This window comes from Leisingera sp. S232 (genome assembly GCF_049800895.1).
Lineage (GTDB): Bacteria > Pseudomonadota > Alphaproteobacteria > Rhodobacterales > Rhodobacteraceae > Leisingera.
The window spans coordinates 1-54,355 of sequence record NZ_JBNAFX010000030.1 but is presented as its reverse complement, the minus strand read 5'-3'; the positions used below and the strand labels follow the sequence as shown (position 1 = coordinate 54,355).

The window sequence follows — 54,355 nt, the reverse complement described above, 5'->3', positions numbered from 1 at the left end:
CCATGTGAACACATTGCCCCGACGTTTTTGTTTGGGGAGATTTGGAGTGATCGACATGGGATTTTTGAGTGTCATCAGACGCTGGGCATTGCGTGATAAAATGCCGATACGCGAGATTGCCCGACGGACGGGTTTGTCTCGGAACACCATAAAGAAGTACCTGCGCGAAGGCGCGGTTGAGCCGCGTTTCAAGACGCCAAAACGCCCAAGCAAACTGGATCCCTATGCGGATCGGTTATCCGCGTGGCTATTGGCTCAGACGCGGAAGTCTCGCAAAGAGCGGCGCACGGTCAAGCAAATGCATGTTGATTTGGTGAAGCTGGGATATGACGGGTCATACGAACGTGTGGCCGCTTTTGCTCGGGCATGGCGTGATGACCGACATCGCGCTGAGCAGACGACCGGGCGCGGAACTTTTGTGCCGTTGGTCTTCCAGCCTGGGGAAGCGTTCCAATTCGATTGGAGCGAGGATTGGGCCAATATTGGAGGTGAACGCGTCAAGCTTCAGGTGGCCCATATCAAGCTATCGCACAGCCGAGCGTTTCTGGTTCGGGCTTACCCGCTGCAAACGCACGAGATGTTATTCGATGCCCATTGGCATGCATTCCGCGTGTTCGGCGGCGTCCCCGGGCGCAGGATCTACGATAATATGAAGACAGCTGTGGACCGCGTTGGCAAAGGCAAGCAGCGAGATATCAACGCACGCTTCAAGGCGATGGCCAGCCACTATGTCTTCGAGCCTGAGTTTTGCAATCCAGCTGCAGGCTGGGAGAAGGGTCAGGTTGAGAAGAACGTACAGGACGCGCGCAACCGCATGTGGCAGGTCATGCCGATCTTTGCCGATCTGGAAGAACTGAACAACTGGTTGGAAGATCGTTGCATAGCGCTGTGGGCGGAGACAGCGCACAAGGCATTGCCGGGATCTATTGCTGACGTGTGGGAAGCCGAGAAGCCCATGCTGATGGCGCTGCCGCCCGCCTTTGATGGCTTCATTGAACATAGCAAACGCGTATCACCAACCTGCCTGATCACTTTTGAACGCAATCGCTACAGCGTGCCCGCCAGTTTTGCCAACTGCCGGATCAGCCTGCATGTTTATCCCAAGAAGCTGGTCATCGTGGCTGAAGGGCACACGGTCTGCGAACATGCGCGGATCATTGACCGCTCTCACCGCAAACCCGGCAAGGTCATTTATGACTGGCGGCACTATCTGGCTGTTATCCAACGCAAACCAGGCGCCCTTCGCAATGGCGCACCATTTACAGAAATGCCGGATGCCTTCCGCCGCCTGCAAGATCATATGCTGCGGAAGGACGGTGGCGACAGGGAAATGGTCGACATCCTGTCATTGGTTCTTCAGCACAACGAGGCAGACGTCCTGTGCGCGGTAGAACTGGCTTTGGAAGCGGGCGTGCCCACCAAAACGCATATCCTGAACCTGCTGCATCGATTGATTGATCGCAAACCAACCGACCATCCCGAGGTCGACCCTCCGGACGCACTGGCACTGCAAACGACGCCAGAGGCCAATGTGGATCGCTATGATGGGTTGAGACAAGCTGGGGAGAAGCGCCATGCGTCATGATCCAGCAGGAGCCTCCGTCGTCATAATGCTGCGCAGTCTCAAGCTCTATGGCATGGCAAACGCGGTCGAAGACCTGGTTGCCCAAGGGGCGCCAGCATTCGAGGCGGCTACACCAATGCTGTCGCAGCTGCTCAAGGCCGAGATCGCGGAACGGGAGGTGCGGTCCATTGCCTACCACACAAAGGTCGCCCGCTTCCCAGCATACAAGGATCTGACCGGCTTCGACTTTGCATCGAGTGAGATCAACGAAGCGACAGTGCGGCAGTTGCACCGCTGCGAGTTTATCGAAGCGGCTGAGAATGTCGTGCTGATCGGCGGCCCCGGAACGGGCAAGAGCCACACAGCCACAGCAATCGGCGTCCAAGCCATCGAACATCACCGGCGTAAGGTGCGCTTCTTCTCCACCGTGGAATTGGTCAACGCGTTGGAGCAGGAGAAGGCGCTTGGCAAGGCTGGGAAACTGGCTGAGATGCTGACGAAAGTCGACTTGGTCATCCTGGACGAACTCGGCTACCTGCCGTTCAGTTCATCTGGCGGAGCATTGCTCTTCCACCTGCTCAGCAAGCTCTACGAGCGCACCAGCGTCATCATCACCACTAACCTCAGCTTCTCAGAATGGGCGCAGGTCTTCGGCGACGCAAAGATGACCACTGCACTCCTCGATCGGCTCACGCACCGTTGCCACATCCTCGAAACAGGAAACGACAGCTACCGCTACAAGGCCAGCGCCGAGGCTGCAAAGAAAACAGGGAAGGAGACCAAAACATTGACCGCGTCATAGACCACGGCGCAAACTGAGGGTGGGTCAAATCTCGGTGAAAATACCGGGTCAGTTCTCAGTGACAATCAACAGGTCAGCATATTGGGAAACAGCTTTATCAGTAGGTTCTTGGCCTTCCAAAACTGAAAGAGACTTCCTGCGATCAAGCAATTCATTTGACTTGGCATGAACACTAGCTGGGAGCTCAATGTCCTCAAGCAATGCGCGCATTGCTGTTTCAGACTTTCCAGCATATGCAATGACTGCAATTTTCAAACAGTCGAGTGTTGTTCTCTGCAGGTGACGACAGGCAGACCCAATCTCTTTGAGAGCTTCTTCTTCTTTTGCTCCCGCACTCTTTCGGAGAACCTCTGCTCGAGAAAGGTGTGTTAGAGCATTCCGAATTTCGTTCAGAACTTTCTGCGGAAATTTTCCATCAACAGCGACGGCAATAGCCAGCGCAGGTACCAAATGGTCATTGTGATACTGCAAGGCATCAGCAATGCCAGTCGATATATTGCAATTCATGTATTAACGCCGTCAAGAAACGTTAAAGGAGAGACAGAGCCTCTTCTTTAGCTTTGTAATATTCTGGGGTACCAATGTTTCCAGCAGCCAAAACGACGCTACCGGTTGTTTGAAGATCAACGGAGTCGTGCTCTGCAATTTCAGTATCCGCTTCGCGCTCTTCGAGATACTCAGCGGGATCGGAGATACCGTTGATCTCCAGAACGTGAGCAAGGAAGTCGGTCATGGCGAGTAGCTTTCAAAATACACGTAAGATCAGCCGATGCGGCTATATATCGGGATTTGCACTTCTTTCAAGTGATTCGTCTTCGATAAGAAGGTTGCAACACTCAGGATTGCGCTTCAACCTCAAACTTAAGATATTGTTTTTCAACATATTTTTTCAACATACACTTCACTTTCTATCAAATTCAAGCTTCAGTTTGGAGAGAGCCTCACAAAAGAACGTAGCAAACAATAGCAAAACTACAGTTATCAGACGGACGCAAGTCTAACCTAGCGCAACAACACTAAGTCACATCACCCCTCATCAACCTATTCCGTCCTCCAAAGTGCTGCAAGGCGTTCCATTAGCAACTTAACTGCTTCGGCGCCCACACATGAAGCAGCGGGCGATTTGCTCAGGGGAAGCCTGAGCCTTTGTCTGCCCCATGCGTAACACCTCATCGGTGATGTATCGGTCTTGGCTCGGCATGTGCAGCTCCTTTTCTGAAGGGTGAGAGGATGGAGAAACTGCGCGCTCAATGACGGATCCCAGCCGCCTCCATCACTTCACCTCTGGTCAGCATCCGGATAACATGCCGAAGGTTCAGCTCCGCACCGCGTCCGGCAATCTCCAACGCTTCGGCCACGGCCTCGACAGACACTTGCGTCAATCCGCGTCGGTAACCCTCACGGCGGGCAAATTCGGCCAGCTCGGATACTGAAACCGGCGGGAGGCGGATGACCTCCAGGCGGCTCAGCAGAGGGGCTGGAAGAGTGACCAAGGTGTTGGAGGTCAGCACCCAGCTGATCCAGGACATGTCGAAACCCACCTGGTAAAAGGGGCACTGCCACAAAGTTGCAGAAGATGGCTCCAGGAGGGACAGCAGCCCCTCGGTCAGGCCGAAGCTGTTTCCTTTGGTGGAAGTTGCAACCCCGGCCTTTTCCACTTCATCCACAACGACAACCGGGTTCGCTATCAGGTGCTTCAGGATCGTCATCAAAGGACGCCCCGGCTGCGCGTTGGACCAGCCGCGTTGAGAGCCCACGATACCAAACGACGCCTGCTCCGCGGTCGCCTCCACACCACAGCGGGGCACGCCAAGTGCGGTGCTCAGCTGACGGGCCCACATGCTCTTTCCAATCCCCGGCGGTCCGTCGAGTAGAACCGGAGGCAGACGGAAGCCCGCATCACCTTTGCGGACCGAGCGCCGCATCGATTTCCAAAGGAAGTCAGTTGCGGGCGCCATCCAAGGCATGTCGGCATGAATCCCGGCGGCGATTTCATCCGCCTGGTGCTCTGTCCGGATCCGGATCAGCTCCACACCGTTGCGCAGAACCTCCAAGGCTCTCCGGTCATCTAGCTTGAGGTGGGAGAGACCTGCGGCCGCTGCCCGCCGCTCCGCCAGCCTGCTTACCCGGCGGTCCACGCGGTCCTGACCTTCGCGCCCCAGACCAACCTGCATCAGTTCGTTTTCCCACCGAAGACAGTCATCACGATCCTCCAGGTCCGGAGGCGCGATACCGCGTTCGAGCGCGCGACGCACTTTCAGGAACCGTTCCAAGCGCTGCCGTATAACCCGCCGGTCTTTATCGGCATTGTGGAACTCTGCTTCGATGAACTTGATCTTGGACATAGCTGGCCCTTTCCCGGCGCGCCGCGCCGTCTGGCTCCCGATGGCACAAAGTGCATTCGGGAAAATGAAGGAAAGAACCTGGCCAGGTTTGAGCTTTAGTCCTGCTCAATACGGCCATTTCAGTCAACAGGTGGCGCTGATCTTCAGAGGGAAAACGCACCCCTTTAGCATGCAGAAGGCAGGGATCCCATAAGTCATTGTTTTAAAACAAAACCATCGGCCGAATTTCGGCCGATGGCAATTAACCTCGTGTCGGAATGGCAGAAAACCCCCATCAATGGCAGTTAATTCATGGGTCCGACACAAGTGCTCTACGCGAAACCTATCCACACTTTGAATGACCACAGCTGCGGCAGGTCATGCAGCCTTCGACCATCTGCATGTCGAACTGCCCGCAGCTCGGGCAGGCCTTGCCGCGCGGGGCATTCAGGTTCACCACCTGCGCCTGCGGGTCCGACTTCAGCCCCATGCCTTCGCCTTCCAGAAAACCCGTCCTGACCATATGGGTCTCGATTACGCCGCCGATTGCCGCCAGGATTGAGGGGATGTATTTGCCCTGCACCCAGGCGCCGCCGCGCGGGTCGAACACCGCTTTCAGCTCTTCCACCACAAAGGACACGTCGCCGCCGCGGCGGAACACCGCCGAGATCATCCGCGTCAGCGCCAGTGTCCAGGCATAATGCTCCATGTTCTTGGAGTTGATGAAGACTTCGAACGGGCGGCGGTGGCCGTTGATGATTATGTCATTGATGGTGAGATAGATCGCATGCTCGCTGTCCGGCCATTTCAGCTTGTAGGTGTGGCCCTCCAGGCTCTGCGGGCGGTCCAGCGGCTCGGACATGTAGACAACCTCTGCCCCGTCTTCACCGATACCGCTTTCATGTGGCGCCTGGGCGGTCTCGCCCGGCGCGGTGTCGGCGCTCTCGCTCACCGACAGGACCGAACCGGTCACATCGTTCGGTCGGTAGGTGGTGCACCCCTTACAGCCCTGGTCCCAGGCCTGCATGTAGACGTCCTTGAAGTCGTCAAAGGAGATGTCTTCCGGGCAGTTGATAGTCTTGGAGATCGACGAGTCGATCCATTTCTGCGCAGCAGCCTGCATTTTGACGTGGGCCGCAGGCGACAGGGTCTGGGCGTTGACAAAGTAGCTGGGCAGCTTGGCATCGGCGCCGAATTTCTCGCGGTACATTTGCACCGCGTAGTCGATCACTTCCTCTTCAGTGCGCGAGCCGTCCTTTTGCAGCACCTTGCGGGTGTAGGCATAGGCGAACACCGGCTCGATCCCCGAGGAGACGTTGCCCGCATACAAAGAAATGGTGCCCGTTGGGGCAATGGAGGTCAGCAGCGCATTGCGGATGCCGTGTTCGCGGATCGCGTCGCGCACGTCGTCATCCATGTTCAGCATATTGCCGGAATTGAGGTACGCCTCGGCATCAAACAGCGGGAAGGCGCCTTTCTCCTTGGCAAGTTCCACCGACGCCAGATAGGCGGCGCGGGCGATCGCGTGCAGCCATTCATCGGTCTGACGCGCCGCCTCGTCGGAGCCATACTCCAGTCCCAGCATCAAGAGCGCATCCGCCAGACCGGTGACGCCCAGGCCGATCCGACGTTTATTCTTGGCTTCCTGTGCCTGTGCCTCCAACGGGAACTTGGACACATCCACCACATTGTCCATCATCCGGACTGCAGTGGCGACCAGATCCTGCATGGCCTTCTGATCCAGATGCGCGCCCTTCTCGAACGGATCCGCCACCAGCCGCGCCATATTGACCGAGCCCAAGAGGCAAGCCCCATAGGGCGGCAGCGGCTGCTCGCCGCAGGGGTTGGTGGCGCAGATGTTCTCGACGTAGCTCAGGTTGTTGGCCTTGTTGATGCGGTCGATAAAGATCACGCCCGGTTCGGCATAATCATAGGTCGCCTGCATGATCTTGTTCCACAGATCGCGGGCCTCGACCGTGTGATAAACCTTGCCGTCGAATTGCAGCTCCCAGCTGCCGTCCGCCTTTACCGCGTCCATGAAATCATCGGTGACCAGTACCGACATGTTGAACATGCGCAGGCGGGCAGAATCGGACTTGGCAGTGATAAAATGCTCGATATCCGGGTGGTCGCAACGCATGGTGGCCATCATCGCACCGCGGCGCGAGCCGGCCGACATGATGGTACGGCACATCGCATCCCAGACGTCCATGAACGACAGAGGGCCAGAGGCATCCGCCGCCACACCTTTCACATCAGCCCCGCGCGGGCGAATGGTGGAAAAGTCATAGCCGATGCCGCCGCCCTGCTGCATGGTCAGCGCCGCCTCTTTCAGCATATCGAAAATGCCCGACATGCTGTCCGGCACCGTGCCCATCACAAAGCAGTTGAACAGGGTTACCTGCCGTGCAGTGCCTGCGCCTGCGGTGATCCGGCCTGCAGGCAGGTATTTGAAATCTTCCAGCGCGCCATAGAATTTCTCTTCCCAGGCTTCCGGCGTCTTCTCCGCCCGTGCCAGATCCCGCGCGATTCGCCGCCAGCTGTCTTCAACAGTCACATCAATCGGAGTGCCGTCCGCCTGTTTAAAGCGGTATTTCATATCCCAGATCTGCTCGGCGATGGGGGCAGCAAAGCGGCTCATATAGATGTTCCTTCGAGTCGGGTGGCAGCGTGTATGCGGTATTGGTGGCGGCTTCGATACTACATGCACCGTCGAACTCTCAACGCTGAAATCGCAGTTCGTTGAGAAATTATTACCGAGTGTACCACAATACCTTGCTAGCGCCAAACTCCGAACTACTATATAAAGGTGTGTCTCTGGACGACTCTGTGGGGAACCTGTGGATAAACGCGTGAATCTCGTAAAGCTCTCGGTGGGGACCGAAAGCGTCGAAAGCTTGATGGCCTGGCAGGAAATGCGCAGCCGGGACTTGCCGGAAGGCCTGCCCCGCCATGTGACCCGGATGTGGCCCAAACGCGAAGCAGAAATCCTGAACGGCGGTTCGATCTTTTGGGTGATCAAAGGGCTGATCCAATGCCGCCAGCGCGTGTTGCGAATGGATGAAGTGACCGGTGAAGACGGTATCCGCCGCTGTGCCATCATCCTCGACCCGCAACTGCACCGCACACACACGGCGCCCAAACGCCCGTTCCAGGGCTGGCGCTACCTGAAATCCGAAGATTCACCCGCCGACTTGCCTGCAGGCAAAAGCCAGGAAGAGCCGCTGCCGCTGGAACTGTCTCAGGCGCTGGCGGAAATCGGGGTCGTCTGAGGCGGTCCGCTCCCCCCGCGGCAGCCTCGCCAGCGCCGGGCATCAGCCCGGCGCACGGCCCAACTGGTGCGGAAGTATCTTCAGATGCTTCCAGCAACAGGCGGGAGCACCCCGGCAGGCGGCATGCATCCAGAACCACAAAGCAGCCCTCCCGCCCCCTTTGCAGGCATCAATAGATGCCTTGAAGGCGTTGGGCCCGGCCCGCGCTGCGCGCGGGCGGATGCGCTTACTTGCGGTGCTCCAGCAGGTCCAGCAGCGTGTTCAGCGCCGCTTTTTCATCGCCATCATATTTCGCCACCCGGCTGCGCCATAGGGTTGCTTGCGATTTCAGCACCAGCCCGTCGCTCAGAAGCTTCAGATGGTTGGCGCGCAGGGTCTCGCCGGTGGAGGTGATGTCCGCCACCATTTCGGCGGTTTCATTCTTTACCGTGCCTTCGGTTGCGCCCTGACTGTCAACCAGCTGGTAATCCGCCACCCCGGCATCGGTCAGGAATTCCCGCACCAGCCGGTGGTATTTGGTGGCAATCCGCAGCCGGTGGCCGTGTTCTGCGCGAAAGGCCGAAGCCGCCGCGTCCAGGTCATCCAGCGTGTCCACGTCGATCCAGAATTGCGGCACCGCCAGGATCAGGTCAGCATGGCCGAACCCCATCTCTGCCAGGCCTTCCACCTGCTGTTCAAACCGTGGCAGCTTCTCCTGAACCAGATCGGTGCCGGTGACACCCAGATGAATCCGCCCCGCAGCCAGCTCGCGCGGGATCTCGCCTGCGGACAGCAGCACCAGTTCCATGTTCGACACGCCTTCGACGGCGCCCGCATACTCGCGGTCAGAGCCGGTCCGTGTCAGCGTTACGTTGCGCTTAGCAAACCAGTCAAAGGTCTTTTCCATCAACCGCCCCTTGGACGGCACCCCCAGCTTCAGGGTCATTTGCCTGTCTCCTCAAGCAGCAGCATCAGATCAGGACGCAAGACGCCACCCACGGCCGGGATCTCTTCGCCGTCTCCCAACTGCCGGGTCAGCGCGTCATAGCGCCCGCCGCTGGCCACCGGCGGCAGATCGGGCCGCGCTTCGGCATAAAAACCAAAAACAAAGCCGTCGTAATACTCCATCGAGGTCCGCCCGTAAGAGGCCTCGAAGTCGAGGTTCTCCACATCCACGCCGCGCGCCTTCATCGCCGCAGTGCGCGCGTCCAGCCGGTCCAGTGCCGGGTTGATCTGTGGCAGGTCCACCGCAATGTCGCGCATCTGCTCGGTGGCAAAAGGCACGGTTTCCCGCACCGCCATCAGCGCCTCCAGCGCCAAAAGCTCATTCTCGGCAATCGGCGGCGCCTTGGCGTCTTCGCGCAGCGCCTCAACCCGAGCCTGCACTTCAGCAGCCCGGCGCTTGCCCAGTTCCACGGCTGATCCGGTCAGATCCCCTTCGGTTTCCAGCAGCTTTTTGCGGCTCTCCGGCACTGGCACCCGGCCAGAAAACCGGTCCAGCAAAGCGCGGAACCGCCGCGGACGCCAGATGTGGCGCATCAGCGCGGCCTTGCGCTTGTCCGTGGTGTTCAGCCCCTGCACCGCCGCCATCAGGATGCCCATGTCGCCAATTGCGGCCCGCAGGGGCAGCCCGCGCACCTGAAGGGCAAACAGCGAAAACACTTCTGCATCAGACGCAGCCGCATCGTCGCGCTCAAACACTTCGTAGCCGACCTGCAGATATTCGTTGGGCCGGTCCGGGTCCTGTTCCTGGCGCCGGAACACCTCGCCCGAGTAGGTATAGCGCGCAGGCTCCGCGCCATGGCGCATATGCGCCTCTACCACCGGCACGGTGAAGTCCGGCCGCAGCATCTGTTCGCCGCGCAAAGCATCAGTGGTCACATAGGCGCGAGCTCGGATGTCCTCGCCGTAAAGATCCAGCAGGGTGCCAGCCGGCTGCAGCAGCGGCGTGTCCACCACCTGCGCGCCAGCAGCCTCAAAGCGGACCCGCAGCTGGGCGGCGCGGGCCTGAATATCAGAACGCAGCGTCATGATCAGCTCTGCCCGTCCAGGATTTCACGCACCTTGGCGACCAGTTCTGTGCGCGGCACCTCAAACTGGCTGGGACGTTCCTTCCATTCTTCCAGCGTCGCGCTTTCAGCGATCTTGGCGCCCAGGATCAGATCCTTGATCTGCACCACGCCACCGGCCTTCTCGTCGCCGCCTTCGATCACGGCCACCGGCGAATTCCGCTTATCCGCATATTTCAACTGGTTGCCAAAGTTCTTGGGGTTGCCCAGATAGACCTCGGCCCGGATGCCCGCATTGCGCAGCTCCGCAACCATGGCCTGATAGTCTGCCATCCGGTCGCGGTCCATCACGGTGACCACGACGGGGCCGGTTGCCGCCGCCGACAGCCGACCCTTGGCATGCAGCGCCGCCAGCAGCCGGTCAACACCGACCGAGACCCCCACCGCAGGGACTTCCTGCCCGGTAAAGCGCTTGACCAGCCCGTCATAACGGCCGCCGCCCGACACCGATCCGAACTGCCGTTTGCGGCCTTTCTCGTCGAGGATTTCAAAGGTCAGCTCCGCCTCGAACACCGGCCCGGTATAATATCCCAGACCGCGCACAACAGAGGGGTCGATCTCGATCCGGTCCTTGCCGTATCCGCCCGCAGCCAGCAGCTCGCCGATCTGTTCCAGTTCGGCAATGCCGTCCTGGCCCACCTTGCTGTCGCCGACAGCCGCGCGCAGGTTGGCAATGGTACCCGCCGCATCTGCCGCCTTGGACGTCAGGAACGCCAGCACCGGCGCGGCCTGATCGTCCGACAGGCCAACCCCGTCGATAAAGGCACCAGATGCATCCAACCGTCCCTTGGTCAGCAGCTCGCGCACGCCGGCCTCGCCCACCTTGTCGAACTTGTCGATGGTGCGCAGCACGTCATCACGCTTGGCGTCGCCGTCCCCCAGGCCCATGGCCTCCAGGACACCATTCAGAACCTTGCGGTTGTTCACCCGCACCAGATAGTCACCGCGCGGAATGCCGACGGTTTCCAGCGTGTCGGACAGCATCGCGCAGATCTCTGCATCCGCCGCCATCGAAGCGGTGCCGACAGTATCCGCATCACACTGGTAGAATTGGCGGAAGCGGCCCGGCCCCGGCTTCTCGTTGCGCCAGACCGGCCCCATCGCATAGCGGCGGTAGGGCGTCGGCAGATCATTGCGGTGCTGTGCGTAAACCCGCGCCAAAGGCGCCGTCAGGTCATAGCGCAGCGCCATCCAGTCGCCCCCGGACCCTGAACTGCCGTCGTCCTCGGTCTCCTGCCAGGCAAACACACCCTCGTTCGGGCGGTCCACATCGGGCAGAAACTTGCCCAGCGCCTCGACGGTTTCCACCGCCGAACTTTCCAGCGCTTCGAACCCGTAATGATGATACACACCCGCGATGGCCCGCAGCATCTCGCTGCGCTGGGTCACCTCCGCACCGAAATAGTCACGGAACCCCTTTGGCGTCTGCGCCTTGGGGCGGGGCTGTTTCTTCACTTTGGCCATGTTTGGCCTCCTCACGGGTAGCGGTTTCACTTGCTCGGCGGTCTAGCGGAAGCAGGCCGCAACAGCAAGACAGAGCCGCGAGAGGCAATGCCGCAGGACACAAATGCCGAAGTTTCACCCGGCCGAAAAGCCGGGCCACGCCTGCCTGCCCCCGGCAGGCGCATGCGCACCAGCCCAGGCAGTCCCAGCCCTCATTTCCAAGCGAAACCCATGGACCTCGACCGCCAACACGCCTATCTAAGCGCATCCGCAAACAAAGGCCTGACCCATGCAGCATCTGGAAGAGCAAATCGCCCATCTGACCCGCAGCGTGGAGGAAATGAGCGACGTGATCGCCCGCCAGCAGCAGGAGATCGACGTGCTGACCCGCCGCGTCGCCATGCTGATGCAGCGCGAAGCCACCCGCGAGCAGGAAGGCACCGGCGGCGTGGTTTTTGCCGACGAACGGCCACCGCACTACTGACCTCTGCCTCGCAAACCACGGTTTTCCTTGATCCATGCGCCCGCGCCGCGCAGGCTGTCACATAGGTATTTTGTGACACGTGATAAGGGGGGCAGCGCCATGGCACCATCCAACGACCCGGTGGAGTTTGTCGAAAGAGGTATCGAAAAACTGCACACCCGGATGATCTTCTACCTCAAGAAAGTCTGGAAGCGCGTCCGCTCGCTGCTGATGCCGCTGCGCAAATTCATGAAGAAAATGCTCTCGGCGGCCAAGTCCATCGCCAAAACCGTGGGCAAGAAAGCCGTCGCACAAGTCACCTCTGCCGGGCAGACGGTGCTCAGCCTGCTGGACCGGGTGGAGCAGATGCTGAAGGCCATGATCAAACTGGGCCAGCGCATCCTTGATACCATCCGCAAGACCACCGACCGCGCCCGGCTGGTCAAAGTGCTGAAAACCGTGGTCCGCAAATACGTCGAGATGTTCCGCCAGATCTGGGGCTGGGTGCAGGAGATCTGGGAGCAGATCGGCGTGCTCGACACCGCGCTTATGATCCTGAACCGCTTTGCCTCGGTGCTGCAAATCGTCTTTGGCTGGATCAAGGAACTGACCACGATCCTGGGCGGCGTGAAGAAGGTGAAGGGGATGCTGAAAAAGGTGGTCAAAACCCTGCGGCTGGAAATGAAAGAGGCGATCCGCCTGCTGAAAGACGTCGCCAAACTGCCGGTTCCGAAGGAGGCCTAAGCCCGCTCCCGCCTCGAACGGGTTTGCGGCAGCCCATGAGATGGCGCCTCAACGGGTTTTCTGGGCAATTTATCCCGGCCAAGTCCGTAGAACTTCTCCGGTGGAGTGCTTTGCCTCACCACTGCGCCAGCCCGCCCGAACTGAGGCCCGTCTCGGAAGTGATCCGAGGGATCATTTCAGGGGCGAACAGGCGGAGCCCTGAACGGCCGCAGGCCCAGGGCGCGTCGCGACGCTATTCCGGGCTAGCAGTGCGACGCGCCTAGGTCATGCTGACAAATGGCGCACCCGGAACCGGATGGATGTTATGTCGATGAACCCGAGGTAGCTTTCTGCGGTTTTGTCGTATCGAGTAGCAACGCGGCGGGCGTTCTTGAGCTTATTAAAACACCGTTCTACCAAGTTTCTCAATCGATACAGCCCGTGATCCACACCGGCGCGCATCTTGCGGGTCTTTCGCATCGGAATTTGGGTCAGGATATCACGTTCATTCATGGTTTTCCGAATTCGATCAGCATCATAGCCTCGATCTGCCAGCAGCACGCAAGGCTCGGGCAGATTGTCATCCATCACCAAGTCAAACCCTAGGTAGTCCGAAATTTGCCCTGGCGTGATATCTGTTCTCATGGGGAGACCATGCGCGTTGACGCGGAGGTGGATCTTGGTCGTGAAGTCGGAGATGGTCCAGAAAACAGTCCAGTGGACTGTTTTCCCATCGGACGCTCTTGAATGGCCAAAACCCTGTCTCGGAGTCCCCCTTTTGCGCCCGCTTCGTGATGATGCGCGCGAATGACAGTGCTGTCGATCATTTGGAGAGCGTCTGGAACGGTCCCGCTTTGATTCAAGGCTTCGAGTAAAGAACCCTTTGGACCCTTTGGACCCAAAAGTGGCCGAAATGGAGAAAATTCCCACCTTAAGATGCCTGGCTCGTCTTTAGCGCAGGATTCCAGTGGGCATATTGCGGCGAAGATCGCATCCGCGATGCTCCGGGCCAGATCCAAGACCAGGTTGGAGAGCCGACAGAGGGCCCCAAGAAGAAGTTCGGAGACCTCTATGACCGGTTGGCATTCGATTTGCGTTCTGAAGAGTATTCACAATTCAGAGCTATTCTGCGTGACCACATTGCGACAACCTGGCCGTTGGGGCCTGTAGACGATCTCATGGGCGAACCTGTATTGGAGCGCCGCGTCCACTCGGTTATCACGGCTTCGCGGGAGGTGGGAAGGCAATGTGCCGCGGCGGATACATCTGCCGGACCAATTACGCGGATCCATTATGAAACTATGGCCGCGAAACAGCGGCGCTACCCGTGGAAATGTCCAATCATGAAATGGGTGCTTTTTATCGGGGTATGGCTGCGCAATAACTGTGAAAATGACAAATGAGCATATTACAAACACCGGTGTCATGATCTGCGGCGGCCTAGGGTCGGGTAGGGGATACCTATGTCGGGGGATGACTGTATGAAAATCGCGGTTGCAGGATTGGGTTATGTCGGGATGTCGAACGCGGTGCTTCTGGCACAGAAGCATTCGGTTGTGGCCATCGACATATCTGAAACGCGGGTGCAGATGGTGAACAGCCGTCAGTCCCCGGTTGCCGATGCTGACCTAGAGGATTTCCTGGCCAACCGCGTGCTGGACTTGCAGGCCACAACGGATCCAGCCGCGGCTTATGGGGATGCGGAATATGTGATTGTGGCCACCCCGACCAATTATGATCCCAGGCACAACAATTTTGACACCTCCAGCGTCGAGGCGGTGATCCGGCAGGTCATTGATATGAACCCGCAGGCCACCATCGTTATCAAATCGACGATCCCCGTTGGCTTTGTCAGGGAGATCCGCCGCGACCTGGGAACCGATCAGGTGATTTTCTCTCCTGAATTCCTGCGCGAAGGCCAGGCGCTGTATGATAATCTGCATCCCAGCCGAATCATCGTCGGTGAACGTTCGGAGCGTGCGCGGGTTTTTGCGGAATTGTTGCTGGAGGGCGCGGCGGACCAGGACGTCGAGGTTCTTTTCACTGATCCAGATGAGGCAGAGGCCGTAAAACTGTTTGCCAATACATATCTTGCCATGCGGGTGGCGTTCTTCAATGAGTTGGACAGCTATGCGATGGCCGGCGGCATGGATACGCGCCAGATCATCGAAGGCATCAGCCTGGATCCGCGCATCGGCAGCCATTACAATAATCCGTCCTTCGGTTATGGCGGCTATTGCCTGCCCAAGGACACCAAGCAGCTCCTGGCCAACTATAACCATGTGCCGCAGAATCTGATCGGCGCCATTGTCGATGCCAACCGTACCCGCAAGGATTTCCTGTCCGATCAGATCCTGATGACCGGCGCCCGGGTCGTCGGCATCTTCCGGCTGGTGATGAAGGCGGGCAGCGACAATTTCCGCCAGTCGTCCATTCAGGGCATCATGAAACGGCTGAAGGCCAAAGGGGTTGAAGTCATCGTCTATGAACCGGTGCTGGATCAAGAGGACTTCTTCCGCTCCCGTGTGGTGCGGGACCTGCAGTATTTTAAGGATAACTGCGATCTGATCGTGGCCAACCGCCTGACCGACGAGATCCGGGACGTCGAAGACAAGGTCTTCACCCGCGATCTCTTTGGCGGTAATTGAAACCGGTCGAACCAGCCCGGGCTTAAGGATAGGGAAAACCAACGTGCAAACCGTTCTGATCACCGGCTCGGCTGGCTTTATAGGGTATCATCTCAGCAAATTGCTGCTGGCGCATGGATACCGCGTCGTGGGGCTGGATGCCCTGACGGATTATTACGACGTCTCCTTGAAAGACGCCCGCCACGCCATGTTGGCAGCGGCGCCTGGTGGGGAGAATTTCACCCCTGTCACCGGCAAGGTCGAAGAACCCGGCCTTGTCATGGAGCTCTTTAAGGCACATCGTTTCGACTATGTGGTTCACCTGGCGGCTCAGGCCGGGGTGCGCTACTCGATCGAAAACCCGCGGTCCTATCTTGAAAGCAATCTGGTTGGGTCTTTTGAGGTTCTGGAAGCGGCTCGGGCGTATCCGCCCAAACACATGCTGCTGGCGTCGACGTCCTCGGCCTATGGTGCCAACACCCGGATGCCGTACCGGGAGGACCAGCGGGCTGACCACCAGATGTCCTTTTATGCGGCGACCAAGAAGGCCACTGAAAACATGGCGCATTCCTACGCGCATCTGTTTGATCTGCCGGTCACGATGTTCCGCTTCTTCACCGTCTATGGACCTTGGGGCCGGCCGGACATGGCGCTGTTCAAATTCACTAAGGCGATCCTCGAAGGCAAGCCGATCGACGTCTACAATCACGGCGACATGAAACGCGACTTTACCTATGTCGCCGATCTGGTCGAGGCGATCCGCCTTCTGCTGGATGCGGTGCCGGAGCGGCCGGCCGATGGCCAGGTGCCCGAAGGGGACAGCCTGTCACCGGTGGCGCCGCACCGGGTGGTCAATATCGGCAATTCGGATTCTGTTCAGCTTACGGACTTCATTGCCGCCATCGAGAAAGCCACCGGTCTTCCGGCGGTGCGTAACATGATGCCGATGCAGGCAGGGGATGTGCCTGCCACATGGGCGGATGCCAGCCTGCTGAAATCCCTTACTGGCTATGCTCCGAAGACGGATGTGGAAACCGGGGTTGCCGCCTTTGTAGACTGGTACCGCGACTACTACCGCCCGAACGAGGCGGCCCAGGGGGCGAACTGACGGCAGGCCACCGGCGCGGCGCGCGGGAGGCTCTGCGGCTGCACTGTTCACAGGTTCCGGGCTTGGCTGTGCTTACGCAGGCAGATGCCCGCAGGAGCCGGGGGAAGGTCTGGCGGAACCAGCCGCAAAGGGGCTGAACTCAGTCATTGCCACCTTCCGGCGACTCTGCTAAACGCCATCCATCCTGAAGACCCCGGATTCGTTTCCGGGGTTGTTACGTTTGTCAGGATACACGAACTCGGGGACCTTCGGGGCCCTACAACACGGCCACCTTAGTAGGGCGTTTCCTATGGAAACAAACGGGCAGGGGGCTTTTAACATAGCTGGGCCAAAGACAAGAACCTAAGGCCTGGCACGCTAAACGGAAGACAGAAAGCATGGCACTTAAGTCGTATAAGCCGACGACGCCGGGCCAGCGTGGGCTGGTTCTGATCGACCGTTCGGAGCTTTGGAAAGGGCGTCCGGTCAAGTCTCTCACTGAGGGTCTGACCAAATCGGGCGGCCGGAACAACACCGGACGGATTACTTCCCGCCGCCGCGGCGGCGGCGCAAAGCGTCTCTACCGGATTGTTGACTTCAAACGGAATAAATTTGATGTCGCCGCAACCGTCGAGCGCATTGAATATGACCCCAACCGTACTGCCTTCATCGCTCTGGTGAAGTATGACGACGGCGAGCAGGCCTATATCCTGGCTCCGCAGCGTCTGGCAGTCGGCGATCAGGTCATCGCCTCCGCAAAGGCAGACATCAAGCCGGGCAACGCAATGCCGTTCTCGGGCATGCCGATCGGTACCATCGTTCACAACATCGAAATGAAGCCCGGCAAAGGCGGCCAGATCGCCCGTGCAGCCGGTACTTACGCTCAATTCGTTGGCCGTGACGGCGGTTACGCTCAGATCCGCCTGTCCTCGGGTGAACTGCGCCTGGTGCGTCAGGAATGCATGGCCACCGTTGGTGCCGTGTCGAACCCCGACAACTCGAATCAGAACTTTGGTAAAGCCGGCCGTATGCGCCACAAGGGCAAGCGTCCTTCTGTGCGTGGTGTCGTCATGAACCCGATCGACCACCCGCACGGTGGTGGTGAAGGCCGGACCTCCGGTGGCCGCCATCCGGTTACCCCCTGGGGCAAACCGACCAAAGGCAAACGGACCCGCAACAAGAACAAGGCGTCGCAGAAGCTTATCGTCCGCTCGCGTCACGCCAAGAAGAAAGGCCGCTAATCCATGGCACGTTCCGTATGGAAAGGCCCCTTCGTTGATGCTTATGTCCTGAAAAAGGCCGAAGCAGCGCGTGAATCGGGCCGCAATGAAGTGATCAAGATCTGGTCGCGCCGTTCCACCATCCTGCCGCAGTTTGTCGGTCTGACCTTTGGTGTCTACAACGGCAAAAAGCACATCCCAGTCAACGTCTCGGAAGACATGATCGGTCAGAAGTTCGGTGAATACTCGCCGACCCGCACCTATTATGGCCACGCCGCAGACAAAAAAGCGAAGCGGAAGTAAGTCATGGGTAAGGAAAAGAATCCCCGCCGCGTGGCAGACAACGAAGCAATGGCAAAACTGCGCATGCTCCGTACCTCCCCGCAGAAACTGAACCTGGTGGCTCAGATGATCCGTGGCAAGAAAGTTGAGAAGGCTTTGACCGACCTGACTTTCTCCAACAAGCGGATCGCGCAGGACGTGAAGAAATGCCTTCAGTCCGCCATCGCGAATGCTGAGAACAACCACAACCTGGACGTCGATGAACTGATCGTCGCCGAGGCATGGGTTGGCAAGAACCTGACCATGAAACGCGGCCGTCCGCGTGCCCGTGGCCGGTTCGGCAAAATCCTGAAGCCGTTCGCGGAGATCACCATCAAGGTGCGTCAAGTTGAGGAGCAAGCCTAATGGGTAACAAAGTTAATCCGATCGGCATGCGCCTGCAGGTGAACCGCACCTGGGACAGCCGTTGGTACGCCGACACCAAGGATTTCGGTGATCTTCTGCTGGAAGACATCAAGATCCGTGATTTCATCAAGGATGAGTGCAAGCAGGCTGGTATCGCCCGTGTGATCATCGAGCGCCCTCACAAGAAGTGCCGTGTGACCATTCACACTGCGCGTCCGGGCGTGATCATCGGCAAGAAAGGCGCAGACATCGAAACCCTGCGCAAGAAGCTGGCGAACATCACCGACAGCGAACTGCACCTGAACATCGTTGAAGTCCGCAAGCCGGAACTCGACGCTGCTCTGGTCGGCGAGTCCATCGCACAGCAGCTGGAGCGCCGCGTCTCCTTCCGCCGTGCCATGAAGCGCGCCGTGCAGAACGCCATGCGCATGGGTGCCCTGGGTATCCGCGTGAACGTTGCGGGCCGTCTCGGCGGTGCGGAAATCGCACGTACCGAATGGTACCGTGAGGGCCGCGTGCCGCTGCACACCCTGCGTGCCGACATCGATTACGCACACGTCGAAGCCAAGACTGCCTATGGCATCATCGGGATCAAAACCTGGATCTTCAAAGGCGAGATCATGGAACACGATCCTGCGGCGCGTGACCGTAAAGCACAGGAAATCCAGGACGGCCCTGCACCTCGTGGTGCTGGTGGCGGTCGTCGCTAAGGAGGATTTGAGATGCTTCAGCCAAAGCGCACTAAATTCCGCAAAATGCACAAGGGCCGGATTCACGGCCTGGCAAAAGGCGGCTCGGACCTGAACTTCGGCACCTATGGCCTGAAGGCAACCACCCCTGAGCGTGTGACTGCACGCCAGATCGAGGCTGCCCGTCGTGCCATGACCCGCCACATGAAGCGTCAGGGTCGTGTCTGGATCCGCATCTTCCCGGATACCCCTGTTACCTCCAAGCCCGTCGAAGTTCGTATGGGTAAAGGTAAGGGTTCCGTGGATTACTGGGCCTGCAAAGTGAAGCCCGGCCGCGTGATGTTCGAGATCGATGGCGTCAGCGATGAAATCGCCCGCGAGGCTCTGCGCCTTGCTGCGATGAAGCTGCCGGTCAAGACCCGCGTCGTGGTCCGCGAAGACTGGTAAGCGGCGGCTTTGCCGCCGTGTGCAGGCCAGCTGCAGTTGCTTTTGCAAATGCGGCAGGGGCGCATCCGGTCCTGAAAATCAAACCCCTCGCTGAGCAATCAGCGGGGGGTTTTTGTTGCAGGAAGCCCGGGGGCTCTGCCCCCGCCGCCGCTGGCGGCTCCCCCGGGGGATTTGCAACCAGAAAGAAGCAGGGTCTGCCGGGAGGAACTGTCTCGCCAAGGCGGGGCAGCTGGAGTATCAGGGCCGCATGGCCCAGATTGACTCGCTCTTCGTGACCCGCCTCTACCGCGCGCAACTGTCCGAACACGGACCTTCTGTTGACGCGCAGGAACTGGAAAACTCCTGCCTTGTGATCGCCGGTGACGACGACGCGGGCCAGGACTGGTGCGAGGAGAACGGCTATCCTGGCTATACCTCCTATGCGTCGCTGACGGATCTGCCCTGGCGGTTCCCCATCTTTGCGGATCTGGTGAAATCGCTGGATCTGCATGTGGCAGGCTTTGCCCGGGATCTGGAGCTGGATCTGGATGGCCGCAAGCTGGTGCTGGAGGATCTGTGGATCAATATCCTGCCCGAGGGCGGCACCCACGCCAGCCACATCCACCCGCATTCGGTGATCTCTGGCACAACCTATGTGTCGATGCCCGAGGGGGCCTCGGCGTTGAAACTGGAAGACCCGCGCCATGCGATGATGATGGCGCACCCGCCACGGGTGAAGGACTGTCGGCAGGAGCTGAAGACCTTTGTCTATCAGTCGCCTGCTGTGGGCGATGTGCTGCTGTGGGAAAGCTTCATCCGCCACGAGGTGCCGCTGAACATGGCAGAGGAAGAGCGGATTTCGGTGAGCTTCAATTACCGGTGGGAGTGAGGCCCGGTCCGCAAAGCGGCAATCGCTCCGGGGGAGCGATTGAGGGCCGAACGGGCGGAGCCCTGAAAGCCTGGTCTCCCCTTACCACGTCCCCTGTATGATGCAGTCCAGCCCGTCGGTTGCCAGATGCCACAGGGCACCCAGCGCCAACGCGCGGATTTTCCAGTTCGGTACCAGCAGCGCTGCAGTGTAGGCAGCAGCAGCCAGCCCTGAGTGCAACGGGTGAAAGCCGAGGCTGCAGCGGTTCGGGTCGAAGACCGGCGTCGCCAGCAGGTGGTCGGCGTCAATCGCATTCGCCAGGATCATCAGCCCGGCGGCCATCAGCCAGCGCTTGCGTCCAAAGAAAAGGCGCGCCAGGGCGAAAGGGGCGAGGAAATGAAAACCGTAGTGGATCAAGGTGGGAAGCAGGGTGAACAGGGCAGGCACCATGGCTAAGGCGGCAGATCCCGTTGCAGAGCCGGATCTGCCGCGCGGGGTCAGTTCATTATCAGTTGGATCGTCAAAGGTGCGCCGCCGTCGATAATGCCCAGCAGCAGGTCGATGTTTGGATGTGCGCCAGGGCGGTTTCTGGCGTCTTCTGTGTGTTCCGCAAAAACGGCGATGCCGTGGGAAGCGGCCTCTGCAGTCAGCGCATCAAAGGTCTGTGCCAGATACTGATACACCGCCAGCGACCCCTGTTTGCCGGGAATGTTGTCGATATGGGCCACAACAGTCTGGGAGCCATCCAGAAGTTCAATGCCGGCCAGCCCCTCGATCGGTGGCAGAAGCTGCAGGTTGTCTTTGAAAAATGCGGTCGGCTGGATCATTGCCTTGTTCCTTGTGGTGCGGTGAATTGCGGGCTGGCTAGCACCATTTGCCCGCCATCGCCATGGGGGCAAACGCGCAGTCCTCGCCCTGCAACCTTACCCTTGCCCCTGTGTCCCATCTCCTCTATAGGGACCCATCGCTTGTCCCTAATCCGCCTCGGATCAGGGTCGGGTGATTCTTTTTTGCCGTGCCGCTGGGTGCGGTTTGACATAACCCACCAGGTAACAAGGTGACCCTCGGGGCCTTCTGGTGCTTTGGACAAGGAACAAAGGCGATGAACGCCAATGATCTGCGCGAGAAAACCGTGGATGAACTCCGCGACGCCCTCGCATCCCTGAAAAAAGAGAGCTTCAACCTGCGTTTTCAGCAGGCAACCGGTCAGCTGGAATCGACCGCAGGCATCAAGGCGGCCCGCCGCAATGCTGCACGCGTCAAGACCATCCTGAACGAAAAAGCTGCAGCTGCAGCTGAATAAGGAGCTACTCGAATGCCCAAACGTATCCTGTCTGGCGTCGTGACCTCCGACGCAAACGCACAGACCGTCACCGTTTCCGTTGAGCGCCGCTTTACGCATCCGGTTCTGAAGAAAACCATCCGTAAGTCCAAGAAATACCGGGCTCACGATGAAAAGAACGCTTTCAAGATCGGCGACTCTGTACGCATCATCGAATGCGCGCCGAAATCGAAAACGAAACGCTGGGAAGTTCTGGAAGCCTAAGAGTCTCATTCGAGACTCCTGGCGACTGGGCTGAAAAGCAAAGTCGAAACCCTGGGGGATCACGCCACGCATCGGCGCCCCATAGGTCGGGAGAAACCACATGATCCAGATGCAAACAAATCTGGATGTTGCTGACAACTCCGGCGCTCGCCGAGTTCAGTGCATCAAGGTTCTGGGTGGCTCCAAGCGTAAATACGCATCCGTAGGCGACATCATCGTCGTCTCGGTCAAGGAAGCCATCCCGCGCGGCCGCGTGAAAAAAGGCGACGTCCGCAAGGCCGTTGTCGTACGCACCGCCAAAGAAGTCCGCCGCGAAGACGGCACTGCAATCCGTTTTGACCGGAACGCAGCCGTTATCCTGAACAACAACAACGAGCCGGTTGGTACCCGTATCTTTGGCCCGGTTGTTCGTGAACTGCGCGCGAAAAACTTCATGAAGATCATCTCGCTTGCTCCGGAGGTGCTGTAACAATGGCTGCTAAACTCCGCAAAGGCGATAAGGTCATCGTGCTGTCAGGCCGTGACAAGGGCAAAGAAGGCACCATCGCCTCTGTTGACCCGAAAGCCGGCAAGGCCATCGTCGACGGCGTGAACATGGCGATCCGCCACACCCGCCAGTCGCAAAACGAACAGGGCGGCCGTCTGCCCAAAGCGCTGCCGATCGACATGTCGAACCTGGCACTGCTGGACTCCAACGGCAAAGCAACCCGCGTCGGCTTCCGCGAGGAAGACGGCAAGAAGGTCCGCTTTGCGAAAACCACCGGGGAGACTGTCTGATGGCTGACGCAGCAACCTACACCCCGCGCCTGAAGACCCTCTACAAAGAGACCATCCGTGGCGCTCTGAAAGAGGAATTCGGCTATAAGAACGACATGATGCTCCCCAAGCTGGAGAAAATCGTTCTGAACATCGGCTGTGGCCGCGCTGCTGTCAAAGACAGCAAGAAAGCCAAATCCGCACAGGCTGACCTGACCGCAATCGCGGGCCAGAAGGCTCTGACCACCGTGGCCAAGAACTCCATCGCCGGCTTCCGCGTTCGCGAAGGCATGCCGATGGGCGCCAAGGTGACCCTGCGCGGCGACCGGATGTACGAATTCCTGGATCGTCTGACCACCATTGCGATGCCCCGTATCCGCGACTTCCGCGGCGTTTCGGGCACCTCTTTCGACGGCCGCGGCAACTATGCCATGGGTCTGAAAGAGCACATCGTGTTCCCGGAAATCGATTTTGATAAAATCGACGAAGCCTGGGGCATGGACATCGTGATCGCCACCACCGCGAAAACCGACGCGGAAGCAAAGGCGCTGTTGAAAGCTTTCAACATGCCCTTCAACAGCTGAGCGCGGGAAGGATAGAGACATGGCTAAGAAAAGCATGATCGAACGCGAGAAGAAGCGCGAACGCCTGGTGGCAAAATACGCCGCAAAGCGTGCCGAGCTGAAAGAAATCGCGAAAGACGAAAGCCGCCCGATGGAAGAGCGCTTCAAGGCGCGCCTGAAACTGGCGAAACTGCCGCGCAACTCGTCGGCAACCCGTCTTCACAACCGCTGCCAGCTCACCGGCCGTCCCCACGCTTACTACCGTAAGCTGAAGGTCAGCCGTATTGCGCTGCGCGAGCTGGGGTCTGCTGGTCAGATCCCCGGCCTGGTGAAATCGAGCTGGTAAGGGAGAGACAGATATGAACGATCCTATCGGCGATATGCTCACCCGTATCCGTAACTCTCAGATGCGCGGCAAATCCACCGTCATGACCCCGGCTTCCAAGCTGCGGGCATGGGTGCTGGACGTGCTGGCAGACGAGGGCTACATCCGCGGTTATGAGAAGATGACTGGTGAAAATGGTCACCCGGCCATCGAAATCAGCCTGAAATACTTCGACGGCGAACCTGTTATTCGCGAGCTCAAGCGGGTTTCCAAGCCCGGCCGCCGCGTTTACATGGGCGTCAATGACATCCCGTCGGTCCGTCAGGGCCTGGGCGTGTCGATTGTCTCCACCCCCAAGGGTGTGATGTCGGACGCAAGCGCACGCGCAGCCAACGTTGGCGGCGAAGTGCTCTGCACCGTCTTCTAAGGAGGCCTCGCAGATGTCCCGTATTGGTAAAAAACCGGTCGAACTGCCCAGCGGCGTGTCCGCTGCCGTGTCCGGCCAGACCATCGAAGTGAAAGGCCCGAAAGGCGCCCGCACCTTCACCGCAACCGACGACGTCACTCTGACCGTGAACGACAACGTTGTCACCATCGAGCCGCGCGGCAAGTCCAAGCGTGCCCGTCAGCAGTGGGGCATGTCCCGCACTCAGGTGGCAAACCTCGTGACCGGCGTGACCCAGGGCTTCAAGAAAGAGCTTGAAATCCAGGGTGTGGGTTACCGGGCTCAGATGCAGGGCAACACCCTGAAGCTGAACCTGGGTTACAGCCACGACGTTGATTTCATCGCTCCGGAAGGTGTCACCATCACCGCGCCGAAGCAGACCGAAATCGTTGTGGAAGGTATCGACCAGCAGCAGGTGGGCGAAGTGGCGGCGAAAATCCGCGACTGGCGCCGTCCCGAGCCCTACAAAGGCAAAGGCATCCGCTACAAGGGCGAGTTTATCTTCCGCAAGGAAGGCAAGAAGAAGTAAGGACCAGCAAAATGGCAAACAGCAAACGTACCCTGTTTCTGAAGCGCCGGCTGCGCGTCCGGAACAAGCTTCGCAAAGTGAACGCAGGCCGTCCGCGTCTGTCCGTGCACCGTTCGAACAAGAACATCTCTGTTCAACTGATCGACGATCTGCGCGGCGTGACTCTGGCAGCGGCGTCGACCCTGGAAAAAGATCTCGGTGTTGTCGGCAAGAACAACATCGAAGCGGCAACCAAAGTGGGTGCAGTGATCGCCGAGCGCGCAAAAGCGGCTGGCGTGAGCGAAGCCTACTTCGACCGCGGCGGCTTCCTGTTCCACGGCAAGGTGAAGGCTCTGGCCGACGCTGCGCGTGAAGGCGGCCTGAAGATCTAAATCCCATGCGGGCAGCCTTTTGGGGCTGCCCCGATGATCCGGGAGACCGGCCTTCGGGCCGGTTCTCACCAAGGATTGACAGAACAGGCGCCCCCGTCTTACCGGACTGCGCCCTATGAAAGGAATGCCTGATGGCAGAACGTGAAAACCGCCGCGGCCCGCGCCGCGACCGTGAAGAGACACCGGAATTCGCAGATCGCTTGGTCGCGATCAACCGCGTGTCCAAAACCGTAAAAGGCGGCAAGCGCTTTGGCTTTGCAGCTCTGGTTGTCGTTGGCGACCAGAAAGGCCGCGTCGGCTTTGGCAAGGGCAAGGCGAAAGAAGTGCCCGAGGCGATCCGCAAGGCGACCGAGCAGGCCAAGCGCCAGATGATCCGCGTGCCGCTGAAAGAAGGCCGCACCCTGCACCACGACATGTCCGGCCGCCACGGCGCCGGCAAGGTGGTGATGCGGACCGCGCCTGAAGGTACCGGTATCATCGCAGGTGGTCCGATGCGTGCTGTCTTCGAAATGCTCGGCGTCAAAGATGTTGTTTCGAAGTCGATCGGTTCGCAGAACCCCTACAACATGATCCGCGCCACCATCAACGGCCTGTCCAAAGAGCAGAGCCCGCGGTCTGTGGCTCAGCGTCGCGGCAAAAAGGTTGCTGACATCCTGCCCAAGCGGGACGAAGCACCGGCAGCTGCCGAAGCTGAAGCGTAAGGAGTAGAGACACATGGCAAAAACTATTGTCGTCAAGCAGATCGGTTCTCCGATCCGCCGCCCCGCCAAACAGCGCGCGACCCTGGTCGGCCTGGGCCTGAACAAGATGCACAAGACCCGTGAGCTGGAGGATACTCCTTCGGTCCGCGGCATGGTCAACTCGATCCCGCATATGGTTCAGATCATCGAAGAGCGCGACTAAGCCTCTTTTGATGCAGACTTTGGAAAGCGCCTCCGGGAAACCGGGGGCGTTTTTCGTTTTGACAATCCTGCCGGAACAAGGGGCGGGTTCTGCGGCAGGGCGGTTAACCTTCTGGCAAGGCCCCTTGCATGGCTTGCATAGCGGGCAGTCCGAACCGTCAGTTGTACGACTCAGGCGCCGAGCCTATTTCGATGCCACAACAACAGACCAAACACGGACAGCCGGGAATAGGCCCGGCCCGCCAGTACAAGGATCTTAATGATGGCACATGTTATTTCCGCTCCGGCCGGCGTTTCCCTGACCGCCCGCATCCACGCAGCCTTTGCCGGTGTTGTCGTCTCCTGGATGAAGGCCCGCGACTTCCAGCAGACGTTCAAAGAACTGGACGCGCTGACCGATCACGAGCTGTATGACATCGGCGTCCGCCGCTGCGACATTGGTGACATCGCGCGCCGGCACGTCTACGGCTAAGAATTCCTTTTCTCCCGGGCGCTCCTCTCCTCCTCCTCTTGTTGCCCGGGCCAAAGCGCCTCTGCCCCTGCCGGGCAGGGGCGTTTTCTCTTGGCGCAGGGCAGGATCTCTCACGCAGTTGTGTTATGCGCCCGCTGCATAGCCGCCAGACCGTAGCATCCGTTGTACAGCTGCGCCGCCATCCTTATCTCCGGTTCACTTCAGACGAACACATCAAGCGGCGCGCCAGAGGCACAGTCTGGCAGCGCAGCGAAGGAACAAGAACAATGGCATATTCAACTCTTTCCACACCAGCATCGGCTGGTCTCGTCACCCGTTTCCTGAGCATGGCCTCCGGCCTCTACCGGAACTGGCAGCTGCGGCGCGAATACAGGGCAACCGTATACGCCCTGCGCGCGCTCTCGGCCCGCGATCTGGCCGACATCGGGCTCAGCCGCTGCGCCATCCCCGGCGTCGCCCGCGAGCACGTCTACGGCAAGTAATTTCTCCGGCCGGCTGACGGATCCTCCTCCCTCTTCGAAAGCCCGGCCCGAAAGCGCCCCTGCCATCCGGCGGGGGCGCTTTTTGTTTCCTGAGCAAGAAAACACCGCCCGGCTGACAGGCTGTGCACTGCCCTACTTGATCTTCAAAACCGGGGTCGTCAGACCGTTGCGCCTCCACCGTACGCACCGCCTACGGCGCCTTAACCCACCTCTGGCAATATCATCCCCGGTCATGATCACCCGCCGGGCCTGACACCCCCGGCACCTGGAACAGGGCTCCGGTCTGGCACCCGGAGCGCGCGATACGCGTATTCGCATGGGGTCACCCCCATCCCATCTCCACCCCGGCGGCGCCGCCACCCTTTAACGGACGGCCAGCAGCGGAACGGACACAGAGTAACAGGCGGCAAGATGTGCAACCGGCAGGGCAGGGGCCTTGGCGGGGCAGGAAGGTTCAATGGTTAAGCCCACTGGAGTTTTCTGCCACAAAAATGCATAGTTCTTTTGATAGAAAGATCTCAACTTTGGTATTCATATGGACGTTCTTTCCGCCCTGCTGACAGCCCTCGGACTAGGTGCCAGGCGATCAGAGAAGGTTAGTGACCGCCGTTCCGAAGCATTCCGGCTGAACGCTGAAGTCGAGGCAAAACTTCTTCGATTGGACAGCTTTCAAAAGTTAGAGCGTGTTAAACTTACCAAAACTCTTATGGTACATATGCCGAATGATGTGGAAGCTTTGCACAGTTGTGAGAGGTATTTCGACAAACTTGATCAAGACATTGCCGTTGTTAAGCAAACAGTAGTTGACTGCAATGCGAGCATTTCTGCCAGTTCTTCCTTTGCGGCCCTTAACAAATGGGATGAGGTGATTGCACTGCTCCATAGGCAAAACTTGACTGTAGGCGAACAACTGGTCGCCACTACGTCTATTGTGGAACACTTTCACGCTTTGTTGGATCAAGCGATTGAAGAACTTCGGGCTGAAGGCAAGGAAATCAATAACGAGTAATGCGTCCTGAGTTCTTTGTGCTAAGAGCATCAGTGAAAGCCTAGCCTTGATCCTATTCCTCAACCCGTCTATACGCCCCCCGGTGGCGTTCTGCGCCATGGAATCACCAATCAAGAAAAGCCGCGGTTGGCCCGTCTCGCTTCGGGGGCCACATCCGGCAAGGAGAAGCGACATGAAACTTCACGAACTCAGCGACAATCCTGGCGCCGCCAAGAAACGTACCCGTGTGGCCCGTGGCCCCGGTTCCGGCAAAGGCAAAATGGGTGGCCGTGGTATCAAAGGTCAGAAATCCCGCTCGGGTGTTTCGATCAATGGCTACGAAGGCGGTCAGATGCCTTTGTACCAACGTCTGCCCAAGCGCGGCTTCAACAAGCCGAACCGCAAGGCATACGCCGTTGTGAACCTGGGCCTGATCCAGAAATTCATCGACGCAGGCAAACTGGACGCAGGCAGCATCACCGAAGATTCGCTGATTGCATCCGGCCTGGTACGTCGCAAGCTGGACGGCATCCGCGTCCTGGCCAAAGGCGAAATCACTGCCAAGGCAACCATCGCGGTCACCGGCGCCTCCAAGGCCGCTGTTGAGGCCGTAGCCAAGGCTGGCGGCTCTCTGACCGCGGCAAACGCAGCCGCCGCAGAGTAAGCGCTTGTGAGCGGCGCCAATGCCGCTTACATAAGCTCTCGAGTTTTCCCATGACGCCGCCCGAGCCGGAAAACGGTTCCGGGCGGCGTTTCCGCTAAAGAAGAGACCTTTTCATGGTATCAGCAGCAGAACAAATGGCGGCGAACACCAGCTGGGCGGCCCTTGGCAAAGCCACGGATCTGCGCAACCGCATCCTGTTCACTATCGGCCTATTGATCGTCTACCGCCTGGGCACCTTCATTCCGGTTCCCGGCATTGACGCAGACGCCCTGCGCCAGTTCATGGAACAGGCAGGTCAGGGCATCGGCGGCATGGTGTCGATGTTCACCGGCGGCGCGCTTGGCCGCATGGGGATCTTTGCCCTTGGCATCATGCCCTATATCTCCGCCTCCATTATCGTTCAGCTTCTGACCTCGATGGTGCCTTCGCTTGAGCAAATCAAGAAAGAGGGCGAGCAGGGCCGTAAGAAGATCAACCAGTACACCCGCTACGGCACCGTGGCGCTGGCGACTGCGCAGGCCTATGGGCTGGCGGTGTCGCTGGAGCAGGGCGATCTGGCCACTGATCCGGGCATGTATTTCCGCATGGCCTGCATGATCACCCTAGTGGGGGGCACCATGTTCCTGATGTGGCTGGGCGAGCAGATCACCCAGCGTGGCATCGGCAACGGCATCTCGCTGATCATCTTTGTCGGCATCATTGCCGAGGTCCCGGCCTCGATTGCGCAGTTCTTTGCCTCTGGCCGGTCCGGCGCCATCAGCCCTGCCGTGATCATCGGGGTGATCCTGATGGTGATTGCAGTGATCATGTTTGTGGTGTTCATGGAACGCGCGCTGCGCAAGATCCACATCCAGTACCCGCGTCGCCAGGTCGGCATGAAGGTCTATGACGGCGGCTCCTCGCATCTGCCGGTCAAGGTGAACCCGGCGGGCGTGATCCCGGCGATCTTTGCCTCCTCGCTGTTGCTGCTGCCGACCACCATCTCTGCGTTCTCCTCCGGTGCTGCGACCGGTCCGGTGATGTCCTGGCTGCTGGCCAACTTCGGCCCCGGCCAGCCGCTGTATCTGTTGTTCTTCGTCGCGATGATCGTGTTCTTTGCCTATTTCTACACGTTCAACGTTTCCTTCAAACCGGATGACGTGGCGAATAACCTCAAGAACCAGAACGGCTTTGTTCCTGGTATCCGTCCCGGCAAAAAGACTGCGGAATACATCGAATATGTTGTGAACCGCATCCTGGTCCTGGGCTCCGGTTACCTGGCGCTGGTCTGCCTCCTGCCAGAGGTGCTCCGCGGCCAATTCGCCATCCCGGTATATTTTGGCGGCACGTCCGTTCTGATTGTGGTATCCGTCACTATGGACACAATCCAGCAGGTGCAAAGCCACCTCCTTGCGCATCAGTATGAGGGCCTTATCGAGAAGAGCCAGCTGCGCGGGCGCAACAAGAAACGGACAAAACGGGGACCCTCTCGCCGATGACCAACATTATCCTCCTTGGCCCGCCTGGCGCGGGCAAAGGTACGCAAGCGCGCTACCTGGTTGAATCTCGCGGCATGGTGCAGCTCAGCACCGGTGACATGCTGCGGGATGCCCAGACTTCCGGCACCGAAATGGGCAAGAAAGTTGCCGCCATCATGGCCGAAGGCAAGCTGGTCACCGACCAGATCGTCATCGGCCTGATCCGCGAGAAACTGCGGGAAGGTGCCGAGGGCGGTTTCATCTTTGACGGTTTCCCGCGCACTCTGGCCCAGGCCGACGCGCTGGCCAAGCTGCTGGATGAGATGGGCTACAAGCTCGACGCGGTGATCGAGATGCAGGTCGATGACGAGGCACTGGTTGCCCGCGTCACTGGCCGCTCCACTTGCGGCGGCTGCGGCGAGGTGTATCACGACCAGACCAAACCCTGGCCTGCGGATGGCAATTGCACCAACTGCGGCAGCACCGACGTAAAGCGCCGGGCGGACGACAATGAGGACAGCCTCAAGACCCGCCTGATGGAATACTACAAAAAGACCTCGCCGCTGATCGGCTACTACTACGCCAAGGGCAGCCTGCAGCGCCTGGACGGTCTGGCTTCGATCGAGACCGTCCGCAAGGACATGGCCTGGATCATGGGCGAATAAGCCGCTGTGCAACCTTGCGAACTTCGGGGAGGCGGCTTTACAGTCGCCTTTCTTGTTCTAGAGCTGTGCGTTTCAGCTCGATCAAGGTCGTCTGTTTGATGTCATCACTGCTGTCGCAAGTCAGGTCCGGTAGCGTTTTCGTCAGCCAGCTCTTACCGCCGGAAAGATCCAGGTAGCCCATCGACCAATCGACGAAACTGCGTTCTGTTGTTTCGTCCTGCAGTATCTCATGAAATCCAAAATGTCGCTTATCTTCCCGGATTCTGGCAGCAAGGGATCGGATGTGTGGCTCAGGCCCTTCCAAAATCTGCAGGTAATCCCAGCCGCTGCGCACCAAAAAACCAGAGATGCTGTTTTCGCTGTTTTGGGGCGCGGCTTGCCGTAGGATGTCGACATCTACAACTGAATAGGGCGGAAATGCCGCTTTGGATTTGTAAAGAAGCCTTGTAACCATCAATCACCTTCTCCTACTGTTTTAGTCAGCTTAGCCAAAGCCTTTGACGTTGGCTACATTCTGATGCGCAGGAGGTTTGCTGTCTTGGCGGCAATGTGCGCCATGCCTGTTGACGCGACAATCAATTCCCCCTAGGTACCCCCATCCCTTCTGGGAATGATTCCCGGCGGATGGATTCGTCTGTCTGCCTCACCGCCTCGAGATGCTGGACCCTCTGGCCACACTGCCACGGTCAAGTGTTGTGAAAAAAGGTTCCGGAGCTACGGAACCGCAACGAAAAGGAAAGTGACACGTGGCACGTATTGCCGGCGTTAACATCCCGACTGCAAAGCGGGTTCCCATCGCCCTCACCTACATCACCGGTATCGGCAACACTTCGGCGAAAGCCATCTGCGAAGCTGTTGGCATCGACGCAACCCGTCGTGTGAACGAACTGTCCGACGCTGAAGTTCTGGCCGTGCGCGAGCACATCGACGCCAACTACACCGTCGAAGGCGACCTGCGCCGTGAAGTGACCATGAACATCAAACGCCTGATGGATCTGGGCTGCTACCGTGGCCTGCGCCACCGCCGCAATCTGCCGGTCCGCGGTCAGCGTACCCACACCAACGCTCGCACTCGCAAAGGCCCCGCAAAGGCCATCGCTGGTAAGAAGAAGTAAGGGAGGGTTTGATCAATGGCACGTGATAAAACGCGCGTTAAGAAAAAAGAGCGTAAGAACATCGCAACCGGTGTTGCGCATGTGAACTCGTCGTTCAACAACACCAAAATCCTGATCTCTGACGTGCAGGGCAATGCGATCGCTTGGTCGTCTGCTGGCACCATGGGTTTCAAGGGTTCGCGGAAATCCACCCCCTATGCCGCTCAGATGGCTGCAGAAGATGCAGGCAAGAAGGCACAGGATCACGGTGTGAAGACGCTGGAAGTCGAAGTTCAGGGCCCCGGCTCTGGCCGTGAATCGGCTCTGCGCGCACTGGCTGCGGTTGGCTTCAACATCACCTCGATCCGTGATGTGACCCCGATCGCGCACAACGGCTGCCGCCCGCCGAAGCGCCGTCGCGTCTAATTCGATTTTTTGCTGGGGCCCCGCTTGATTCGCAGGGCCTCAGTGCGTCATTTAAACCTCGGGCGTCCTTGGCCTTCTGGACATGGGGCAAGGACAGGAATGGAGGGAACGCATGATCCATAAGAACTGGGCAGAGCTGATCAAGCCGGCACAGCTGGAAGTGAAGCCGGGCAATGATCCTGCACGTCAGGCAACTGTCGTTGCAGAGCCGCTGGAACGCGGTTTCGGCCTGACCCTGGGCAACGCGCTGCGTCGCGTGCTGATGAGCTCGCTGCAAGGCGCCGCCATCACCAGCGTGCAGATCGACAACGTCCTGCATGAATTCTCGTCTGTTGCGGGTGTCCGCGAAGACGTGACCGACATCATCCTGAACCTCAAGGGCGTGTCCCTGCGCATGGAAGTCGAAGGCCCCAAGCGCCTGTCGATCAATGCCAAGGGTCCGGCAGTTGTCACCGCTGGCGACATTGCCGAAACCGCCGGCATCGAGGTTCTGAACCGCGATCACGTTGTCTGCCACCTGGACGACGGCGCCGACCTGTTCATGGAACTGACCGTGAACACTGGCAAAGGCTATGTCTCGGCAGAGAAGAACAAGCCGGAAGACGCACCGATCGGCCTGATTCCGATCGACGCGATCTATTCGCCGGTCAAGAAGGTCTCCTATGACGTTCAGCCGACCCGCGAAGGTCAGGTTCTGGACTATGACAAGCTGACCATGAAGGTGGAGACCGATGGTTCCATCACGCCTGACGATGCTGTGGCCTATGCCGCCCGCATCCTGCAGGATCAGCTGGGCATCTTCGTCAACTTCGACGAGCCGGAATCGGCTGGCCGTCAGGACGAGGACGACGGTCTGGAGTTCAACCCGCTTCTGCTGAAGAAAGTGGACGAGCTGGAACTGTCGGTGCGTTCGGCAAACTGCCTGAAGAACGACAACATCGTCTACATCGGCGACCTGATCCAGAAGACCGAAGCAGAGATGCTGCGCACGCCGAACTTCGGCCGCAAGTCGCTGAACGAGATCAAGGAAGTGCTGTCGGGCATGGGCCTGCACCTTGGCATGGATGTCGAGGACTGGCCGCCGGACAACATCGAAGATCTGGCCAAGAAGTTCGAAGACAGCTTCTAAAAGTTTTGAGGAGGGCCTTGGCCCTCCTCTTCAATGCCCGGGCCTGCCGGGGACGACATGGGCATCTGCCCCAAGGTGAGCAGCTGACACGCATCCGCTGCCTGACAAAGCAAAAACGCAGATCAAAAGGACTATCAAAATGCGTCACGCACGTGGTTACCGCCGCCTGAACCGTACTCATGAGCACCGTAAAGCCCTGTTTTCGAACATGTGCGGCTCGCTGATCGAGCACGAGCAGATCAAAACAACCCTGCCCAAAGCTAAAGAATTGCGCCCGATCATCGAAAAGATGATCACCCTGGCGAAACGCGGCGACCTGCACGCCCGCCGTCAGGCCGCTTCCAAGCTGAAAGAGGACAAGGACGTTGCGAAACTGTTCGAGGTTCTGGGCCCGCGCTACAAGGACCGTCAGGGCGGCTATGTCCGTATCCTGAAGGCCGGCTTCCGTTACGGCGACATGGCTCCGATGGCCATCATCGAGTTCGTCGACCGCGACACCTCTGCCAAAGGCGCAGCCGACAAGGCCCGCCTGGCCGCAGAAGAAGCTGCTGTTGAAGCAGAAGAATAAGACGCGCTGAACCTTTAGGTTCATCTGTCTGCCCCCGCTCCTCCCGGAGCGGGGGTTTTTCTTTGCGCTACGGAACGTTGCTTTGCTGCAAGTTCATCTTCAAAGCGAAAGGGATTCGTAATTCTCTTCTGTCTTAACTCATCCATCCGAAAAATCCGGGACAGAAGTGATGGCAAAGAAGAAAACATCCGCAGCCAGGCGGTTCTCAGTAGCAAATCTCAGTACCAAGGTGAAAATCGTTTCCGTTGCGGTTCTGCCGCTGTTTCTGGTGCTGGGGGTCGGGGTGCTGACCGTCTTCAATCTGGGGCGGATGGTCCAGTCCGCCAAGGCGGTGGATCACACACAGGAAATCCTGACCGAATCGCAAACCCTGGCAGAGGCCGCCTCGCAGATGGAGGCCGGGCTTCGCGGCTATCTTCTGGCCGGACGGGAGGAATATCTGGTGCCTTTTGAGGCGGGCAAAGGCCAGGTTGCTGAAACCCTTGCCAATTTGCGCAGCCTGGCAGCGGGTGATGCCGAAATGCTCTCCACTCTGGACGAGGCGGAACAGACCCTGACCGGCTGGCAGGAAAATGTGGCAGCCGGCGCCATCGCACTGCGCCAGGAAATCGGCGACGCCATGACCATGAACGACATGGCGTCGGAGGTGAAGAAGTCCAAGGGTCGGGTCTATTTCGAAAAGTTCCGTACAGAGATCAGCAGACTCATTGAGGAAGAAGAGGTTGAGCTGAACAACCGCCGCAATACATTTCTGTCACTGGTCAATGCGGGGATTGCCGACCCCAACTATCTAAACACATCGCTGCAGGCGGTGGAGCAGACCCATAAGGTGATCAGCCGGGCAAAGGACTTGCTGGCCTCCGCTGTCGACATGGAGACCGGAATGCGCGGGTTCCTGCTGGCCGGCGACCGGGAGTTTCTTGCGCCCTACATGGAAGGCAACAGCCGCTTCAACAAGATCATGGCCGACCTCCGGCTGGCGCTCACAGAAAACTTTATGCAGACCAACCGCCTGAACAAAGTGGCAGAGATCATAGAGGAATGGCGCAATGACGTGGTGGTGCCGATGCTTCAGCTGCGGCGGGAGATTGGCAGCGCAGCCACCATGGACGACATGGCCGATCTGGTCGCTGAGGGCCGCGGCAAGGAGTATTTTGACAGTTTCCGGGCCACTATGGTGACCCTGCAGGCCGCCGGTGCCGCCAATATGGCTGAACGCCGTGCCGCAGGCGAGGAACTGGGCGCGCAGACCCGCACAATGATCCTCGCAGCCATCGGTGGCGCGATCCTGATCGGCGGGGCTTTGGCATTTGTCATCGCCACCGGCATTGCCTCTGGTATCCGCCGCATCGTTGTGTCCATGCGTGGCCTGGCAGAAGGCAATAACGCGGTTGAAATCCAAGGCCAGACCCGCAGCGATGAGGTCGGCGACATGGCCCGTGCGCTGGAGAAATTCCGTGATGAGCTGGTCCGAATGCAGGAGGCGGAGGCTCAGAAAGCCGAGAGTAAGGACGCCGAACTGGCGGGTGTTGTGCGCCAGCTCAGCGACCGTCTGTCGCGCCTGTCCCACGGTGATCTGACCATCCGCATCGCTGAACAGTTCCCCGAGGAATACGAGCAACTGCGCGCCGATTTTAACGGCTCGGTCGATAATCTGAATGCCACAGTGCAGAAGGTGATCGAAGCCTCTTCGAGCATCCGCAGCGGCGCTGCCGAGATCAGCCAGGCCTCTGACGACCTGTCGCATCGCACCGAAAGCCAGGCGGCAACGCTGGAGCAGACGGCCGCCGCCATCGACGAGCTGACCGCCAGCGTGAAATCCGCAGCCGAGAGCGCCCGCAACGTGGAGAGCACCGTGCGCGAGGCCCGTCAGGAAGCCGAGTCCAGCGGCGAAGTGGTGCAGGAGGCGGTCACCGCCATGGGCGGGATCGAGGACAGCTCAAAGAAAATCAGTCAGATCATCGGCGTGATCGACGATATTTCCTTCCAGACCAACCTTCTGGCCCTGAATGCAGGCGTCGAGGCCGCCCGCGCAGGCGAGGCAGGCCGCGGCTTTGCAGTGGTGGCCTCCGAGGTGCGGGCGCTGGCGCAGCGGTCGTCAGATGCGGCGATGGAAATCAAGACGCTGATTTCCGACAGCTCTAGACAGGTGGATCAGGGGGTCGATCTGGTCGGCCGGGCCGGCGAGGCGCTGCACTCCATCGTCGGCCGCGTCAGCCATATCTCGCAGCTGGTCTCGGACATCGCCGAAGGAGCAGAGGAGCAGTCCACTGGCCTGCATGAAATCAACACCGGCGTCACCCAGCTGGATCAGGTGACCCAGCAGAATGCCGCCATGGTCGAGGAAGCCACCGCAGCGGGCCACTTGCTGAACAGCGATGCGATGAAGCTCACCGATCTGGTGACGCATTTCCAGGTGGACGGCAGTGTCGCTGCAGTGCCGACACCGGCGGCCGCCAAGGCAAAGCCTTCTGCCCACGGAGACAGCGATGGCGGCGGCGATTGGGGCGCTGATGACTGGGAGGCTGAGGCCGCTCCGGCATCGTCCGCGCCGCCAGCAAATGAAGGCAACGCGGCCCGCGATCTGTGGCAGGATTTCTGAGGTCCGCCGTCAGGCACAGTCAAAGGCCCTCTCGCGCTGAGGGCCTTTGCAGTTCGGGCAGGGGAATTCAGGGGTGACAGCCTCCCGAATCTCCGCTAGCGTCCGCGTATGACCCGTAGCTATGCCGCATTCTGGTATTTCTTTTATCCGCGCCACATGGCGGACGGAGGGGTCAGCGCATTCTGAGCTAAGATATCGGAACGCATCAGGATACCACCAACCGCCCGCAGCCCGCAGGCGGTTTTTTTGTATCCGTCGCAGCGCCAGGGGCCTCCCGCCAAGGAAACAGACAGATGACACCGCAGACCGAAAACCTTCGCATTACCGCCATGCAGGAACTGATCTCCCCCGAAGACCTTGCGTCGCAGCTGCCGTGCACGGCGGCGGCCACGGATACTGTCCTGGCCAGCCGCACGGCCATTCAGGACGTGCTGCACGGCCGCGATGGGCGCGTTGTTGCGGTGGTCGGCCCCTGTTCGATCCACGACCCCAAGGCAGCAATGGAATACGCCGAACGGCTGGCGCCGCTGCGCGCGCGCCTGTCTGGCCAGCTGGAAATCGTTATGCGTGTCTATTTCGAAAAACCCCGCACGATCTCGGGCTGGAAAGGGCTGATCAACGACCCCGGCCTCGATAACTCTTTTTGCATCAACGAAGGGCTGAGGCTGGCGCGCCGCCTGTGCCTGGACATCAACGCCCTGGGCCTGCCGGTCGGGACGGAGTTCCTCGATACTGCGGTGCCGCAATATATCTCCGACCTGATCGCCTGGGCCGCCATCGGCGCCCGCACCACCGAAAGCCAGATACACCGCGAAATGGCCTCGGGTCTCAGCTGCCCGGTGGGCTTCAAGAACGGCACCCGCGGCAATGTGCAGATCGCGGTGGATGCAGTGCGCTCTGCCGCCCATCCGCATCATTTCATGGCGCTGGCCAAATCGGGCCGCGCCGCGATTGCCGCCACCAGCGGCAACCCGGACTGCCACCTGATCCTGCGCGGCGGTGGCGGCACCAACTATGACGCGGCCTCGATCGATGCGGCCTGCAAACTGGCGGAAAAGGACGGCATCCGCGGCCATGTGATGATTGACGCCAGCCACGCCAACAGCGGCAAGGACCCGATGCGGCAGCCTGCGGTCCTGCGCGACGTGGCGGGGCAGATCGCCGGCGGCGACACCCGTATCACAGGCGTGATGGTGGAAAGCCATCTGGTGGCGGGCCGCCAGGATCTCGGCAGGGGGGCGCTGACATACGGCCAGTCCATCACCGATGGCTGCCTGGGCTGGGAGGACACCGTGGCAGAGCTGGAACATCTGGCCGATGCGGTTGCCGAACGCCGTGTGCATGCGGCGCAAAAGGCTCTGGCAGACGCCTGAAGCTGCCATGGCGGCAGGGGCTTTCGGGAATGCGTCTTCGGACCAGAAAGAAGAGCCTGCTTCTTTCTGGTCCAAAATACCCCGGGGTGAATTGGCCGTCAGGCCAAGAGGGGCAGCGCCCCTCCGCCCCTGGTGGCGCAGAGGCTTGCCTCCAGCCTTGCAATCCGGGCCGGTCCCCCGCATATCCTGCACATAGCAACAAACGGAGCCCGCATGATCCGACCAGCCCTGATGTCCCTGGCCCCGTGTTTGGCCTTCTGTCTTGCCCTGCCCGTGCTGGCCCTGTCGGCCACTGCCGAGACCCGGGTGCCGCAAAGCCAGGCAGAGATTGCGTTGGGGTTTGCACCGCTGGTGAAAGAGGCGTCTCCGGCGGTTGTGAACATCTACGCCAAGGTGGTGCGCCAGGTGCAGCAGCGCCGCCGCTCTCCTTTCATGAACGATCCGTTCTTTGATGACTTCTTTCGCGGTTTCGCCAAGCCGCAGCCGCGGGTTGAAAACTCGCTTGGCTCCGGGGTGATCCTGTCGGCGGACGGCATCGTGGTGTCCAATTACCATGTGGTTGGCAGCGCCACCGAAATCCGTGTGGTGACTGCTGACCGGCGCGAATACAACGCCCGGGTGATCCTGGGCGACAAGGCCAGCGATCTGGCGATCCTGCAGTTGGAAAACGCTGGCGAGCAGCCCTATCTGCAGCTGCGCAACAGCGATGAGGTCGAGGTCGGTGAGCTGGCGCTGGCCATCGGCAACCCTTTTGGGGTCGGGCAGACTGTCAGCAGCGGCATCATTTCCGGCCTTGCGCGCACCGGCATGGGGGCTGGCGCAGGCTTTGGCTATTACATCCAGACCGACGCGCCGATCAATCCGGGCAACTCCGGCGGCGCGCTGATTGATGTGAATGGCGATCTGATTGGCATCAACACCCGCATCCTGTCCCGCTCCGGCGGCTCCAATGGCATCGGATTTGCAATCCCTGCCAATCTGGTCAAACAGTTTGTGGAGCAGGCCAGGACCGGCGCAGAGGAGTTCCAGCGCCCCTGGGCCGGCATGGCCGGGCAGCCGGTGGATGCGGACCTGGCTGCCTCGATGGGCATGGATCTGCCGGAAGGCATGGTGATCTCTGACCTGCACCGGGCCAGCCCCTTTGCCAAAGCCGGGTTCCAGGTCGGCGACGTGATTACCCATGTGGACGGGGAAGTGGTGAATTCGCCCTCCGAGATGGTGTTCCGCATGTCGGTCTCGGGCCTTGGCGGAACGGCCGGGATCACCCGTCTGCGCGGGGCTGAGAGGACCGTGGTCGAGGTGCCGATGATCACTGCGCCGGACCAGCCGCCCGCCGACCCGGTGCAGCTGGATGAGCGGGCCGCGCTGCCCGGTCTGACCGTGGCACAGATCAATCCGCAGGTCATTGCCCGTCTGGGCTTGCCGCTGTCGGCAGAAGGGGTGGTGGTTACCGACCCCGGCCCCTATGCCGGGAACGGCGGGCTGCAAAGGGGTGATCAGCTGCTGGCGGTAAACGGCCAGCGGATTGGCAGCACCGGTGATGTCCAGGCTATTCTGTCGGACAGCGGACGCTGGGTCCGGCTGGAACTGAACCGGCGCGGCCAGCGGGTCGCCCTGCGGTTCCGGCTCTGAGCCCGCGCATCGGAGAGGCCGCCGCAGCGGCACGGGAAGGGGCGGCATTGCCTCCTCTTGGCGTGTATTTCACAGGGCCGCCTGCGCGGGCCAGCTGCAGCAAATGCGAGGGGTAACATATGGCAGATCTGTTTGATGCAGGCCCTGGCCACAGCCGCCAACCGCTGGCCGCTGCATTGCGGCCACGGTCGCTGGATGAGGTGATCGGGCAGCCGGCGCTGACGGCAGAGGGCTCCATCCTGCGGCGCCGGATTGCCGCCGATCAGCTGGGCAGCATCGTGCTTTACGGGCCGCCGGGCATCGGCAAGACCTCGATTGCGCGCGCTGTCGGCGGAATGTTGGGCAAGGAATTCCGCCAGCTGCATGCGACGCGGGCCGGGGTCAAGGACATCCGCCAGCTGGCCGATGAGGCACGGATCCGGCCGCTGCTGATCTTTGTCGACGAGGTGCATCGGTTCTCGGCGACGCAGGCGGATGATCTGTTGGCAATCTGCGAAGAGGGCACCGCCGATTTTATCGGAGCGACAACGCAGAATCCCTATACCGCACTGCCCAAGGCTTTGGTGTCCCGCTCCACGATCCTGAAGCTGGAGCCGATTTCGATTGAGGATATGGAAGAGGTGCTGAACCGCGGGCTGCGGCAGCTGGCCGGGGCCGGAGTTGAAGTTCAGCTGACGGCGGCGCAGAAACGCCTGATTGCCGGGCGTTCGGGCGGGGATGCGCGCCGGGCGCTGACAACACTGGAAAGCCTTGCCATCGGGCATGAGGGCGGTGCGGTCAACGTCACGGATGCCATGCTGGAGGAGGCCTACAGGGCAGCGCCTGTCAATCATGACCGCTCTGGCGATCAGCATTATGATGTCATTTCAGCCTTCATAAAATCAATGAGAGGCGGCGATCCGGATGCGGTGCTTTACTGGCTGGCACGGCTGATACATGGCGGTGAAGACCCGCGGTTCATTGCCCGCCGGATCATGATCCAGGCGTCCGAGGACGTAGGGCTGGCGGATAACTCGGCGCTGCAGACAGCGGTGGCGGCGGCGCAGGCCCTGGAGATGGTCGGCCTGCCGGAAGCGCAGATCATCCTGTCCCATGCGGCGCTGCATGTGGCGCGCGCGCCCAAGTCCGGCTCGGCCAACAGCGGCATTGCAGCGGCTTTGGCTGCTGTGGCCAGCGAGCCGCCGGCGCCGGTGCCGCTGCATTTGCGGGACACCCATTATCAGGGCGCGCAGGAGCTGGGCCATGGCGGTTACCGCAGCCCGCATAAAGATGCCCTCGGCTGGGTCGATCAGCCCTATGCGCCGGGAGTGGAGCCGGGCCGATTTTACCAGAGCGATGCGCGCCTGTCGCCGACCTTTGAGAAGCGGGCGGATGACTATTGGGAGCGGCTGACCGGCCGCCCGGTGCCCAAACGGTTCGGATGACGCCATGAGCGGCTTTCCCGCGGGAAAGCCGCGGCCTCCGGCGGGGGTATTGGGAACCAGAAAGAAGCGGCAGCTCTGCGTGCGGTGCAACGCGGGCAAAACTTGACATCTCAGCCTGCGCCGGCGACAGGACGGGGATGATTTTTTCGGTTTCCATGGTCGCGCTGGGTGGCGCTGTTGGGGCGGTGTGCCGCTATCTGGCCGGGCTGGGTATCATCCGGGTCCTGGGGCATCATGATTTCCCGGTGGCGATCCTGACAGTGAATATCCTCGGCTCCTTTCTGATGGGGATGTTTGTGACAGTGGCTGCCCTGCGGGACCTGACGTGGCTGAGCCCCTTGGTGATGACTGGCCTTCTGGGCGGGTTCACCACTTTCTCGGCGTTCTCGCTGGAGACCGCCAACCTGATCGAGCGCGGCGCCTTCGGGCAGGCGGCGCTGTATGTAGCTTTGTCCGTGGGCCTGTCGGTCGGCGGATTGTTTCTGGGCCTGATGGCCGCAAGGGGAGTGTTCGCATGAGCGGCGTTCAGATGATTACCGTCAGCGAAGACGATGGCGGCCAGCGCATTGACCGCTGGCTGCGGCGGCTGTTTCCGCATGTGAACCAGGGCCGCATCGAAAAGATGTGCCGCAAGGGGGAGCTGCGGCTGGACGGCGGCCGCGTCAAGGCGAGTAGCCGCGTCGAGGCGGGGCAGGTGGTGCGGGTGCCACCGCTGGCGGACAGCGATCTGAAGCCTGCTGCGCCGCGCGAGATGAAGATCTCGGACGCCGATGCCCGGATGATCCAGGATTGCGTTATCTACCGGGACGATGATGTCATCGTGCTGAACAAGCCTGCGGGCCTGGCAGTGCAGGGCGGCTCTGGCACCACCAAACATGTGGATGGTCTGGCCGAGGCGCTGAAGTTCGGGCTGGAGGACAAGCCCAAGCTGGTCCACCGGATCGACAAGGATACCTCGGGCATTCTGGTGTTGGCGCGCAACCGCAAGGCCGCGCAGGGGCTGACTGCTGCCTTTCGCCACAAGAACACCCGCAAGATTTACTGGGCGCTGGTTGCGGGCGTGCCGACGCCCTATCTGGGGGAGATCAAGAACGGGCTGGTGAAGGCGCCGGGCCATGGCAAATCCGGCGAAGGCGAGAAGATGATCAACGTGCATCCGCACGACATCGACGACACATATGGCGCCAAACGGGCGCATACGCTTTATGCCACGTTGTATCGCGTCGCCTCTCGTGCGGCCTGGGTGGCGATGGAGCCGATCACCGGGCGCACCCATCAGCTGCGGGCGCATATGTCCGGCATGGGCCATCCGATTGCAGGCGACGGCAAATATGGCGGTTCGGGCCAGGAGAACCTGGGCGACGGCTGGGGCGCGCAGTTTGGCGGGGTGATCTCGAAGAAGCTGCACCTGCATGCCCGCCGGATGGTATTTGAGCATCCGGTCACGCATAAGCAGGTGTCCGTGGTTGCGTCGCTGCCGGAGCATATGAAGGAAAGCTGGGACACTTTCGGCTGGAGCGAAGACCTGGCCGCCGATGATCCGTTTGAGGACCTGAAGTGAGCGCAGAGCTGCGGCTGATCCTGTTTGACGTCGACGGAACCCTGGTGGACAGCCAGGGGGCGATCACCGGCGCGATGGCCGAGGCCTTTCAGGGCGCCGGTCTGGAGGTGCCTGCCCGCGAGGCGATCCTGTCGATCATTGGCTTGTCGTTGCCTCTGGCCATGGCGGAACTGGCGCCGGGTCAGGACGCGGCAACGCTGGCGCGGCTGGTGGAAGGGTACAAGTCCTCATACATGCTGGCGCGTGAAGCTGCGGGCGCGGCGCATTCGCCGCTGTACCCCGGCACGCAGGAGATGCTGGCGGAGCTGCATGAGGTGCCGGAGTATCTGCTGGGGGTTGCCACCGGTAAATCCCAACGCGGGGTTGATGCGCTGATCAAGGCGCATGAGCTGAACTGTTTTGTCACCCGGCAGGTGGCCGACCATCACCCGTCCAAACCGCATCCGTCGATGGTGCTGACCGCGATGGCGGAGACCGGGGTGGCGCGTGAGAGCACCGTGATGATCGGCGACACGCGGTTTGACATTGAAATGGGGCGTGCAGCAGGTGTGACCACCATCGCCGTGCCCTGGGGCTATCATCCGGCAGACACATTGGGCGCCGACTATCTGATCCGCGATTTCGCGGAGCTGCGTCCGCTGCTGGCAGAAATCTGGAAGGGTTAGAATATGAGCGGCTGGGCGCAGAAGCGGTTCTGGAAAGAGGTTGCCGTTGCGGAAACCGCAGAGGGGTTCGCGGTGGAGCTGGACGGGCGGCGTGTTAAGACCCCGGCCAAGGCGCCGCTGGCGGTTCCGACCCGGGCCATGGCCGAGGCAATTGCTGCGGAATGGGATGCCCAGACCGAATCAGTTGACCCGAATTCAATGCCCTGCACCCGGTCTGCCAACGCTGCCATAGACAAGGTGACACATCAGCACAGCGAAGTGGCGGCGATGCTGTCTGAGTACGGCGACAGTGATCTGTTGTGCTACCGGGCCGGTTCCCCGGTTGAACTGGCCGCCCGGCAGGCCGCTGAATGGGATCCGGTTCTGGACTGGGCAGAGGCCCATCTGGGCGCCCGTCTGGAGCTGCGGATCGGGGTTCTGCACCAGCCGCAGCATGCGGATGCTCTGGCAGTTCTGGCAGAGAAAACCCGGTCGATGACTTCGTTCCAGCTGGCCGCATTTCACGACCTGGTAGGCATTTCAGGCTCTTTGATACTTGGGTTTGCTGCCGCATATGGCTGGCGCAGCGCGGATGAAATCTGGAAGCTGTCGCGGCTGGATGAACGCTGGCAGGAAGAGCAGTGGGGCGAGGACGAGGATGCCCAGGCTGCGGCCGAGGTCAAGCGGCAGGAATTCCTGCATGCCAAGCGATTCTACGATTTCTCCTGACCTGATAGGAAATTACTTATCCGCAGCCTGGACGGAAATAAAATTCTGCGCGGACCCGGTTTGTGCGGAATTCGTACGTCGAAATTCCCGATACCGCCCTTGACGTTTGCAGAATAATGCGCCCAAACTCGGCCACGAATTAGGGGAGGACCCTTCTTCAGTCTCAGACACGGCGGGGGATCGCCGGAGTATAAGAACCGCCGAATGGCGGGCTATCAGGAAGAGGTAAAAATGAAAAAAACCATGATTTTGGGCGCAATGGCCTTTGCCGGTCTTGCGGCTGGCGCAGCTTCTGCCGGCACGCTGGACGACGTGAAGGCCCGCGGCAAGCTGAACTGCGGCGTGACCACCGGCCTGGTTGGGTTTGCGGCCCCGAATGCGAATGGGGAATGGGAAGGCTTTGACGTTGCCGTCTGCCGTGCTGTGGCTGCAGCTGTGCTGGGTGACTCAACCGCCGTGGAATTCGTGCCGACCACCGGCAAGACCCGCTTTACCGCGCTGGCGTCGGGTGAAATCGACATGCTGGCCCGTAACACCACCTGGACTTTCAGCCGCGATGTCGACCTGAAATTCGAATTCGTCGGTATTAACTACTATGACGGTCAGGGCTTCATGGTTCCGAAAGAGCTGGGCGTGTCCTCGGCCAAGGAACTGGACGGCGCAACCGTCTGCATCCAGACCGGCACCACCACCGAGCTGAACCTGGCGGATTTCTTCCGCTCCAACAACATCTCTTATGAGCCGGTTCCGGTTGAAACCAACGCCGAAGCACAGCAGCAGTATCTGGCTGGCGCATGTGACGTCTATACCACCGACGCATCCGGCCTTGCATCAACCCGCGCAACCTTTGACGATCCTGCCAGCCATGCGATTCTGCCGGAGATCATCTCCAAAGAGCCGCTGGGCCCGCTGGTCCGTCATGGCGACCACGAATGGGGCGATGTTGTCCGCTGGACCCTGAACGCGATGATCGCGGCCGAAGAGCTGGGCGTGACCTCTGCGAATATCGGCGAAATGGCTGCTGGCACCGACAACCCGGAAATCAACCGTCTGCTGGGTGCCGAAGGCACTCTGGGCGAGATGCTGGGCCTGTCGGCCGACTGGGCCAAGAACGCAATTGCGTCCCAGGGCAACTACGGCGAAGTCTTTGCCAAGAACATTGGCGAAGACTCCCCGGTTGGTCTGGCCCGTGGCCTGAACGCTCAGTGGACCGAAGGTGGTCTGCTGTACTCTCCGCCGTTCCGCTAAACTAACCTACGGGAAGGGCGCAGGAGTTTCCTGCGCCCTTTTCCTATCTGAAAATAGCTCCGGCCAGCTGCGGAGCGGGGACAACCCCGCCAGGATAGAATGCCGGAGCCAGGGGATCACAATATATGTCAACGTTGACTGACCCGCCGAACGAAAGTTTTCGGCTGTCTATGCTTATCAACGACACCCGCTACCGTTCACTGACTTTTCAGGTGATAGCGGCTGTCGTCCTTGCTCTGTGCATCTGGTATCTTGGAAACAACCTGATCCAGAACCTCCGCGCCGCCGGGCTTAACATTTCGTACAATTTCCTCAGCGACTCGTCCGGTTACGATATCAACCAGCGTCTGGTTGAATATGACAGCCAGTCCAGTCATGCTAGGGCCGCTCTGGTCGGTCTGCTGAACACGCTGCTGGTGGCTTTCCTGGCCTGTATCACTGCGACGGTGTTCGGAGTTGTTGCCGGGGTTCTGCGCCTGTCCAACAACTGGCTCGTCTCCAAGCTGATGGCGTTTTATGTCGAGATCTTCCGGAATATTCCGGTGCTGATCTGGATCATCATCATCTTTACCATCATGACGGCGGTGCTGCCGGGTCCGCGGGCTTTCCGCGGTGATAATGCGACGTCCAGCATGCTGTTTGACGCCTTTGCCTTTACCAACCGCGGCATTTACACGCCGATGCCCTGGTTCGAGCATGGTCTCTTTGCCAGCGCGTCCATGAACTGGCTGCTGGTGATCGCTGGTTTTGTCGGCTCATGGTTCGCAGCGCGTCGGATCAACATCTGGGCCAACCAGAAACAGGAAGCCACGGGTGTCCGGCCCAAGACCACGGCGCTGATCCTCGCCGCTTGGCTGGTGCCGTTCCTGGTGCTGATGCTGGTCATGGGGCTGAGCTGGGAATACCCCGAGCTGAAGGGTTTTAACTTCAAGGGCGGCATCAAGATCGGCGGTCCGCTGATCGCGCTGTGGTTTGCCCTGTCGATTTACACCGGTGCCTTTATCGCCGAGAACGTCCGTGCGGGCATTCAGGCGGTTTCCAAAGGCCAGACCGAAGCGGCTTCGGCCCTGGGCCTGCGTCCGGGCAAAGTGATGAACCTGGTGGTTCTGCCGCAGGCGCTGCGGGTGATCATCCCGCCGCTCATCTCCAACTTCCTCAACATTACCAAGAACTCCTCGCTGGCGATTGCAGTGGGCTATGCGGATATCACCGCAACTCTGGGTGGGATCACCCTGAACCAGACCGGCCGCGCCATTGAATGTGTTCTCCTCCTGATGCTGTTCTATCTGACCGCTTCGCTGACCATTTCGATGGTTATGAACGTCTACAACGCATCAGTTAAGTTGAAGGAGCGCTGAGACATGAGTGATCAGAAAACCAACTCCATCGCGTTTGTTGCTGATGGGACCATCCCGCCGTCGCCGCCGCCTGCGGGCGAAACCGGCCCGGTCAAATGGCTGCGCGAAAACCTGTTTTCCAACGCGGTGAACTCCGCCCTGACCATTGCAGCTTTGCTGGTGATCTATGTCATCCTCAGCAAGACCCTGCCGTGGCTTCTGAACGGGGTGTGGACCACCAATTCGCTGGCAGAATGCCGCGAAGTGCTGCAGGGCAAAACCGGGGCCTGTTTCTCGGTGCTGACCGAGCGCTGGAACCAGTTGCTGTATGGGTTCAAATACCCGGGTGATCAGTACTGGCGCCCGAATCTGGCTCTGGTGCTGTTGCTGGTGGCGATTGCGCCGGTGCTGTTTTTTGACCTGCCGCGCAAACTTCTGGCCTTTACCGCAATCTACCCCTTCCTGGCCTTCTGGCTGATCTGGGGCGGCACCATTCTGGCGCCGATCGTGGCGTTGCTGGGCTTTGCAGCGGGCGCATTTGTGTTCCAGACTTATGGCAAGAGCAGCTTTGCAATCGGCTTTTTCGGAGCCATCGTTGCGGCCTTTGCCGTGTGGCTAATTGGCGGCGCGCTGATCCCTGACGGGGCATCGGACAACGCCATGCTGCAGGCGGTGCCATCGCGCGATCTGGGCGGTTTCATGCTGAACCTGATGCTCGGCGTGACCTGTGTGTCGCTGTCGCTGCCCTTGGGCATCGCGCTGGCACTGGGGCGTCAGTCGGACATGCCGCTGATCAAGTGGATCTGTGTGGTCTTCATTGAATTTGTGCGCGGCGTGCCGCTGATCACCCTGCTGTTCGTGGCATCGGTGATGCTGGCCTACTTCTTCCCGCCGGAAAGCACCGTCGACCTGTTCCTGCGCGTGGTGATCATGATCACCATGTTCTCGGCAGCCTATATCGCCGAGGTGATCCGCGGCGGCCTGGCAGCCCTGCCGAAGGGACAGTATGAAGCGGCTGACAGCCTTGGTCTGGATTACCCCCAGGCAATGCGGCTGATCATCCTGCCGCAGGCGCTGAAGATCTCCATCCCGGGCATCGTGAACGTGGCTGTTGGCCTGTTCAAGGACACCACACTGGTTTCGGTCATCTCGATGTTCGACCTGGTGGGCATGATCCGCGGCCCGATCCTCGCCTCCACTGAGTGGAACGGGGTCTATTGGGAGCTTCTGGGCTTTGCTGCGCTTCTGTTCTTCGTCGTCTGCTACGGCATTTCTCAATACTCACAGTGGCTCGAGCGCCGTCTCGCCACCGATCACCGTTAAGGAGTTCAACATATGTCTGAACTTATGTCCGACCGTCAAATCGACCGCTCCAAGATGCAGGTAAGCGACGAGGTCGCTATTGAAATCAATGGGATGAACAAGTGGTACGGCTCTTTCCATGTGCTGCGTGACATCAATCTGACCGTCAACCAGGGCGAGCGGATTGTTATCGCGGGCCCGTCGGGTTCCGGCAAATCCACCCTGATCCGCTGTCTCAATGCGCTGGAAGAGCACCAGCAGGGCAAGATCGTGGTGGACGGCACCGAATTGTCCAATGACCTCAAGAACATCGACAAGATCCGTTCCGAGGTTGGCATGGTGTTCCAGCACTTCAACCTGTTCCCGCATCTGACCATTCTGGAGAATTGCACCCTGGCACCGATCTGGGTCCGCAAGACACCCAAGAAGGAAGCCGAAGAGCGGGCGATGCATTTCCTGGAAAAAGTGAAGATCCCGGAGCAGGCCCACAAATACCCGGGCATGCTGTCGGGTGGTCAGCAGCAGCGTGTGGCCATCGCGCGCTCGCTTTGCATGATGCCGCGCATCATGCTGTTCGATGAACCCACATCGGCGCTCGACCCTGAGATGATCAAGGAGGTCCTGGACACCATGATCGAACTGGCCGAGGAAGGCATGACCATGCTGTGCGTGACCCACGAGATGGGCTTTGCCCGTCAGGTGGCGAACCGGGTGATCTTTATGGATGCAGGCCAGATCGTCGAACAGAACGAGCCGGAAGAGTTCTTCAACAACCCCAAGAGCGACCGGACCAAACTGTTCCTGAGCCAGATCCTGGGTCACTGAAGCAGCGGCCTCACGAAACCAAGAAGGCCGGGCGCAGTGCCCGGCCTTTTTCGTTCTGGATGTCTTGGTCAAACCATCCTGATCAGGCGTGGCTGGCAAAAACTACGGTGCTGCCATCGGCCAGGATCAGCAAGCTGTCAAACGCCTCGCGCTCTTCGCCCATCTCCATCCCCGGTGATCCGATCGGCATGCCCGGCACGGTCAACCCCAATGCCACAGGCTGTTCCGCCAGCAGCCGCAGGATGTCGCCTGCCGGCACATGGCCTTCGATCACATAAGCCCCGGCCATCGCCGTGTGGCAGGAGGCCAGATCGCCGCCGACGCCCAGCCGGTCCTTCATCGCCCACAGCTCCTCATCCGGTACATCGCGCAGGTCGGTTTGGAAACCGGCAGCGGCCAGGTGATCCGCCCAGGCAGAGCAACAGCCGCAGCTGGGGGACTTCATGATGCGGATGGTTTGTGCTGCCGTGGCGACCCCCGGCAGTGCGGAGAGGGGGAGGGCGGCTGCGGCAAGCAGCAGGGAACGGCGGTGCATGATGATCTCCAGTCGTGACAGGTGATGTCCTATGTCCTGCAGAAATCTAGCCATGGTCCGCCGCAGCGGCCAGCGCCCTCCTGCGCGGGATGCGCCAGAATGCCGCAGGGGTTACTCGCCCAGCAGTTCCCGCGGCACGGCAAAATCGATCACCTTGCCGCTGCTCCAGCTCAGTTCCCGCCAGCTGCTGATATCGAATTCAGCTACCAGCGTGGCGCCGGTCGGGTAGTCGTCGAACCGCGAATGCTCTGGCGGGCTGGACACGATGGTATGGGCAAAGGCGGCAATCCCGGGATTGTGGCCGACCAGCATGATCCGTTTGTGCTCCGCCTCGCTCAGAACTTTGAACATGATATCCGAATTGGCGTGGTACAGGCGCTCGGTAAAAGTTGTCGGCACGCCCAGTTCCATCAGCTCACAGGTCTCGCGGGTGCGCTGAGATGAAGAAGAGATCACTTGATCCGGCAGGTAGCCGCATTCGCGCATCCATGCGGCGATGGCGGGCGCAGAGCGGCGTCCGCGCTTGTTCAGCGGGCGGGCGTGATCGCTGGGTACAGTTGTGTCCCAGGAAGATTTGGCGTGGCGGGTCAGGATCAGGGTGCAGGTCATTACGGGTGAAAATGCCTCATGTGGTGTGCGGTTTGTTCCGGGTCGCGGCGGGCAGTGCGGCTTAGCGGGCAGGCCAGCCGTGCAAGGCAGCCACCGGTCATGCAGCCGGCGCCTGCGCTGGTGTCGAGATAGCCGTGGCAGGCTGCCAGATCGTAGGGGCCTCCGTCGGCCAGTGCGCCTGCAGGGCAGGTGCTGAGGCAGGGGCGAGAGGGGCAGCTGCGGCAGGGGGACTCTGCCAAAAGTGCAGGGGGAATGTCAAACTCCTGTGTAAAATGAAGCGCCCCCCGCAAAGATACCATCATTCCGGTCTCATCATGCACCAGCATCTGTGACGGTGATGTGAAAAACCGCCCCGACGCCAGCGCCCAGTTGATGAAAGGCGTATAGGGCGGGCCGCCAAAGGGGAAATAGGCGGTGGCCCCCCATGCGTCCGACAACGCCCCGATGACGCGCTCCGACCAGCTGTCTATCGGGTTCGGAATGCCGCCAAGATGTTCCGGCGATGCCCTGAACAGCGGCCAGAAATCCGCATTGGTGCCCAGCAGCAGCAGGGTGCCGCCCTGCAGCGCCTGAACCGGCTGGTGGGCTGGGTGCAGCGCGCCATGGATGGACAGCCCGGCCCCTGCGGCGGCGGTTGCCAGGGCGGTGTAAGACGGCGCGTTGCGGCATTGGGCGTCAGGCTTGGCGGTCTGGCTCATGGGGGGCGTCCCTGGCAGGTGGTATGGGCAGAGCCTAACAGCCGCCTGCTGCGCAGCGGAGGTGAAAAGCGTCCCACTCTGTTCTGCCCGCGTCTTCCAACCGGCATCTTCCTGCCTGCGGCGAGCCCTGCCGGGGCATGCAGGTTGGACCTTCCAGCATTCTGCTGGCAGCCGGTCTGTAACTTCCGCCCCAGGGAGGGACAGAATGCCAAGATTTACCGTGACCGGGCACTACACGCCTTCTGCAATGAAGGCGATGATCGAAAACCCCAGCAACCCCGAGGCCGCTGCGCGGGGGCTTGCTGAGGCGGCAGGCGGTACCTTGGAGAGCGTCTATCTGACCACCGGGGACCAGGATTTTGCCATCAAAGTCATGATTGACGACATCAGTGGCCTGCTGGCGGGCCTGTTGGCAACCGGCGCCAGCGGTACCGTCTGCAACCTCCGGACCATGCGCGCCGTCACCTCCGATGCGTTTACGGAGATCCAGAAGAAGGCCGGGGGCATCGCGGCCGCCTATAGGACACCGGGGGGCCGATAGAGGCATCCCTTGTTCATCTGGCTGAAAATATCCCGGGGTGAATTGGCCCCGGCAGGGCCAAGAGGGGCAGCGCCCCTTTTGACCTGTCTGCCCGGGCTTGTCAGGCGCGGATCATCGAACCGGCGCCGTGCTCGGTATAAAGCTCCAGCAGCACGGCGTTCTGCACCCGCCCATCAACAATGATACAGGCGCGCACGCCGCCGCGGACCGCGTCCAGCGCGGTTTCGGTTTTGGGGATCATGCCGCCGGCGATGACACCGCTGGCGGTCATGTCCTCCACATCTGCGGCCTTCAGTTCGGTCACCACTTCGCCCTCGGCGTTCTTGACACCCGCCACGTCGGTCAGCAGCAGCAGCCGGTCGGCCTCAAGCGCCTTGGCAATGGCGCCGGCGGCCGTGTCGCCGTTGATATTGTAGGTTTCGCCCTGCCGGCCGGAACCGATGGGGGCAATCACCGGGATCATGTTCTTTTCAAACAGCCCATGCAGCACCTTGGGGTCCATTTCCGCCGGCGCGCCGACAAAGCCCAGATCCGGGTCGGCCTGATCGCAGGTGATCAGGTTGGCATCCTTGCCGGACAGCCCGACCGCGCGGCCACCCTGGCTGTTGATCGCCTGCACGATCCGCTTGTTGACAACGCCGGACAGCACCATTTCCACCACTTCCATGGTGGCGGCATCGGTCACCCGCTTGCCGTTCACAAATTCTGATTTGATCTGCAGCTTTTCCAGCATCGCATTGATCATCGGGCCGCCGCCATGCACGATCACCGGGTTCACCCCCACCTGGCGCATCAGCACGATGTCGCGGGCAAAGGTCTCCATTGCCTCGTCGCTGCCCATGGCGTGGCCGCCCAGTTTGATGACGACAATCGCCCCGGCAAACCGCTGGAAATACGGCAGCGCGCTGGAGAGGGTTTCGGCGGTGGCAATCCAATCGCGGTTCATATTCTGTTTCTTCATCGCTTGGTGTCCCTTTGACAGGGGGTGTTACGTATTTCTTTGCTTCCTGCCAAGCCAGCTGCGGCATTGTGCCGTTGCAGCGGCCGGTGCGGGTGGTAGGCTGCCCCCGGATACCACCTTTGACGGAGCTGCGCCATGCGCCAGAAGACCCTCCTGTTGACCGGCGCCAGCCGCGGCATCGGCCACGCCACCGTGCGCCGTTTCAATGCCGAGGGCTGGCGGGTGATTACTTGCTCGCGGCAGCCATTTCCGCAGGAATGCCCCTGCGGCGGCGGTCAGGAGAACCATGTGCAGCTGGATCTGTCGGACCCTTCTGACACGATCAACGGGGTGGGTCGTATCCAGGAACTGCTGGACGGCCGGCTGGATGCCCTGGTCAACAATGCGGGGATCTCACCCAAGGGACCGGAGGGCGAGCGGCTCAGCACGCTCAACACCGACCTGATGGACTGGGGCAAAGTGTTTCACGTGAATTTCTTTTCTTCGGTGGTGCTGGCGCGGGGGCTAAAGGACGAACTGGCGGCGGCCAAGGGGGCTGTTGTCAATGTGACCTCGATTGCGGGCAGCCGGGTGCATCCTTTTGCTGGGGCGGCCTATGCCACCTCCAAGGCGGCGCTGGCGGCGCTGACGCGGGAGATGGCGCATGACTTTGGCCCTTTTGGCGTGCGGGTCAATGCGATTGCGCCGGGTGAGGTGGAGACTTCGATCCTGTCGCCCGGCACGGACAAAATCGTCGAAAAGCTGCCGATGCAGCGGCTGGGCCAGCCAGAGGAGGTGGCCTCAGCCATCTTTTTCCTGTGCTCAGAGGGCAGTTCCTACATCTCGGGTGCCGAGATCGAGGTGAACGGCGCGCAGCACGTTTGATGGGAAGCCTCTCGCCCGGCCGCAGGCTGGGCAGCGCCCGCCCCCCCCGCCGGGACGGGCGCTGCCCTTGCATGTCTTTTGTCAACAGGGGAGGCGCAGGGGTAATTGCTCCATCTTGTCGATGGAGTGATGTCTGCCATAGGATTGGGTGGGTCAGGCTGGGTGAGCCATTCGGATGGCGACGGTCTATCAGTCTTGCATTCGCGGATCGGAACCGCATGAACGTGCTACGTCGCAGGCCTTTCTCTTTACTCCCTCGCGGGCGTCGGCAGATCCTGCCCAAAGGGCGAAGCGAGAGTTGCCTTAACCGCAGGTTTCACCCGGCCTGACCCGCAGCCCTAGCCGGAGCTGGGCTGCATCTCTTGCCCCAGGGCCCAAACGAACCCGGCGAGTTCGCGCGCGATGGCGGCAACAATGACGGTCGATTTCTTTCCTCGGGCCTGAAGCGATCGGTATCGCTTGCACAGCCGTTCTTGTGTTTTCCAGGCCAGATCGCGCACGCATTTTGGCTGGGTTTCGAGAACACGCGCCTTGTGCTGGGCAACTTTCGCCGGGAAGCGATAGGACCAGGCCGCCTCGATCAGCATCCTGCGAGCTTCACGGTTCCCGGTTTTGGTGATGCCGCCCCGGCGGATGGTGCCGCCGCTCGAGTATTCAGACGGCGTGAGCCCGAGATAGTTCATCAACTGGCGAGGTTTGTCGAACCGACTGATATCGCCGATGGTGGCCGCAAGCGTCGCCCCAGAGACCAAGTCGAGCCCTCGAAAGCAGCGGAGCGCATAGACAAACTCTCCGAGCGACCAGTCTGGCACCAATTCTTCGATCCGCTTGACCATGTTGTCGCGCCGTTCAACAGCGGTCCAAACCGTTTGGACATAGTCCTGGAACACAATTTGCTGCGCCGGTTCGTCAAAGCTCTGGGTCCCAAGCCACCGGCTATGGATTTTTGTCCAGGGTTTGCGATTGGGAGGATAGGTCCGGCCGTGCCGCAACAGAAACGAAGAAAGCTGATGGCGGGCTGTTGTCACCTGTCGCACAGCGTCCATTCTCGCCCGGATCAGATCACGCATGGCTTCATGTCGGCCGTCTGGAACCCATACCGGCGTCAGTTCGCCCGCCCGATGCAAGACGGCCAATCGCTGTGCATCCCGCCGATCCGTTTTGACCTTGTCCCCAGGCGCCACCGCGATCTTGGTCGGGGCGACGACGCTGCATTCATGCCCCGCCCCTGTGAGTTGCCGATAGATACCGTAACCACAGGGTCCAGCTTCATAGCAAAAATCCAGCGCACGACCGCGTTCTGACAATCGTCGCATCAGGCTTTCCACGGCGACCGGTGTGTTTTCAATGTCCCCAAGAAAGCGCACCTCGCCAGTGCGCCCATCTTCGGCCAATCCAACTGAGACGTTGCGTTTGTGAACGTCCAAGCCAACAAATAGTCTCTGCTCCATTCCTCACCCTTTTCATTTTGCTGCCAAATTCGATGACATCAGCATAGTTCGGGGTCGAGCGAAGCAGACTCCTTCATCTCGTTCAGCGCATTAAGGGTATGCGGCCGGATCCGCCGGATCCGGATCCAGTCCCGGCAGCTTGGGGTTCGGACAAGCCGAACGCCGCTTCGCTGCATCAGGGGGAAGACGCCGCCTTCCCCCTCGGGCAACCCCATTAGACAGCACCGTGTCCTCGGCTACGCCTGCGGGCCGCACCACTGATGTCGAATGGCATTGCCTCGCCCCCATCCGCGTTCGCCACGTGGCAGATTTCCGAGACGAGGCCCTAACGGGCTCCGCTCAGAAATCACCAACAACGGTTGGGCGGCAGCGGATGACAAAAGACATACGTACT

63 protein-coding genes and 1 pseudogene are annotated in these 54,355 nt (G+C 60.2%); 48 read left to right on the top strand and 16 right to left on the bottom strand.

What is annotated here, in order from left to right; translation table 11 throughout:
• Window positions 1–55 precede the first annotated feature (55 nt).
• Together istA and istB are read left to right on the top strand one after the other, a co-directional pair.
• Window positions 56–1,585, top strand: a complete 1,530-nt coding sequence (gene istA / locus ACP151_RS16405) for an IS21 family transposase (protein ID WP_424979981.1) — start codon at window positions 56–58, stop codon at window positions 1,583–1,585.
• Entirely contained in the window at window positions 1,575–2,366 is a 792-nt protein-coding gene (gene istB / locus ACP151_RS16400; RefSeq protein ID WP_348453577.1) for an IS21-like element helper ATPase IstB, read from the top strand. Before istA ends, istB begins: the two co-directional genes overlap by 11 nt.
• Before the next feature lie 48 nt (window positions 2,367–2,414).
• Here istB and ACP151_RS16395 read toward each other — a convergent pair whose 3' ends face one another.
• The 4 genes from ACP151_RS16395 to ACP151_RS16380 form a co-directional block, all read right to left on the bottom strand.
• Window positions 2,415–2,873 (bottom strand): hypothetical protein, encoded by a 459-nt coding sequence (locus ACP151_RS16395; RefSeq protein ID WP_424979975.1) that lies wholly within the window; start codon window positions 2,871–2,873, stop codon window positions 2,415–2,417.
• 22 nt (window positions 2,874–2,895) lie between these two features.
• Window positions 2,896–3,099, bottom strand: a complete 204-nt coding sequence (locus ACP151_RS16390; protein WP_424979974.1) for a hypothetical protein — start codon at window positions 3,097–3,099, stop codon at window positions 2,896–2,898.
• Window positions 3,100–3,613: 514 nt separating this feature from the next.
• The gene (locus tag ACP151_RS16385; protein ID WP_424979973.1) at window positions 3,614–4,711 is read right to left on the bottom strand and encodes an AAA family ATPase; all 1,098 of its coding nucleotides are present in this window, start codon (window positions 4,709–4,711) and stop codon (window positions 3,614–3,616) included.
• Window positions 4,712–5,033: 322 nt separating this feature from the next.
• Complete coding sequence (locus ACP151_RS16380; protein ID WP_424979972.1) at window positions 5,034–7,331, bottom strand: adenosylcobalamin-dependent ribonucleoside-diphosphate reductase; 2,298 nt, start codon at window positions 7,329–7,331, stop codon at window positions 5,034–5,036.
• Window positions 7,332–7,530: 199 nt separating this feature from the next.
• On the opposite strand from ACP151_RS16380, the gene ACP151_RS16375 reads away from it, so the two are divergent.
• Entirely contained in the window at window positions 7,531–7,962 is a 432-nt protein-coding gene (locus tag ACP151_RS16375; protein WP_424979971.1) for a DUF1489 family protein, read from the top strand.
• Window positions 7,963–8,188: 226 nt separating this feature from the next.
• Here ACP151_RS16375 and hisG read toward each other — a convergent pair whose 3' ends face one another.
• From hisG to hisS, 3 genes are read right to left on the bottom strand one after another with little or no spacing between them, the layout of a single operon-like run.
• On the bottom strand, window positions 8,189–8,887 hold the full coding sequence (gene hisG, locus ACP151_RS16370; RefSeq protein ID WP_424979970.1) for an ATP phosphoribosyltransferase: 699 nt from the start codon (window positions 8,885–8,887) through the stop codon (window positions 8,189–8,191).
• The gene (locus ACP151_RS16365; protein ID WP_424979969.1) at window positions 8,884–9,972 is read right to left on the bottom strand and encodes an ATP phosphoribosyltransferase regulatory subunit; all 1,089 of its coding nucleotides are present in this window, start codon (window positions 9,970–9,972) and stop codon (window positions 8,884–8,886) included. Before ACP151_RS16365 ends, hisG begins: the two co-directional genes overlap by 4 nt.
• A 2-nt stretch (window positions 9,973–9,974) precedes the next feature.
• Window positions 9,975–11,474: a histidine--tRNA ligase gene (gene hisS / locus ACP151_RS16360; RefSeq protein WP_424979968.1), complete on the bottom strand. Its 1,500-nt coding sequence runs from the start codon at window positions 11,472–11,474 to the stop codon at window positions 9,975–9,977.
• A gap of 268 nt (window positions 11,475–11,742) precedes the next feature.
• Between hisS and ACP151_RS16355 the strand changes: the two genes are divergently transcribed.
• The gene (locus ACP151_RS16355; RefSeq protein WP_366660787.1) at window positions 11,743–11,937 is read left to right on the top strand and encodes a SlyX family protein; all 195 of its coding nucleotides are present in this window, start codon (window positions 11,743–11,745) and stop codon (window positions 11,935–11,937) included.
• 99 nt (window positions 11,938–12,036) lie between these two features.
• Window positions 12,037–12,660, top strand: coding sequence for a hypothetical protein (locus ACP151_RS16350; RefSeq protein WP_424979967.1), 624 nt, complete (start codon window positions 12,037–12,039; stop codon window positions 12,658–12,660).
• A 264-nt stretch (window positions 12,661–12,924) separates the two neighbouring features.
• Here ACP151_RS16350 and ACP151_RS16345 read toward each other — a convergent pair.
• Window positions 12,925–13,514 (bottom strand): annotated as a pseudogene (locus ACP151_RS16345) (IS5 family transposase); the annotation flags it as partial.
• Window positions 13,515–14,120: 606 nt separating this feature from the next.
• Between ACP151_RS16345 and ACP151_RS16340 the strand changes: the two are divergent.
• The 8 genes from ACP151_RS16340 to ACP151_RS16305 all read left to right on the top strand — a co-directional run bounded on the left by ACP151_RS16340 (window position 14,121) and on the right by ACP151_RS16305 (window position 20,264).
• Entirely contained in the window at window positions 14,121–15,287 is a 1,167-nt protein-coding gene (locus tag ACP151_RS16340; protein WP_424979966.1) for a nucleotide sugar dehydrogenase, read from the top strand.
• Window positions 15,288–15,330: 43 nt separating this feature from the next.
• A complete protein-coding gene (locus ACP151_RS16335; RefSeq protein ID WP_424979965.1) occupies window positions 15,331–16,374 on the top strand; it encodes an NAD-dependent epimerase/dehydratase family protein in 1,044 nt (347 codons plus the stop codon).
• A gap of 377 nt (window positions 16,375–16,751) precedes the next feature.
• Window positions 16,752–17,594, top strand: coding sequence for a 50S ribosomal protein L2 (gene rplB / locus ACP151_RS16330; protein ID WP_424979964.1), 843 nt, complete (start codon window positions 16,752–16,754; stop codon window positions 17,592–17,594).
• A 3-nt stretch (window positions 17,595–17,597) separates the two neighbouring features.
• Window positions 17,598–17,876: a 30S ribosomal protein S19 gene (rpsS, locus tag ACP151_RS16325; protein WP_024088539.1), complete on the top strand. Its 279-nt coding sequence runs from the start codon at window positions 17,598–17,600 to the stop codon at window positions 17,874–17,876.
• A gap of 3 nt (window positions 17,877–17,879) precedes the next feature.
• Complete coding sequence (rplV, locus tag ACP151_RS16320; RefSeq protein WP_008557868.1) at window positions 17,880–18,260, top strand: 50S ribosomal protein L22; 381 nt, start codon at window positions 17,880–17,882, stop codon at window positions 18,258–18,260.
• The gene (gene rpsC / locus ACP151_RS16315; RefSeq protein ID WP_424979963.1) at window positions 18,260–18,970 is read left to right on the top strand and encodes a 30S ribosomal protein S3; all 711 of its coding nucleotides are present in this window, start codon (window positions 18,260–18,262) and stop codon (window positions 18,968–18,970) included. Before rplV ends, rpsC begins: the two co-directional genes overlap by 1 nt.
• A gap of 12 nt (window positions 18,971–18,982) precedes the next feature.
• Window positions 18,983–19,396, top strand: coding sequence for a 50S ribosomal protein L16 (gene rplP / locus ACP151_RS16310; protein WP_424979962.1), 414 nt, complete (start codon window positions 18,983–18,985; stop codon window positions 19,394–19,396).
• A 247-nt stretch (window positions 19,397–19,643) separates the two neighbouring features.
• A complete protein-coding gene (locus tag ACP151_RS16305; protein WP_424979960.1) occupies window positions 19,644–20,264 on the top strand; it encodes a TIGR02466 family protein in 621 nt (206 codons plus the stop codon).
• A gap of 81 nt (window positions 20,265–20,345) precedes the next feature.
• Here ACP151_RS16305 and ACP151_RS16300 read toward each other — a convergent pair whose 3' ends face one another.
• Complete coding sequence (locus ACP151_RS16300) at window positions 20,346–20,693, bottom strand: DUF6122 family protein (RefSeq protein ID WP_424979959.1); 348 nt, start codon at window positions 20,691–20,693, stop codon at window positions 20,346–20,348.
• A gap of 47 nt (window positions 20,694–20,740) precedes the next feature.
• On the bottom strand, window positions 20,741–21,070 hold the full coding sequence (locus ACP151_RS16295) for a DUF2322 family protein (RefSeq protein WP_424979958.1): 330 nt from the start codon (window positions 21,068–21,070) through the stop codon (window positions 20,741–20,743).
• A gap of 275 nt (window positions 21,071–21,345) precedes the next feature.
• On the opposite strand from ACP151_RS16295, the gene rpmC reads away from it, so the two are divergent.
• From rpmC to ACP151_RS16210, 17 genes are all read left to right on the top strand, one after another.
• On the top strand, window positions 21,346–21,546 hold the full coding sequence (rpmC, locus tag ACP151_RS16290; RefSeq protein WP_424979957.1) for a 50S ribosomal protein L29: 201 nt from the start codon (window positions 21,346–21,348) through the stop codon (window positions 21,544–21,546).
• Window positions 21,547–21,558: 12 nt separating this feature from the next.
• Window positions 21,559–21,789, top strand: a complete 231-nt coding sequence (rpsQ, locus tag ACP151_RS16285) for a 30S ribosomal protein S17 (protein ID WP_424979956.1) — start codon at window positions 21,559–21,561, stop codon at window positions 21,787–21,789.
• Window positions 21,790–21,889: 100 nt separating this feature from the next.
• Window positions 21,890–22,258, top strand: coding sequence for a 50S ribosomal protein L14 (rplN, locus tag ACP151_RS16280; RefSeq protein ID WP_005621870.1), 369 nt, complete (start codon window positions 21,890–21,892; stop codon window positions 22,256–22,258).
• Between the two features lie 2 nt (window positions 22,259–22,260).
• Window positions 22,261–22,566: a 50S ribosomal protein L24 gene (gene rplX / locus ACP151_RS16275; RefSeq protein ID WP_424979955.1), complete on the top strand. Its 306-nt coding sequence runs from the start codon at window positions 22,261–22,263 to the stop codon at window positions 22,564–22,566.
• On the top strand, window positions 22,566–23,129 hold the full coding sequence (gene rplE, locus ACP151_RS16270; RefSeq protein WP_424979954.1) for a 50S ribosomal protein L5: 564 nt from the start codon (window positions 22,566–22,568) through the stop codon (window positions 23,127–23,129). The genes rplX and rplE overlap by 1 nt, the downstream gene beginning before the upstream one ends.
• Window positions 23,130–23,148: 19 nt before the next feature.
• A complete protein-coding gene (gene rpsN, locus ACP151_RS16265; protein WP_424979953.1) occupies window positions 23,149–23,454 on the top strand; it encodes a 30S ribosomal protein S14 in 306 nt (101 codons plus the stop codon).
• A gap of 13 nt (window positions 23,455–23,467) precedes the next feature.
• On the top strand, window positions 23,468–23,860 hold the full coding sequence (gene rpsH, locus ACP151_RS16260) for a 30S ribosomal protein S8 (protein WP_424979952.1): 393 nt from the start codon (window positions 23,468–23,470) through the stop codon (window positions 23,858–23,860).
• A 13-nt stretch (window positions 23,861–23,873) separates the two neighbouring features.
• The gene (gene rplF / locus ACP151_RS16255) at window positions 23,874–24,407 is read left to right on the top strand and encodes a 50S ribosomal protein L6 (RefSeq protein ID WP_424979951.1); all 534 of its coding nucleotides are present in this window, start codon (window positions 23,874–23,876) and stop codon (window positions 24,405–24,407) included.
• 11 nt (window positions 24,408–24,418) lie between these two features.
• Window positions 24,419–24,778, top strand: coding sequence for a 50S ribosomal protein L18 (gene rplR / locus ACP151_RS16250; RefSeq protein ID WP_424979950.1), 360 nt, complete (start codon window positions 24,419–24,421; stop codon window positions 24,776–24,778).
• Window positions 24,779–24,909: 131 nt separating this feature from the next.
• A complete protein-coding gene (gene rpsE / locus ACP151_RS16245) occupies window positions 24,910–25,479 on the top strand; it encodes a 30S ribosomal protein S5 (RefSeq protein ID WP_424979949.1) in 570 nt (189 codons plus the stop codon).
• Between the two features lie 13 nt (window positions 25,480–25,492).
• A complete protein-coding gene (gene rpmD / locus ACP151_RS16240; protein ID WP_424979948.1) occupies window positions 25,493–25,681 on the top strand; it encodes a 50S ribosomal protein L30 in 189 nt (62 codons plus the stop codon).
• Window positions 25,682–25,942: 261 nt separating this feature from the next.
• Window positions 25,943–26,152 (top strand): DUF1127 domain-containing protein, encoded by a 210-nt coding sequence (locus tag ACP151_RS16235; protein WP_424979947.1) that lies wholly within the window; start codon window positions 25,943–25,945, stop codon window positions 26,150–26,152.
• A 266-nt stretch (window positions 26,153–26,418) separates the two neighbouring features.
• Complete coding sequence (locus ACP151_RS16230) at window positions 26,419–26,634, top strand: DUF1127 domain-containing protein (protein WP_424979946.1); 216 nt, start codon at window positions 26,419–26,421, stop codon at window positions 26,632–26,634.
• 535 nt (window positions 26,635–27,169) lie between these two features.
• Window positions 27,170–27,643 carry a hypothetical protein gene (locus ACP151_RS16225; protein WP_424979945.1) on the top strand — a complete coding sequence of 158 codons (474 nt, stop codon included), beginning with the start codon at window positions 27,170–27,172 and terminating at the stop codon, window positions 27,641–27,643.
• 172 nt (window positions 27,644–27,815) lie between these two features.
• Window positions 27,816–28,286, top strand: a complete 471-nt coding sequence (rplO, locus tag ACP151_RS16220) for a 50S ribosomal protein L15 (protein WP_424979944.1) — start codon at window positions 27,816–27,818, stop codon at window positions 28,284–28,286.
• A 113-nt stretch (window positions 28,287–28,399) separates the two neighbouring features.
• Window positions 28,400–29,764 (top strand): preprotein translocase subunit SecY, encoded by a 1,365-nt coding sequence (gene secY / locus ACP151_RS16215; protein WP_424979943.1) that lies wholly within the window; start codon window positions 28,400–28,402, stop codon window positions 29,762–29,764.
• Window positions 29,761–30,408, top strand: coding sequence for an adenylate kinase (locus tag ACP151_RS16210; protein WP_424979942.1), 648 nt, complete (start codon window positions 29,761–29,763; stop codon window positions 30,406–30,408). Before secY ends, ACP151_RS16210 begins: the two co-directional genes overlap by 4 nt.
• Before the next feature lie 37 nt (window positions 30,409–30,445).
• Here the strand turns inward: ACP151_RS16210 and ACP151_RS16205 are convergent, their stop codons facing one another.
• A complete protein-coding gene (locus ACP151_RS16205) occupies window positions 30,446–30,862 on the bottom strand; it encodes a BLUF domain-containing protein (protein ID WP_424979980.1) in 417 nt (138 codons plus the stop codon).
• 292 nt (window positions 30,863–31,154) lie between these two features.
• Here ACP151_RS16205 and rpsM point away from each other — a divergent pair, with 292 nt between their 5' ends.
• The 16 genes from rpsM to ACP151_RS16125 all read left to right on the top strand — a co-directional run bounded on the left by rpsM (window position 31,155) and on the right by ACP151_RS16125 (window position 48,302).
• On the top strand, window positions 31,155–31,523 hold the full coding sequence (rpsM, locus tag ACP151_RS16200) for a 30S ribosomal protein S13 (protein ID WP_424979941.1): 369 nt from the start codon (window positions 31,155–31,157) through the stop codon (window positions 31,521–31,523).
• Window positions 31,524–31,538: 15 nt separating this feature from the next.
• A complete protein-coding gene (rpsK, locus tag ACP151_RS16195) occupies window positions 31,539–31,928 on the top strand; it encodes a 30S ribosomal protein S11 (RefSeq protein ID WP_291733356.1) in 390 nt (129 codons plus the stop codon).
• 112 nt (window positions 31,929–32,040) lie between these two features.
• Window positions 32,041–33,057: a DNA-directed RNA polymerase subunit alpha gene (locus tag ACP151_RS16190; RefSeq protein ID WP_424979940.1), complete on the top strand. Its 1,017-nt coding sequence runs from the start codon at window positions 32,041–32,043 to the stop codon at window positions 33,055–33,057.
• 139 nt (window positions 33,058–33,196) lie between these two features.
• The gene (rplQ, locus tag ACP151_RS16185) at window positions 33,197–33,625 is read left to right on the top strand and encodes a 50S ribosomal protein L17 (protein WP_424979939.1); all 429 of its coding nucleotides are present in this window, start codon (window positions 33,197–33,199) and stop codon (window positions 33,623–33,625) included.
• A gap of 169 nt (window positions 33,626–33,794) precedes the next feature.
• Window positions 33,795–36,227: a CHASE3 domain-containing protein gene (locus ACP151_RS16180; protein WP_424979938.1), complete on the top strand. Its 2,433-nt coding sequence runs from the start codon at window positions 33,795–33,797 to the stop codon at window positions 36,225–36,227.
• Window positions 36,228–36,520: 293 nt separating this feature from the next.
• Window positions 36,521–37,600 carry a 3-deoxy-7-phosphoheptulonate synthase gene (locus ACP151_RS16175; RefSeq protein ID WP_424979937.1) on the top strand — a complete coding sequence of 360 codons (1,080 nt, stop codon included), beginning with the start codon at window positions 36,521–36,523 and terminating at the stop codon, window positions 37,598–37,600.
• Between the two features lie 213 nt (window positions 37,601–37,813).
• On the top strand, window positions 37,814–39,232 hold the full coding sequence (locus ACP151_RS16170) for a trypsin-like peptidase domain-containing protein (RefSeq protein WP_424979936.1): 1,419 nt from the start codon (window positions 37,814–37,816) through the stop codon (window positions 39,230–39,232).
• Window positions 39,233–39,351: 119 nt separating this feature from the next.
• Entirely contained in the window at window positions 39,352–40,656 is a 1,305-nt protein-coding gene (locus ACP151_RS16165; RefSeq protein ID WP_424979935.1) for a replication-associated recombination protein A, read from the top strand.
• 137 nt (window positions 40,657–40,793) lie between these two features.
• On the top strand, window positions 40,794–41,174 hold the full coding sequence (crcB, locus tag ACP151_RS16160) for a fluoride efflux transporter CrcB (RefSeq protein WP_424979934.1): 381 nt from the start codon (window positions 40,794–40,796) through the stop codon (window positions 41,172–41,174).
• The gene (locus tag ACP151_RS16155) at window positions 41,171–42,217 is read left to right on the top strand and encodes an RluA family pseudouridine synthase (RefSeq protein WP_424979933.1); all 1,047 of its coding nucleotides are present in this window, start codon (window positions 41,171–41,173) and stop codon (window positions 42,215–42,217) included. Before crcB ends, ACP151_RS16155 begins: the two co-directional genes overlap by 4 nt.
• Window positions 42,214–42,882 (top strand): HAD family hydrolase, encoded by a 669-nt coding sequence (locus ACP151_RS16150; protein WP_424979931.1) that lies wholly within the window; start codon window positions 42,214–42,216, stop codon window positions 42,880–42,882. The genes ACP151_RS16155 and ACP151_RS16150 overlap by 4 nt, the downstream gene beginning before the upstream one ends.
• A 3-nt stretch (window positions 42,883–42,885) precedes the next feature.
• Window positions 42,886–43,590, top strand: coding sequence for an ATP12 family chaperone protein (locus ACP151_RS16145; protein WP_424979930.1), 705 nt, complete (start codon window positions 42,886–42,888; stop codon window positions 43,588–43,590).
• Window positions 43,591–43,821: 231 nt separating this feature from the next.
• Complete coding sequence (locus tag ACP151_RS16140) at window positions 43,822–44,838, top strand: amino acid ABC transporter substrate-binding protein (protein WP_424979929.1); 1,017 nt, start codon at window positions 43,822–43,824, stop codon at window positions 44,836–44,838.
• A gap of 125 nt (window positions 44,839–44,963) precedes the next feature.
• Entirely contained in the window at window positions 44,964–46,196 is a 1,233-nt protein-coding gene (locus tag ACP151_RS16135) for an amino acid ABC transporter permease (RefSeq protein ID WP_424979928.1), read from the top strand.
• 3 nt (window positions 46,197–46,199) lie between these two features.
• Complete coding sequence (locus ACP151_RS16130; protein WP_424979927.1) at window positions 46,200–47,498, top strand: amino acid ABC transporter permease; 1,299 nt, start codon at window positions 46,200–46,202, stop codon at window positions 47,496–47,498.
• A gap of 12 nt (window positions 47,499–47,510) precedes the next feature.
• On the top strand, window positions 47,511–48,302 hold the full coding sequence (locus ACP151_RS16125) for an amino acid ABC transporter ATP-binding protein (protein WP_424979926.1): 792 nt from the start codon (window positions 47,511–47,513) through the stop codon (window positions 48,300–48,302).
• A gap of 82 nt (window positions 48,303–48,384) precedes the next feature.
• Here the strand turns inward: ACP151_RS16125 and ACP151_RS16120 are convergent, their stop codons facing one another.
• From ACP151_RS16120 to ACP151_RS16110, 3 genes are all read right to left on the bottom strand, one after another.
• A complete protein-coding gene (locus ACP151_RS16120; protein ID WP_424979979.1) occupies window positions 48,385–48,837 on the bottom strand; it encodes a DUF411 domain-containing protein in 453 nt (150 codons plus the stop codon).
• Between the two features lie 111 nt (window positions 48,838–48,948).
• A complete protein-coding gene (locus ACP151_RS16115) occupies window positions 48,949–49,446 on the bottom strand; it encodes a SixA phosphatase family protein (protein WP_424979925.1) in 498 nt (165 codons plus the stop codon).
• Entirely contained in the window at window positions 49,446–50,144 is a 699-nt protein-coding gene (locus tag ACP151_RS16110; RefSeq protein WP_424979924.1) for a ferredoxin, read from the bottom strand. The genes ACP151_RS16115 and ACP151_RS16110 overlap by 1 nt, the downstream gene beginning before the upstream one ends.
• A 205-nt stretch (window positions 50,145–50,349) precedes the next feature.
• On the opposite strand from ACP151_RS16110, the gene ACP151_RS16105 reads away from it, so the two are divergent.
• Window positions 50,350–50,685 carry a GYD domain-containing protein gene (locus ACP151_RS16105; RefSeq protein ID WP_424979923.1) on the top strand — a complete coding sequence of 112 codons (336 nt, stop codon included), beginning with the start codon at window positions 50,350–50,352 and terminating at the stop codon, window positions 50,683–50,685.
• 100 nt (window positions 50,686–50,785) lie between these two features.
• Here the strand turns inward: ACP151_RS16105 and argB are convergent, their stop codons facing one another.
• Window positions 50,786–51,646: an acetylglutamate kinase gene (gene argB / locus ACP151_RS16100; RefSeq protein ID WP_424979922.1), complete on the bottom strand. Its 861-nt coding sequence runs from the start codon at window positions 51,644–51,646 to the stop codon at window positions 50,786–50,788.
• 135 nt (window positions 51,647–51,781) lie between these two features.
• Between argB and ACP151_RS16095 the strand changes: the two genes are divergently transcribed.
• The gene (locus ACP151_RS16095) at window positions 51,782–52,510 is read left to right on the top strand and encodes an SDR family NAD(P)-dependent oxidoreductase (protein ID WP_424979920.1); all 729 of its coding nucleotides are present in this window, start codon (window positions 51,782–51,784) and stop codon (window positions 52,508–52,510) included.
• Window positions 52,511–52,848: 338 nt separating this feature from the next.
• Here ACP151_RS16095 and ACP151_RS16090 read toward each other — a convergent pair whose 3' ends face one another.
• On the bottom strand, window positions 52,849–53,961 hold the full coding sequence (locus ACP151_RS16090; RefSeq protein ID WP_424979226.1) for an IS110 family transposase: 1,113 nt from the start codon (window positions 53,959–53,961) through the stop codon (window positions 52,849–52,851).
• Between the last annotated feature and the right edge of the window lie 394 nt (window positions 53,962–54,355).

Excerpts from the sequence above, each read along its gene's own strand:
- hisG (WP_424979970.1), bottom strand. The coding sequence starts at position 8,887 with ATGACCCTGAAGCTGGGGGTGCCGTCCAAGGGGCGGTTGATGGAAAAG.
- ACP151_RS16115 (WP_424979925.1), bottom strand. The coding sequence starts at position 49,446 with ATGACCTGCACCCTGATCCTGACCCGCCACGCCAAATCTTCCTGGGAC.
- istB (WP_348453577.1), top strand. The coding sequence starts at position 1,575 with ATGCGTCATGATCCAGCAGGAGCCTCCGTCGTCATAATGCTGCGCAGT.
- ACP151_RS16385 (WP_424979973.1), bottom strand. The coding sequence starts at position 4,711 with ATGTCCAAGATCAAGTTCATCGAAGCAGAGTTCCACAATGCCGATAAA.
- secY (WP_424979943.1), top strand. The coding sequence starts at position 28,400 with ATGGTATCAGCAGCAGAACAAATGGCGGCGAACACCAGCTGGGCGGCC.
- ACP151_RS16145 (WP_424979930.1), top strand. The coding sequence starts at position 42,886 with ATGAGCGGCTGGGCGCAGAAGCGGTTCTGGAAAGAGGTTGCCGTTGCG.
- ACP151_RS16295 (WP_424979958.1), bottom strand. The coding sequence starts at position 21,070 with ATGATCCAGCCGACCGCATTTTTCAAAGACAACCTGCAGCTTCTGCCA.
- rplP (WP_424979962.1), top strand. The coding sequence starts at position 18,983 with ATGCTTCAGCCAAAGCGCACTAAATTCCGCAAAATGCACAAGGGCCGG.
- ACP151_RS16340 (WP_424979966.1), top strand. The coding sequence starts at position 14,121 with ATGAAAATCGCGGTTGCAGGATTGGGTTATGTCGGGATGTCGAACGCG.
- rplR (WP_424979950.1), top strand. The coding sequence starts at position 24,419 with ATGGCAAACAGCAAACGTACCCTGTTTCTGAAGCGCCGGCTGCGCGTC.
- ACP151_RS16170 (WP_424979936.1), top strand. The coding sequence starts at position 37,814 with ATGATCCGACCAGCCCTGATGTCCCTGGCCCCGTGTTTGGCCTTCTGT.
- ACP151_RS16090 (WP_424979226.1), bottom strand. The coding sequence starts at position 53,961 with ATGGAGCAGAGACTATTTGTTGGCTTGGACGTTCACAAACGCAACGTC.
- ACP151_RS16300 (WP_424979959.1), bottom strand. The coding sequence starts at position 20,693 with ATGGTGCCTGCCCTGTTCACCCTGCTTCCCACCTTGATCCACTACGGT.
- rpsK (WP_291733356.1), top strand. The coding sequence starts at position 31,539 with ATGGCACGTGATAAAACGCGCGTTAAGAAAAAAGAGCGTAAGAACATC.
- ACP151_RS16165 (WP_424979935.1), top strand. The coding sequence starts at position 39,352 with ATGGCAGATCTGTTTGATGCAGGCCCTGGCCACAGCCGCCAACCGCTG.
- crcB (WP_424979934.1), top strand. The coding sequence starts at position 40,794 with ATGATTTTTTCGGTTTCCATGGTCGCGCTGGGTGGCGCTGTTGGGGCG.
- rpsQ (WP_424979956.1), top strand. The coding sequence starts at position 21,559 with ATGCCCAAACGTATCCTGTCTGGCGTCGTGACCTCCGACGCAAACGCA.
- rpsN (WP_424979953.1), top strand. The coding sequence starts at position 23,149 with ATGGCTAAGAAAAGCATGATCGAACGCGAGAAGAAGCGCGAACGCCTG.
- rplF (WP_424979951.1), top strand. The coding sequence starts at position 23,874 with ATGTCCCGTATTGGTAAAAAACCGGTCGAACTGCCCAGCGGCGTGTCC.
- ACP151_RS16110 (WP_424979924.1), bottom strand. The coding sequence starts at position 50,144 with ATGAGCCAGACCGCCAAGCCTGACGCCCAATGCCGCAACGCGCCGTCT.
- rplB (WP_424979964.1), top strand. The coding sequence starts at position 16,752 with ATGGCACTTAAGTCGTATAAGCCGACGACGCCGGGCCAGCGTGGGCTG.
- ACP151_RS16190 (WP_424979940.1), top strand. The coding sequence starts at position 32,041 with ATGATCCATAAGAACTGGGCAGAGCTGATCAAGCCGGCACAGCTGGAA.
- rplN (WP_005621870.1), top strand. The coding sequence starts at position 21,890 with ATGATCCAGATGCAAACAAATCTGGATGTTGCTGACAACTCCGGCGCT.
- rplO (WP_424979944.1), top strand. The coding sequence starts at position 27,816 with ATGAAACTTCACGAACTCAGCGACAATCCTGGCGCCGCCAAGAAACGT.
- ACP151_RS16205 (WP_424979980.1), bottom strand. The coding sequence starts at position 30,862 with ATGGTTACAAGGCTTCTTTACAAATCCAAAGCGGCATTTCCGCCCTAT.
- ACP151_RS16225 (WP_424979945.1), top strand. The coding sequence starts at position 27,170 with ATGGACGTTCTTTCCGCCCTGCTGACAGCCCTCGGACTAGGTGCCAGG.
- ACP151_RS16365 (WP_424979969.1), bottom strand. The coding sequence starts at position 9,972 with ATGACGCTGCGTTCTGATATTCAGGCCCGCGCCGCCCAGCTGCGGGTC.
- ACP151_RS16135 (WP_424979928.1), top strand. The coding sequence starts at position 44,964 with ATGTCAACGTTGACTGACCCGCCGAACGAAAGTTTTCGGCTGTCTATG.
- ACP151_RS16230 (WP_424979946.1), top strand. The coding sequence starts at position 26,419 with ATGGCATATTCAACTCTTTCCACACCAGCATCGGCTGGTCTCGTCACC.
- rpmD (WP_424979948.1), top strand. The coding sequence starts at position 25,493 with ATGGCAAAAACTATTGTCGTCAAGCAGATCGGTTCTCCGATCCGCCGC.
- ACP151_RS16175 (WP_424979937.1), top strand. The coding sequence starts at position 36,521 with ATGACACCGCAGACCGAAAACCTTCGCATTACCGCCATGCAGGAACTG.
- rplQ (WP_424979939.1), top strand. The coding sequence starts at position 33,197 with ATGCGTCACGCACGTGGTTACCGCCGCCTGAACCGTACTCATGAGCAC.
- ACP151_RS16390 (WP_424979974.1), bottom strand. The coding sequence starts at position 3,099 with ATGACCGACTTCCTTGCTCACGTTCTGGAGATCAACGGTATCTCCGAT.
- rpsC (WP_424979963.1), top strand. The coding sequence starts at position 18,260 with ATGGGTAACAAAGTTAATCCGATCGGCATGCGCCTGCAGGTGAACCGC.
- ACP151_RS16125 (WP_424979926.1), top strand. The coding sequence starts at position 47,511 with ATGTCTGAACTTATGTCCGACCGTCAAATCGACCGCTCCAAGATGCAG.
- ACP151_RS16155 (WP_424979933.1), top strand. The coding sequence starts at position 41,171 with ATGAGCGGCGTTCAGATGATTACCGTCAGCGAAGACGATGGCGGCCAG.
- ACP151_RS16380 (WP_424979972.1), bottom strand. The coding sequence starts at position 7,331 with ATGAGCCGCTTTGCTGCCCCCATCGCCGAGCAGATCTGGGATATGAAA.
- ACP151_RS16235 (WP_424979947.1), top strand. The coding sequence starts at position 25,943 with ATGGCACATGTTATTTCCGCTCCGGCCGGCGTTTCCCTGACCGCCCGC.
- ACP151_RS16180 (WP_424979938.1), top strand. The coding sequence starts at position 33,795 with ATGGCAAAGAAGAAAACATCCGCAGCCAGGCGGTTCTCAGTAGCAAAT.
- ACP151_RS16105 (WP_424979923.1), top strand. The coding sequence starts at position 50,350 with ATGCCAAGATTTACCGTGACCGGGCACTACACGCCTTCTGCAATGAAG.
- ACP151_RS16350 (WP_424979967.1), top strand. The coding sequence starts at position 12,037 with ATGGCACCATCCAACGACCCGGTGGAGTTTGTCGAAAGAGGTATCGAA.
- rpsS (WP_024088539.1), top strand. The coding sequence starts at position 17,598 with ATGGCACGTTCCGTATGGAAAGGCCCCTTCGTTGATGCTTATGTCCTG.
- ACP151_RS16140 (WP_424979929.1), top strand. The coding sequence starts at position 43,822 with ATGAAAAAAACCATGATTTTGGGCGCAATGGCCTTTGCCGGTCTTGCG.
- argB (WP_424979922.1), bottom strand. The coding sequence starts at position 51,646 with ATGAAGAAACAGAATATGAACCGCGATTGGATTGCCACCGCCGAAACC.
- rpsH (WP_424979952.1), top strand. The coding sequence starts at position 23,468 with ATGAACGATCCTATCGGCGATATGCTCACCCGTATCCGTAACTCTCAG.
- rpsE (WP_424979949.1), top strand. The coding sequence starts at position 24,910 with ATGGCAGAACGTGAAAACCGCCGCGGCCCGCGCCGCGACCGTGAAGAG.
- ACP151_RS16355 (WP_366660787.1), top strand. The coding sequence starts at position 11,743 with ATGCAGCATCTGGAAGAGCAAATCGCCCATCTGACCCGCAGCGTGGAG.
- ACP151_RS16395 (WP_424979975.1), bottom strand. The coding sequence starts at position 2,873 with ATGAATTGCAATATATCGACTGGCATTGCTGATGCCTTGCAGTATCAC.
- rplE (WP_424979954.1), top strand. The coding sequence starts at position 22,566 with ATGGCTGACGCAGCAACCTACACCCCGCGCCTGAAGACCCTCTACAAA.
- ACP151_RS16130 (WP_424979927.1), top strand. The coding sequence starts at position 46,200 with ATGAGTGATCAGAAAACCAACTCCATCGCGTTTGTTGCTGATGGGACC.
- rplX (WP_424979955.1), top strand. The coding sequence starts at position 22,261 with ATGGCTGCTAAACTCCGCAAAGGCGATAAGGTCATCGTGCTGTCAGGC.
- ACP151_RS16305 (WP_424979960.1), top strand. The coding sequence starts at position 19,644 with ATGGCCCAGATTGACTCGCTCTTCGTGACCCGCCTCTACCGCGCGCAA.
- ACP151_RS16120 (WP_424979979.1), bottom strand. The coding sequence starts at position 48,837 with ATGCACCGCCGTTCCCTGCTGCTTGCCGCAGCCGCCCTCCCCCTCTCC.
- rpmC (WP_424979957.1), top strand. The coding sequence starts at position 21,346 with ATGAACGCCAATGATCTGCGCGAGAAAACCGTGGATGAACTCCGCGAC.
- rplV (WP_008557868.1), top strand. The coding sequence starts at position 17,880 with ATGGGTAAGGAAAAGAATCCCCGCCGCGTGGCAGACAACGAAGCAATG.
- hisS (WP_424979968.1), bottom strand. The coding sequence starts at position 11,474 with ATGGCCAAAGTGAAGAAACAGCCCCGCCCCAAGGCGCAGACGCCAAAG.
- ACP151_RS16095 (WP_424979920.1), top strand. The coding sequence starts at position 51,782 with ATGCGCCAGAAGACCCTCCTGTTGACCGGCGCCAGCCGCGGCATCGGC.
- istA (WP_424979981.1), top strand. The coding sequence starts at position 56 with ATGGGATTTTTGAGTGTCATCAGACGCTGGGCATTGCGTGATAAAATG.
- ACP151_RS16210 (WP_424979942.1), top strand. The coding sequence starts at position 29,761 with ATGACCAACATTATCCTCCTTGGCCCGCCTGGCGCGGGCAAAGGTACG.